We start from the raw sequence: 56,819 nt of genomic DNA, 5'->3' as shown, positions 1-56,819 counted from the left end.
TGCATGACCAGCCGCGTCACGGCGTCGGACACGCCGCCCGGGGTGTAGGGCACCACCACGCGCACGGGCTTTGACGGATACGGCGCCTCGGCGCGTGCCGTGGGGCTCAGGCCGCAAGCCAGCGCGGCGGCCAGCAGGCATGCGTTCATCCACAGGCCACGAGGGCGCATCGGTTGCTTGGTTTTGTTCATGTCTGCTCCATCAGGTCGGGATGGCTTCGGGCCGCCGTGCTTGCCTGGCGGCCGATGCCATGGAATGGCGGCCGCCGGTCTACGCCCAGTCCTGCGGCACCGTGAGCGGAAAATCGAGCAGCATTTGCGCGTAGCTCTTGCCGAGCGGGTCGGAGCGCAGGCTGGCCACGCCCCCGCCGCCCAGCGCGCGGTGCAGCAGGAAGTTAAGGGCGTGCAAGCCCGGCACCTCGAAGCACTCCACCTCGCCCTCGACCAGATGCGCAAAATACCCGCGCACCGCGGCCGGGGTGAGCTGCTCGCGCAGCAGCGGCAGATACGCTGGCTGGCGGGCGATCACGCCGATGTTCTCGTCGTCGCCCTTGTCGCCGCTGCGTGCGTAGGCCAGCGTGACCAGCGGCACGGTGACGCGCGGCCCGCCGGGAATGGCCGGGGCCGGCACCGCCGCCAGCGCGGCCGGCGCCGTCAGCTCGCCCACGGCGGCGGCGCAGGCAAGCGCCTGTGTCTGGCCGTCCAGCGTGACTTGCATCCCTACTTCCGCCTTCGGCACCAGGAAGGAGAACACCTTGACCACCGGCTGGATATCGACGCGGCCGGCAAAGGATGAGCGGGTGCCGGCGGCCATCGAGGTGCCCGCCGACGAGCCTTCACGCTGCAAGAAGCGCAGCGCCTTGGCCTGCGCATGGCGCGCGCCGATGCGCAGCACCACCTCGCGGGTCGGCAGCGCGCGGGCATGCGGGCCATATTGCGACTCGCAGCCGAGCAGTTCCACCACGGTGCTGCTGTAGTCCGCCATGCCATTGGCGGCCAGCATGGCGCGGGTGCGCGCCAGCAGCGCGTCGGCGGTGCGGCGGGCCTTGGCGGGTGCGTCGATGCCGCGGATCGCCATCATCAGGCTAAGCTGGTAGCCATCCTGCCAGGTGCCGTTGGCCTTGTAGCTCGCGCCGGGGGCGCGGCCACGGGCGCCGTGCACGCGCACCTGCCCGGCGGCCAGCAACGCCGTGCGCACCATGCGGAAGTCGCAAGTGACGTCGGGCATCAGGTAGTTGCCGGGGTCGCCCACCTCGTACAAGACCTGCTCCGCCACAGCCGCGGGATCGACCAGGCCGCCGGTGCCCTCGGGCTTGGAGAGCACAAAGCTGCCGTCCTGCGCGCAGTCGATCACCGGGTAGCCGATGCGGTCCCAGTCCGGCACGCGCTGCCAGTCGGTGAACAACCCGCCGGTGGCCTGCGCCCCGCACTCGATCACGTGGCCGGCCAGCGTGCCGGCGGCGAGCCGGTCCCAGTCGTGCCATTGCCAGCCGAACTCGTATGCCAGCGCGCCGACCACCACCGCGCTATCGACGCAGCGGCCCGTGATGACGATATCGGCGCCCATCGCCAGCGCGCGGGCGATGCCTTGCGCGCCGGTGTAGGCGTTGGCGGACATCAGCTCGGCAGGCGGCGTGGCGCCGGTATGGAGATCGGTAAGGCCCGCGGCGCGCCAGCCCTCGAAGGCGGGCAAGACGTCGTCGCCGCTGACCACCGCCACCTTGGGCGCCAGCCCTTGCCGCGTGGCGGCGGCCATCACCGCGTCGCGGCAGGCCTGGGGGTTGAGGCCGCCGGCATTGGCAATCACGCGGATGCCGCGCGCCAGGATCTGGCCGAGGTGCGGCGCCATCGCGGCCTGCACGAAGTCCGTGGCGTAGCCCAGCGCGGGGTCCTTGGCGCGGGCGCGCGCCAGGATCGACATGGTGGTCTCGGCCAGGTAGTCGTAGACCAGGTATTGCAGGCCCGGAACGGCCAGCAGTTGCGGCGTGGCGATGGCGGAATCGCCCCAGAAGCCGGAAGCGCCGCCTATGCGCACGGTGCGTGCCATATTGGATGTGCCGATCGTGGTGTTCATGCTTGCGTGCCTGCGTCAACCTTCACCAGCAAACTGCCCGCGCGCGCCTGCCCGCCCTCCCGGGCATGCAGCTCCGCTATGACGCCGTCGAACGGCGCGACGATGGCGTGCTCCATCTTCATGGCCTCCAGCACCACCAGCACCTGGCCCGCCTGCACCGCCTCGCCCGCTGCCGCCTTCACGGCCACGATGCGCGCGCTCAGCGGCGCCAGCAGCGCGCCGGCGCGCTCGGCGTCGCCGGGCTTGCGCTTTTTCTGGCGCGGGTCCAGGCGTGCGAAGCGCCATGCGCGGCCTGCGCTGAACAGATGCACGGCATCGCCCTCGGTGGCGAATACCAGCGGCAACGCCATGTCGTTGCATTCCACCAGCGCGCTGCCTTGCGCCTCGTCGGCGCGCAGCACGCGCACGCGGACGATCTCGGCGGACGTGCCATCGCCCTCACGCTCGCCCCCGCGCACCGCCACCTCCCAGCCTTGCGCGACGGCATGCAGATCCACGCGCCACTGTTGCTCTCCCGCCTGCAAGCCAAGGCTGCAACCCGGCGCCACCAGTGCGGGGCGCGCCGATGCCGCCAGCAGCCCGGCGGCGGCCAGCGCCGCGCAGGCCACCTGCGCCACCGCAGGCCGCGTTGCGCGCAGTGCCGCCTGCATATGCGTGTCGACGAACCCCGTATGCACCTGGTTGGCCGCAAAGGCCTCATGCGCCAGGCAATCGGCAAGAAAGCCCTGGTTGCTGGCCACGCCCAGCAGCACCGTCTGCTCCACCGCGCGCAGCAGCTTGCGGCGTGCTTCCTCGCGGGTGGCGCCATGGGCCACCAGCTTGGCCACCATCGAGTCGTAGTGAACCGGGATCTCGCCGCCCTCCTGCAGCGCATGATCCACCCGCACATCGTGCCCCGCGCCCGGCGCGCGCCAGCGCAGCACCGGGCCGCCTTGCGGCAGGAAGCCGGCGGCCACGTCCTCGGCGGTCAGCCGCACCTCGATGGCGTGGCCGCGCAGCGCGACCTGCTCCTGCGTGACCGGCAGCGGCTCGCCGGCCGCCACGCGCAGCTGCCACTCGACCAGGTCAAAGCCGGTGATGGCTTCGGTCACGGCGTGCTCCACCTGCAGGCGCGTGTTCATCTCCATGAAGTAGAAATTGCCGTCGCCATCGAGCAGGAACTCCATGGTGCCCGCGCCCACGTAGCGGATGGCCTGCGCGGCGCGCACCGCCGCGCCGCCCATGCGGGCGCGCAGCGCGGGCGATACCGCCGGGGACGGCGCCTCCTCGACCACCTTCTGATGGCGGCGCTGCACCGAGCAGTCGCGCTCGCCCAGGTGGATCACATGGCCCTGCGTGTCTGCAAAGACCTGGATCTCCACGTGGCGCGGCGCGATCACCGCGCGCTCCAGGATCAGCTGGCCGGAGCCGAAGGCGGCCATGGCCTCGGAACGGGCGCTTGCCAGGGCACCGGGCAAGGCATGGGCATCGTGCACCAGGCGCATGCCGCGTCCGCCGCCGCCGGCCGCGGCCTTCACCATCAGTGGAAAGCCGATCGGCGCGGCCGCCTGCAGCAGCGCGGCATCATCCTGCGCCTCGCCCTGGTAGCCGGGGATGCAGGGCATGTCCGCGGCCAGCATCAGGCGCTTGGCCTCGGCCTTGTTGCCCATGGCGCGGATGGCGGCAGCCGGCGGGCCGACGAAGACCAGGCCCGCCTGCGCCACCGCGTCGGCGAACTCCGCGTTCTCCGCCAGGAAGCCGTAACCGGGATGCACCGCATCCGCGCCGCTGCGGCGCGCCGCCTCGACAATGGCCGCGATGTTCAGGTAGGACGCACGCGGCGCGGCGTCGCCGATGCGCACCGCCCGGTCGGCGTACGCCACGTGCGGGCCATGGCGATCGGCCTCGGAGTAGACCGCCACGGTGGCAAGGCCAAGGCGGCGCGCCGTGCGCATGATGCGCACGGCGATCTCGCCGCGATTGGCGACGAGCAAGGTGTGAAAGGGTCGGCTGGTAGCGGACATGAGGCGTCTCGGGATGCGGAGTATCTGGATAAGGTTGTGTGCGTTCAGCCCTGCGTGGCCTGCGCCGCGCGCACGGCGGCGGCGTCAAAGCGCACCACCCACGCGGCATCGCGCTTGTCGCGGAAAGCCTGGATGCCTTCGGCGCCTTCGCTGCGCATGCATTGCGCGAACAGGTGCGAGGCTTCGTCCAGCAAGGCGCCCTGCGCGACCTGTCCGGTGCGCGCCACCAGCGGCTTGAAGGCGCGGTTAGCTTGCGGCCCGCAGCGGCAGATGCGCGTGAGCCACTCGGCCAGCAACGCATCGAGGGCGGCACTGTCCTCGGCCAGCGCATCGGCCAGCCCCAGCGCCACCGCCGTGTCGCCATTGACGCGCTCGCCGGACAAACCAAGGCGCCGCGTGGCCGCCGCGCCGATGCGCGCCACCACGAAGGGCGCGATCTGCGCGGCAATGATGCCCAGCGATGTCTCCGACAAGGCAAAGCGCGCGTCGCGCGTGGCCAGCACGATATCGGCGGCGCAGCTCAGTCCCATGCCGCCGCCCATGGCCGCGCCCTCCACTGCCGCCACCACGGGCACGGGAAGCGCAGCCAGGCGCTGCATGAAGTAGCCAAACTCGCGGTTGCGGCTCGCCACCGGATCCTGCGGCGCATCGGCTGCGTCCAGCCTCGCCTTGAAATTGCCGACGTTGCCGCCCGCGCAGAAGACGCCGCCGGCGCCGCGCAGCACCAGCGCGCGCACCGTGGTGTCGGTCTCGGCGCGCGCCACGGCGCGCGCCAGCGCAGCGACCACTTCAGGCGCGAGCGCATTGCGCGTGGCGGGCACGTTGAGGGTGACGAACAGCACGCCCTGGACGTCACGCACGATCACGGCGTGGGCGTCATTGGCGAAATTGCCGGCATCTGTATTGACTACGTTGGTCATGGCTGGAGAGAGGAGAAGACTTGGAACGGCAGGCGATGGCGGGCGATGGCTGGCGATGGCTGGCGATGGCTGGCGCTCAGCCTTTTGCCATCAGCCCCATCTGCTTGGCGATCACGGTCAGCATCACCTCGTCGGCGCCGCCGCCGATGGAGCCGAGCCGGAAATCGCGATACGCGCGCGAGGCGTGGTTGTCCCACGTGTAGCCCATGCCGCCCTGGAACTGCATGCACCAGTCGGCCACCTCGCGCGACAGCCGCCCGGCCTTGAGCTTGGCCATGGATGCCAGCTCCACCACGTCGCCGCCGTCGATGTAGGTCCTGGTCGCCATGTAGACCAGCGCGCGCAGGGCCTCCATCTCGGTCTTGAGCTCGGCCAGCTTGAACTGGATGAACTGGTTGTCCAGCAAGGGCTTGCCAAAGGCGATGCGCTCGCGCAGGTAGCCGGCGGTTTCCTCGATCAGCGCGTTGCAGGCGAGCCGGCGCGCCGCGCCGTTCAGGCGTTCTTCCTGGAACTGCTTCATCTGGTAGATAAAGCCCATGCCCTCTTCACCGATGCGGTTGCGCGCCGGCACCCGCACTTCATCAAAGAAGATCTGCGCGGTGTCCGAGCACCACATGCCGAACTTCTTGATCTTCTGCACCTCGACGCCGGGGGTGCGCTTGCCACCTTGCTTGAGCGGCACGATGATCAGCGACTTGTTCTTGTGCACCGGGCCATCGGAGGTATTGCACAGCAGGCAGATCCAGTCGGCCTGGGTGCCGTTGGTGATCCACATCTTGGAGCCGCTGATCACGTAGTCGTCGCCATCGCGGCGCGCACGGGTCTTGAGCGATGCCACATCGGAGCCGGCACCGGCCTCCGACACGCCGATCGCCGCCACCGCTTCGCCGGCGATGGCCGGGGCCAGGAACTCGCGCTTGAGCGCATCGGAGCCGAAGGCCGTCAGCGCCGGCGTGGCCATGTCGGTCTGCACGCCCACCGCCATGCCGATGCCTTGCGCATGCACATAACCCAGGGCCTCGGCAGCCGCCACCGCGTAGGAGAAATCGAGGCCAAGGCCGCCGTACTCCACCGGCTTGGTGATGCCAAGAAAGCCGAGCTCGCCCATCTGCTTGAACAAGGCGTGCGCGGGGAAAATCTCCGCGGCTTCCCACTCGTCGACATGCGGATCGATCTCGGCCGACACGAAGCGGCGGATGCTGTCCATGATGTTGCGATGGTCTTCGGTGTAAAGCATGTGGGTGGTCTCCGGTTTTCTTGTCAGTGTGTTCGCGGCGCGGCGATCAGAACCGCGCCACGCCAAATTGCATGGCACGCGGCGTGCGCGCTTCGGCCTCGCGGGCGGTAGCCAGCACGAAGGCCAGCACGGCGCGGGTGTCGCGCGGGTCGATCACGCCGTCGTCCAGCAGCAGCCCGCTGGTGACGAAGGCGCTGGCCTGGCGCTCGAAGTTGGCGACGATCTCGCCGGTCTGCTGCGCCAGGCGCGCTTCGTCCACCGCCGCGCCCTTGCGCTCGGCCTGCTGGCGCGCCACGATCTCCAGCGTCATGGCAGCCTGCTCGCCGCCCATCACCGCGGTGCGCGCGTTGGGCCACGAGAAGCAAAATCGCGGGCGAAAGCCCCGGCCGCACATGCCGAAGTTGCCCGCGCCAAACGATGCGCCGCAGTAGATCGTGACCTGCGGCACGGTGGAGTTCGACAGCGCCTGGATCATCTTGGCGCCATGCTTGATCATGCCGGCTTCTTCCGAGGCGCGGCCGACGATAAAGCCGGTGGTGTTCTGCAGGAACACGATGGGCGTGCCGCTCTGGTTGCAGGCCTGGATAAACTGCGCGGCCTTGGTCGCGCCCGCCGGGTCGATCGGGCCGTTATTGCTGATAAAGCCCACGGCATGGCCCTCGATGCGGCCACGGCCGCAGACGGTGGCCATGCCATAGTCCGGCTTGAACGCAAGCCACGCGGAGTCGTCGGTGAGGCGGCCGATGATCTCCAGCATGTCCACGGGCTTCTTCACATCCAGCGTCATCACGCCATCGAGCTCGCCCGCGTCCAGCCGCGGCGGCTGCGCCGGCTGCGGCAGGCGCGGCGCCACGGCCGGCCAGTCCAGGCTGGCCACCACGTCGCGCGCCAGCGCGATGGCATGCTCGTCGTCCTCGGCCAGGAATTCCGCCAGGCCGCTGACGGTGGCGTGCAGGTCGGCGCCGCCAAGCTCCTCATCGGTGGCGATCTCGCCGGTGGCGGCCTTGAGCAGCGGCGGCCCGGCCAGGAAGGCACGGGCGCGGCCGCGCACCATCACCACGTAGTCGGACAAGCCCGGCATATAAGCCCCACCCGCGGTGGATGAGCCGTGCACCACCGTGATCACCGGCAGCCCGGCAGCGGACAAGCGCGCCAGGTTGTAGAAGATGCCGCCGCCGCGCACGAACTTGTCCACGCGGTACTTGCGCAGGTTGGCGCCGGCCGACTCCACCAGGTGGATGAACGGCAGGCGGTTTTCCAGGGCAATCTCCTGGCAGCGCATCAGCTTGAGGTTGCCGCCCTCGGTCATGGCGCCGGCATCGATGCCGGAATCGGTCGCCACCACCATCGCGCGCACGCCGTGGACAAAGCCGATGCCGGCCACCAGCGAGCCGCCGGGGATGGAGGTGTCGTGATCGGGATCATCCATGCCGTAGCCCGCCAGGTTGGCGATCGGCAAGAAGGCGGTAGCGGGATCCAGCAAGCGCGCCAGGCGCTCGCGCGGCAACAGTGCGCCGCGCCTGGCGAAGGACGGGCGGGCACGTTCGGAAGCAGCAACGGCGCGCTGCTCCAGCGCGCGCAGCCGCTCGATCAGGGCTTGCATGCCGGCGCGCTGGCTGGCAAAGGCGGGACTGGCGGGATCGATCCGGGACTCGATGGGAAGCATGGCGCTGGGCATTGGACAAGGAATGCATCGATTCCAAACCACCCGCGGCGGCACGACAAGCGCAACTTGGTGATTTGTGCATAATGTGCACAAACTCGACTTTGATGCACCTCCGGATGCCACCTGTGCCCGCCCTGCCTACGCCCTCGTCCCCGCCGTCTCCGCCATCGCCAGCCATCCCCGGCGTCCAGAGCCTGGACCGCGCGTTTACCCTGCTCTGCCTGCTGGCCGAACACCACGAGTCGGGCCTGACCCTGCCGCAACTGGTGGCACAAACCGGCATCGACCGCACCACGGCTCACCGCATGCTGCGCTACCTCACCCACGCGGGATTCGCCGTGCAGGACGAGCCAGGCAAGCGCTTCCGGCTGGGCATGGCAGCCATGGCGCTGGGCCTGCGCACCATGAACCGCTCGCCACTGGCCAGCGCCTGCGCCACGCGCATGAAGGCGCTGGCGCGCAAGACCGGCGATACGGTGTTCCTGATCGTGCGCATCGGCGACCATGGTTACTGCATGCATGCCGAAGAAGGCAGCCACCGCGTGCAGCATTTCCATCTGCTCAACGGGAGCACCCGGCTGCTGGGCCAGGGGACCGCCAGCATGGCGCTGCTAGCCAAGCTCGAAGATCAGGAGATCGTCGCGCACTATGAACGGCATCGGGCTGAGTACGAGGGAAGCGGGCTTAGCCTGCTCAAGCTGCAGCGCGGTGTGGAGCGCAGTCGCAAGCTGGGGTATGCGCTGGCTGGCGCGGGGGCGTGGCGGGGGTGGGGTATGCGTTTGCCTTGCCTTTTGCCGGGGAAGCGGCGATCAGTATTGTGTCTACGGCTTCACGGATGCCGGTGGCCCGGCGGCATGAGATTGGGGGATGATTAGGGGTGTTTGGGTGAGTTTTGGGGCTTTGAGGTTTTGCGGGGGGTGTCGCTGTTTGTTTTATCGGCGTTGGTTTTTGCACCCAAGGGCCATACGACATCCCCCTGCGGGGGCTGCCGGTCACTCTTCTTTGCGTCGGTGTATAGACCGGGGACATGGGTGACACATGTGCGAGGACATGGTTGACACATTTTAAGCGGCATTCGGGTCGTTTAGGTCGATGCTTCCGAAGCGATGATGTGCGAAGTAAAGGGCGTATTTGCCGCTGTGTCTGGCGTCAGGCCGCAGCGCCACGTGCAGCTTGGCTAGGGCATTCGAAACCTTGAAGCGACGTCCCTGGAAACAGAGCTCGCCGTGCCATTTGACCTGCACTACGGTGTCGTCAGGGCCGTATTCGATGGGCGGCAACTGCTCCGGATATGGCCTCGGGCTGGGCCGATACCGCGTGACGGGCGTCGCCAGGCCAAGGGCTTCGTGAGGTCGCTGCTGGTTGTAGACATCGCGCCAGCGATCGAATGCGCGCTGCGCATAACGGCAGGAAGCAAAGTCGTTGCCGGTGAGCACCTCGGCCTTAAAGGTGCGGTGGAACCGCTCATCCTTGCCATTGGTTTGTGGGTGCGCGGGGCGGCTATGGCTCAGGCGTACGCCCAGGCGAATCAACCAGATCGCCAGGGCCGTGAGCTGGCCGGGTTGGGAAGGGCTGCCCCAGGGCGCACCGTTGTCGGCGTTGATGCGCAGCGGCAGCCCATAACGACGGAAAGCCTCGCGCAGATGGCGCTGCACCACTGCAGTCTGGGTTCTGGTGCAGGCCGTGAGCAGGATATTGAAGCGGGAATGGTCGTCCAGCACTGTCAGCGGGTAACACGGCACGCCGTCTCGGGTGGCAAACCAGCCTTTGTAGTCCATTTGCCAGAGATGGTTGGGCTCGGGATGCTCGAAACGCTGCCATGCCACCGATTTGGCGGAGGCCTCCGGGGTAATTAGCCCGTGGCGATGCAGGATCGAGGTGACAGTGCTGGGAGCCGGCGCCTCGGTATGCCCCAGGTCCTGCAAGCGGCGGCTGATCTTGCGCCCGCCCCAGGCAGGATGCTGCTGGCGAAGCGCGATCACGGCCTGTTCAAGGTCGGCGTGGGTCTGTTCCGGGCTGCGACTGGGCCGCCGAGAGCGGTCGACCAGACCGGCCTCGCCTTGCTCGGCATAGCGCGCGAGCCATTTGTAGGCGGTCTGGGGACTGATGCTGAAACGCCGGCATAACTCGCGGCGATTGCTGCCCTCTTGCTGGGCCAGAAGGATGAATTCTTGACGAAGGCTCATGGTGTCGCGCGTGCTCCAAGGCATGGTCGGATTCCGGGCAGATTCATTGCCCGAAAGTGTCAACCATGTCCTCGCACACCCGTCACCTATGTCCCCGGTCTATACACGTCGGCAAAGAAGACTAACGAGAAGAAAGCCGACCCTGCCGGGCGCAGAGCAATCAGGCTCTCGAGTGTCGATGGTTTCGTCGTACGGCCCGGAGTGCCGGCGGGCTTCTGCCGGTACCGGATTGACTGACCACGAACCTGCCGGCTTCCGGGATACGTGGTGAGGCCCCCGGTAGCGGACATCACTTGCTTCAAGCCGTCTGTCGCTCGCGGCGCGGCCGGCCACGAAGTTGCAAGCGCACCGGTTCCGTCGTGGGCGCGGCGGCACCGCATTGATTAGCCCGAGACCCTGACCACCGCGCCCGCCCCACCACGAAACCATTGACGAGAGATGTGTCGTGATGGCGCGCGCCGGTAACGGCAGATGGTGGAATGCTCACCGTGCAAAGCGATCAGGGGCACCACCACGTGACCATTGGGTCATGCAGTTACGATGACCTCCAAGCCGGTATGGCAAAGGCCAGCCAACACTCCGGGCCGTACGACGCAACCACCGCCCCGCATAAGCCCGATTGCTCTGCCCCCGGCAGGGTCGGCTTTCTTCTCGTTAGTCTTCTTTGCCGACGTGTATAGACCGGGGACATGGGTGACACATGTGCGAGGACATGGTTGACACATTTTAAGCGGCATTCGGGTCGTTTAGGTCGATGCTTCCGAAGCGATGATGTGCAAAGTAAAGGGCGTATTTGCCGCTGTGTCTGGCGTCAGGGCGCAGCGCCACGTGCAGCTTGGCTAGGGCATTCGAAACCTTGAAGCGACGTCCCTGGAAACAGAGCTCGCCGTGCCATTTGACCTGCACTACGGTGTCGTCAGGGCCGTATTCGATGGGCGGCAACTGCTCCGGATATGGCCTCGGGCTGGGCCGATACCGCGTGACGGGCGTCGCCAGGCCAAGGGCTTCGTGAGGTCGCTGCTGGTTGTAGACATCGCGCCAGCGATCGAATGCGCGCTGCGCATAACGGCAGGAAGCAAAGTCGTTGCCGGTGAGCACCTCGGCCTTAAAGGTGCGGTGGAACCGCTCATCCTTGCCATTGGTTTGTGGGTGCGCGGGGCGGCTATGGCTCAAGCGCACGCCCAGGCGAATCAACCAGATCGCCAGAGCCGTGAGCTGGCCGGGTTGGGAAGGGCTGCCCCAGGGCGCACCGTTGTCGGCGTTGATGCGCAGCGGCAGCCCATAACGACGGAAAGCCTCGCGCAGATGGCGCTGCACCACTGCAGTCTGGGTCCTGGTGCAGGCCGTGAGCAGGATATTGAAGCGGGAATGGTCGTCCAGCACCGTCAGTGGGTAACACGGCATGCCGTCTCGGGTGGCAAACCAGCCCTTGTAGTCCATCTGCCAGAGATGGTTGGGCTCGGGATGCTCGAAACGCTGCCATGCCACCGATTTGGCCGAGGCCTCCGGCGTAATTAGCCCGTGGCGATGCAGGATCGAGGTGACAGTGCTGGGAGCCGGCGCCTCGGTATGCCCCAGGTCCTGCAAGCGGCGGCTGATCTTGCGCCCGCCCCAGGCAGGATGCTGCTGGCGAAGCGCGATCACGGCCTGTTCAAGGTCGGCGTGGGTCTGTTCCGGGCTGCGACTGGGCCGCCGAGAGCGGTCGACCAGACCGGCCTCGCCTTGCTCGGCATAGCGCGCGAGCCATTTGTAGGCAGTCTGGGGACTGATGCTGAAGCGCCGGCATAACTCGCGGCGATTGCTGCCCTCTTGCTGGGCCAGAAGGATGAATTCTTGACGAAGGCTCATGGTGTCGCGCGTGCTCCAAGGCATGGTCGGATTCCGGGCAGATTCATTGCCCGAAAGTGTCAACCATGTCCTCGCACACCCGTCACCTATGTCCCCGGTCTATACACCGACGCAAAGAAGAGTGACCGGCAGCCCCCGCAGGGGGATGTCGTATGGCACTTGGGTGCAATAACCATCGCCGCTAAAAGAAACAGCGACCAACCCAGCAGAGCAATATCCCTACCGCAAATAAAAAAAACGCTAAAATCACCACCCACCGGAATATCAGGCAATTGCACTGCATGAGAGGCGACTGGAAGCCCCCTTCCCCCAGCCACCCCAGGCAGTGCCACAAAAAAAACAAACAAATAATCAAGTGAAGGAAGAAGTCATTGTGGGAATGATGGGTCATGCGTTGCGTGGCATGCTGGCCGGCCCGGCATGCGGGATGCGCCTCCTTGCTTCCGGCGGCCTGCTGGCGCAACGCAGCGAGAGCAAGGAAATGGAGATGGAGGCAGCCTGGCAGGCAGCGCAGTCGAGCACCCAGGCGGGTCCGGCCACGGTGAAACTGGGCGAACAGGCCACGGTGAAACTGGGCGAACAGGCCACACTGAAGCTGCCGGCCAAGAAAGTCTTCATCCCCCAGCCGACCGCCGGCAAGCTCATGCATGCCATGGGCAACCTCACCGACGAGCGGCCGCTCGGCCTGGTGCTGCCCACTGGCGACGACGACTGGATGGTCGTGGCCAAGTACGAGCCCTCGGGCTACATCCGCGACGACGACGCCACGTGGTTCAAGCGCAAGCCGTCCGGTCCCGCAGAGCCGAAGTGAAGCCGCATTCCCGCCCTTCGGCGACGGAGTTGTACCCATGACCAAACTGCTGCTCCTGCTCATGGGCGGCCTGAAGATGGGCAAGCTGCTGACCACGGGCGGCACCATGCTGCTGTCGATCGGCGCTTATGCGCTGATCTTCGGCTGGCGCTATGCCGTCGGCTTCGTGCTGCTGATCCTTGTCCACGAGATGGGCCATTTCCTCGCCGCGCGCCGCCGCGGGCTGGCCGTGGGGGCGCTGGCCTATGCGGGCTTCTTTATCAACCTGTTCAACCTGATCCCGCTCTCGCCGCTCGATGGCGGGCGCGTCACCGCGGTGCTGTCGCCGCGCATCTGGTTCCTTGGCGTGCCGGTGCTGGTGGCGTTCCTGGCGGTCATGCGCCATGACCTGCACGGCATGCTGGGCAGCCTGCGCGCCAGCGGCATGGGCGCCTGAGCGCCCGAATCCAATCGCCCGAAACCAGTTCAACTTACATACCAAGACGATGAGAAGCAAAACGCTTTACCTGAAGGGCGCAGTCCTGTTGGCTGTGGCAACCATTCCCGCCTTGACCGTGGCGCGTGACTACCGCCAGCCGGGCACGCTCGGCGAAGGCGCGCAGGTGCACCGGTTCGTGCTGCGCGATCCGGCTACCGACCGGCCCCTGCCCGAGGCCCGCTACCGCCTGTTCCTGCCGGGCCATCGGATCGCAGGCGTCACGCCAAAGCCGAACGAGCAGGACAGTGTGATCTTCGGCGTCACCGACAAGCAGGGCAATACCGTGTCGGTGCGGCTGCCCAAGCGCTACCCCAAGGGCAAGTGGATCCTCAACCCGATCATCGGCGATGGGGATTTCGGGGAGTCGTTTTTGCTGCGCGGCGAGACCAGCAACCATCCCATGGGCGGCCTGCCCTATGTGCTCGACCTCCAGGACGGTTTCCTGTTCTGCAACAGGACGGATAGCCGCGGCTATACCTACTATGCGCAAAGCCACAAGGCCCGGACGATCAGCCTGGACTATGAGTTTGGCAGCATGGATGCGGCCCAATATGCCTGGTGCAAGCGCCAGTCCGAGACCATCGCCGCCCTGCCCGCCAGCGCCGGGCCGGCGGCCGTGTTCCGGCAGATGCTGGCCAGCTACGAGGCCGGCAAGGACGAAATCAGTGCGAGTTTCCAGGCGCGAGTGCGGCGCAAGCTGATCGACCTGGCGATTGCAGGCCGGGACGACAGGCAGCTGGATATCGCGCTTGGCCTGGCGCCGCTTGCCAAGGAGAACCTGAACGGGGTTGGCTATGCGCTGGTCGATGCGAACTGGATGGTGGGGCGCGGCATGGCGATGATCGACGAGGCGCTGGCTCACTCGCCGGATGACCCATTTATCCTCGACAGCAAAGGCTGGGCACTATTCCGCCTGGGCCAGCCGGAGCAAGCGCTCGGCTACATGGAGCAATCGCTGGCCGCTTTTGGCGAGGGCACCGAAGGCAACCTGGGCGCACGCGTGGAAGGTCTGGTGCACAAGGGCGAAGCGCTGTGGCAACTGAATCGCAAGGACGAGGCTCGCGCGGCGTTTGCGATGGCGACTCACCTGTCGCCCGATGACGAAACGCTGCTGCGCACGCTGGCGCGCCTGCAGGTGGAACTGCCGTAGGCACACCGCCCCGCCCTGAGGTCGCGGGGCGCCACGGCAAGGCCTTCGAGCCCATGCCAGCCCGGGCATCAGCCCTGCTGGTGTTCCTTGAACTTGGCCAGCGCAATGGCCAGCGCGGCGCTCCCGATGGTCTTGACCAGCGTGGGGTGCTGCGCGTAGAAGCCGGCGATCTGGTCGACGATGCCCGGATGGACCTGCTCGGCGTGGGTGGCGATCTCCTGCACCTGCGCCGGGCTCAGCTGGCTGGCCTGCTCGGGCGTGACCTGGGTCGCGCCGGGCTGCAACAGATTGCCCAGTGCGCCGCCTGCCGCCCCGGACAACACCGCCGGCCCGAGCGTTGCCAGCAGCTGGTTAAGCATGCCAGCCTGCTGCGCGCCGTTGGACTGGCCGAACAACTCCCCCACCATATTGCCGAAGGCCGGCGTCTGATCCGAATGGAAAGCGCTGGCCAGCAACTGGCCAAGCGCGCCCTCCGGGGCGTTCTGCGCGATGTGGTCCACCTGCTGCTCGGGATTGCCGCCCAGGGCGGAGGCTGCGTTCTGCAAAAAATCCATCAGGCTCATGATCGGGTTCCGTGATCTGCGTTGCGGGTGCTGCTGCTTGGTGCTTGGTGCTTGGTGCTTGGTGCCTGGCTCTTGCTGTTGGCGTATAGCCATCAGCGGCTCGGGGCCTAGCTCTTCTTGCTGATCAGGTGATAGGCCAGCAGCAGGATCACCGCGCCTACCACGGCGCCGATAAAGCCTGCCGACTGCCCCGGGCGATACCAGTGCAGGGCTTGCCCGAGAAAGGTGGCCGCCAACGCGCCGCCAATGCCGAGCGCGGCCGTGAGGAAGAACCCGCTGGGGCCGTTGCCCGGGGTAATGGCGCGCGCTACGAGCCCGGCGACGAAGCCGATAAGAATGGTCCAGATCAGGTGCATGGCGTCAGGAGAAAAGAAAAAGGGGTGCGCCCCCAGCGGAGCGCACCCTGAACCCGCGCATTACTGCGCGGCGGACTTGGCCGGCGTTGCCGCCTTGGTATGCTTGGTGCTGCTGTGTGTCTTGCTCTTGTGCGCGCTCTTTTCGACCTTGGCAGGCGCCTTGGGGGCGTCGGCGGCCGGTGCCTGGGCGAAAGCACCAGCAGCGAAGAGTCCGAGGGTCAGGATGGCGAGTACCTTCTTCATGTCTATCTCCAGGTGAGGCGCGCAACTTGCGCGTTGCCTGTAAAAACGGCCCGGTGGCAGCGCGTGTTGACAGCGAAAACACAGCGCTATGTAACAGTTCGTATCCGGGTGGTGCGGATGGTGGGAAGACTAGCGCAACGCATCCGCCAACAGCACGCCGGTCACAATCGTTTGCAATTCACGCCTGCGGCATAATGCCGGCAGAGAAAAAACAAACAGAATAAACAGAACAACAAGAATATGAACAGGACGACAACCCGCCGATGACCACTTCCGCCGCCGGCCGCGCCCGGCTTGACTGGGGCACGCTTGGCCTGCTGACATTCCCGCCGCTGAGCTGGGCCGGCAACGCCATCGTCGGCCACTACGCCGCCGGCGCCATCCCGCCGATCACGCTGAACTTTGCCCGGTGGGCGCTGGCCGGGCTGCTGCTCGCGCCCTATGTCTGGCGGGGCGTGCGCGAGCATGCCGCCACGCTGCGCCAGCATGCCGGGGTGATCGCCGCCATGGGCATGCTCTCCGTCTCGGTCTACAACGCCATGCAGTACCTGGCGCTGACCACGTCGTCGCCGATCAACGTGACGCTGATCGGCGCTTCCGCCCCAATCTTCCTGCTGATCATCGGCGCGCTGTTCTTCCGCGAGCGGGTGCGCGGCTGGCATGTGGTGGGCGCCCTGCTATGCCTGGCCGGCGTGGGTGTGGTGATGCTGCGCGGGGATCCCGGGCGGCTGGCCCAGCTGGATTTCGTGGCCGGCGACTTGTTCATGCTGGCGGGCACCATCACCTGGAGCGCTTACACCTGGCTGCTGCGCAAGAAGCGCCCGGACTTGCCGCTGGCCGTGCTGCTGTTTGCGCAGATCGTGACGGGCGTGGCGGCCTGCGTGCCGTTCGTGGCGTGGGAGCTGCTGTCGGGGAGCGCGCCGATTCACTGGAACGGCAAGGCGCTCGGCATCCTGGTGTATGTGGCAACGATCCCTTCGCTGCTGGCCTACTTTGCCTGGGACCGTGCGATTGCCCGCGCCGGGGCGCAGCTACCGGTGTTCTTCTTCACGCTCACCCCCGTCTTTGCCGCGCTGATGTCTTCCGCGCTGCTGGGCGACTGGCCGCGCTGGTATCACGCGGCCGGGCTGGGCGCCATCGTGGCCGGCATCTGGATCGCCAACCGGCGCTGAACGCGCCGCAGTACCAGGCCTAAGCGCCAATGGCGGGATCCAGCCGGAACACCGCCACCGAACGCTCCATGCGCTGCGCTTGCTCCTTGAGCGCATCGGCTGCGGCGGCGGCCTGCTCGACCAGCGCCGCGTTCTGCTGCGTGACCTGATCCATCTGCGTCACGGCCTGGTTGACCTGGGCAATGCCGCTGCTCTGCTCCTGCGACGCGCGGCTGATCTCGTCCATCATCATGGTCACGCGCTTGACCGCGGCAACGATGCTGTCCATGGTGGCGGTGGCATCCCCCGCCAGCGCCGAGCCGGCCTCGACCCGCTGCACCGACTGCGAGATCAGCGTGCGGATCTCCTTGGCGGAGCTGCCGGCGCGCTGCGCCAGGCTGCGCACCTCGGTGGCCACCACGGCAAAGCCGCGCCCGTATTCACCGGCGCGCGCCGCTTCCACCGCGGCGTTGAGCGCCAGGATGTTGGTCTGGAAGGCGATGCCGTCGATCACCGCGATGATGTCGACGATGCGCTTGGAATCGGCCTCGATCTCGCCCATGGTCCGCAGCACGCGGCCCACCGAGGTGCCGCCGGCCACGGCGATGTCGCTGGCCTCGCCCGCCAGCGCGCTGGCCTGGTCCGCGCTGCTGGCGTTCTGCCGCACGATCGCGGTGAGCTGCTCCATGCTGGCGGCTGTCTGCTGCAGCGACGAGGCTTGCTCCTCCGTGCGCTGCGACAGGTCCAGGTTGCCTTGCGCGATCTCGCCGGCGGCCACCAGCACGTTCTGCGCGCCGACCTTGGTATCGCCGATCAGTGCGCGCCAGGTGTCCACCAGCGACAGTAGGTGCCGCTTGACGTGGCTCAGTTCGTCGCTGCCGCGCACCTCCAGCGTGATGGCCAGGTCGCCGGCGTTGATCCGGCCCACCATGCTGGCCACTTGCTGCACGTCGGCGCGCATGCCGTGGCTAAAGCCGGCGAACAGGTAGAACGCCGCGCCCACGGCCAGCAGGGCGACCCCGGCCAGCACCTCGAGCTGCAGCATTTCGGCGGCGATGCGCTGCTCCAGCATGTCGCGGGCAATCCCGGAAAACACCTTGTTGACCGAGGAGACCGCGTTGATGGCCGCCGTCGCCTCGTCGAAATAGGGCTTGGCCTCGATGGCGATGCCGCCGCTGCCGAGCATCTTTTCCTTCAGCGTGCGGTGGAAGGTATCCATCGCGGCCAGCTGCGCGAGCGCGCCTTGCACCCGCGGGCGATACGCCGGGGCATCGCGCATCACGCGGTCGATGTCACGCCGCACGGATTCCAGCCCGTCCTGGATCTGCTCGCCCAGCGCGGCCAGCTCGGCTTGCTGCGCCGCGTCAGAGTATCCGCCCTGGCTGATGATGGCCGCGCCCCTGCCGCGCGCCAGCGCGCTCAGTTCGGCCAGCTTGGGCATCTGTCCCACCATCAGCGTCACCAGGTAGTACGAGCCGCTGTCGGGATCGAGCGCGAGCGAAGAGCGGTCGGCCACATCGCCGATAAACAGCCGCGTCTGCTTGACCAGCGCGCTGTGCATGTCGAACAGCGCGCCAGCTGTGACATTCAGGCCCGTTTCATGCATGCGTTGCCACGATTGCTCCAGCTTGCGTGCGTCAGGCATGACATCGAAGCGCGCGGCCTCGCCGGCTTGCTTCACCAGTTCGCCAAGGTGTGCGGCGGCCTTCGCATCGGCACCGTCGAACGTTGCGCGAAACGCAGCGTTGCCGGCGAGCACGGCATTGGCTGCGCCGCGGCGGACCTGCGTCTCGCGCATGAAATCGAGCGCACGGTCGACGATGGCAAGGCCGCTCAGTTCGTCCTGCGAGGCGCGGATCGTCTGCACCGACAGGCTCAGCACCGCATAGAGCGCACCGCCAAGCGGGATCAGGAACAGGATGGCCAGCAACAGCAGCTTGCGGGTGATGGTGAGGCGCGCCATCAGGCGCACGGCGGGGGAGAGAAAAGTAGCCACGAAGACCCCAAAAAATCGCTTGGATGCGTCTTGTATCGGCTGGCTGAACGCTGACTGAAGCGCGCTTTCCCGGCTTTTTTCACATGCACAAAGGCGGGGCCGAAAAAGCACAAGGCGGGTGCAGAATGCACGCCAAACGGGCGCAAAACCGGCATGCGCATGCAAAGAACGGAGATCAGGCTGACACAAAACAGACGCAAAACCGACGTACAACGAAGGGATCGCGAACGCAGCGTGGCGGGCAGGCAAAGATCAGAGGAAACACCTGAACCAATGCCGCCTGGCGCTGTCTTTCCGTAGGCGGTTCTGCCCCCGCCGGGCCGCGCGATCAGGATGTTCAACCCCAGGAGATGGCGATGTTAAGCCCCCACGAATTTGCCACCTTGCTGCTGGTCCACGATGTACAGGATCGACTGGAACTCGATCCCGTGGACCTGGAAGCACTGCTCGAACGCGACCTCGTGTCGCTGGAAGAATGCGCGACCGACCGCTGGTGCCCGCGCATTACCGAGCATGGGTACGCGCTGCTGCGCGCGGTTGGCTGGCAGGGCGAGATGAGCCGTGCGCGGCGTTGCGAAGCGCGTGGGCACGAGGCGCCCGCGCAGTAACCCGGTTACGCGGTTATGGGGTTATGCGGTTACGCCCCAATCACGCCCCACTCACGCCCTAGTGAAAATCGCGGCTGGACACCATCAGGCGGCCCAGCAGCGGGCTCAGGTCCACCAGTTCCTGCGCCACCAGATGCCTGACCTCGCCCTGGCGCTGCCACGTGCCGATCACCCCCAGCAGCTTCGCGCCCAGCACTTCCTTGCGCTGGCGCTCGATCAGGTCCGGCCACAGGATCACGTTGACGGCGCCGGTCTCGTCCTCGATCGAGGTAAAGATGGTGCCGCCGGCCGTGGATGGCCGCTGCCGCACCGTGACGATGCCGCAGGCACGCACCTGCCGGTTGTTGCCGCAGCGGGATAAATCCTGCGCCGTGGCGTAATGCAGCGCGGCCAGCCGCGGCCGCAGCAGCGCCAGCGGATGCGACTTGAGCGACAGGCCCGTGCTGGCGTAGTCGGCCGCCACATCCTCGCCCAGGCGCGGCGCGGGCAGCGATAGCTCGCCCTCGGGCGGCGGCGCCTCATGGAGCAGGTCGTGATGCGCGGCCTGCAGCGCGGCGGCGCGGGCCTGCCAGCGCGCTTGGCGGCGATGCCCGGCGAGGCCGGCCAACGCATCTGCGGCGGCCAGCGCATCGATGTCGTGCCGGTCCAGCCCCGCGCGCAGCACCAGGTCTTCCACGCTGGCGAACGGCGCCTCGGCGCGGGCCAGTTCGATCCGCCCGGCCGCCGCCTCGCGCATGCCGTTCACGCGGTTCAGGCCAAGCCGCACCGCCGGCTGGGCGCGCTGGCGCGCGCGCGCCGGCACACCGCTGGCCGCATGCTCCAGCGTGCTTTCCCAGCCGCTCACCGTCACATCCACCGGATACGTGACCACGTGGTGCCGGCGCGCATCCTGCACGAGTTGCGACGCCGAGTAGAACCCCATCGGCTGGCTGTTGAGCAGCGCGCACAGGAAGACCGCCGGATGGTGGCACTTGATCCACGCGCTGATATAGACCAGCTTGGCAAAGCTGGCGGCATGGCTTTCCGGAAAGCCGTATTCGCCAAACCCTTCGATCTGCTTGCAGATGGCCAGCGCAAAAGCCTCCGGGTACTTGTTGCGGGTGAGCGCCTTGACCAGCGCATCCTGGTGCTGCTTCAGGTCGCCCTTGCGCCGCCACGCCGCCATGGAGCGGCGCAGCTGGTCGGCCTGCCCCGGCGTAAAACCGGCGGCGTCGATGGCCAGTTGCATCACCTGCTCCTGGAAGATCGGCACGCCCAGCGTGCGGCCCAGCACCTTCTCGATGACGTCGTTGTGGTACGCCGGCGGCTTGCCGGTGCGCCGCACCTGCTCGCGCCGCTTCAGGTAGGGATGCACCATGCCGCCCTGGATCGGGCCGGGCCGCACGATGGCCACTTCCACCACCAGGTCGTAATACTTGCGCGGCAAGAGGCGCGGCAGCATCGACTGCTGCGCACGCGACTCCACCTGGAACACACCGATGGTGTCGGCGGCGCAGATCATGTCGTAGGTTTGCGGATCCTCCTTGGGCACGTCTTCCATCCGGTACGGCGCGCCCGAGCGCGTGGGGATCATCGCCAGCGCGCGGCGGATGGCCGAGAGCATGCCAAGCGCCAGCACGTCCACCTTCAAGAGGCCCAGCGATTCCAGGTCGTCCTTGTCCCACTGGATCACGCTGCGGTTTTCCATGGCCGCGTTCTCTATCGGCACCAGCCGCGACAGCTTGTGCCGCGCAATCACAAAGCCGCCCACGTGCTGCGACAAATGGCGCGGAAAGCCGCGCAGTTGCGTGGTCAGGCTGGCCCACTGCCGCACCGCCGGCGCGTCCGGGTCCAGCCCGTACTGCGAAATGCGCTCCAGGAAGGTCTTGCCGCCATCCCACCATGCCTGCCCCTTGACCACCTGCTCGATCACGCTGGCATCGATGCCCAGCGCCCGGCCCACGTCGCGCAGCGCGCTGCGCGAGCGATAGGTGATCAGCGACGCCGCCAGCGCGGCGCGGTGGCGGCCGTATTTCTCGTAGATGTACTGGATGACTTCTTCGCGCCGCTGATGCTCGAAGTCCACGTCGATGTCCGGCGGCTCGTCGCGCTCGCGCGAGAGAAAACGGCCGAACAGCAGGTTGGCATCCTTGGGATCGACCTCGGTGATGAACAGGCAATAGCAGACCAGCGAATTGGCTGCCGAGCCGCGCCCCTGGCACAGGATGCCGCGGCTGCGGGCAAAGCGCACGATGTCGTGCACGGTGAGGAAGAACGGCTCGTACCGCTTCTCGCGGATCAGCGCGAGCTCCTCCTTCAGCTGCTTGCGCCACTTGGGCTTGAGCCCTTTGGGGAAGCGCCGCAGCACGCCTTTCATGGTCTCGCGGCGCAGGTAGCTGAATGGCGTCTCGCCCGGGGGCACCAGCTCCTCCGGGTACTCGTAGCGCAGCGACGCCAGCGAGAAGTCGCACATGGCGGCAACCCGCAGCGTCTGCGCCAGCGCCTCGCGCGGGTACAGGCGCGACAAGCGCTGGCGCATGCGCAGGTGCTGCTCGGCGTTGGGCGCCAGCGCCATGCCGCATTCGGCCAGCGGCTGGCCCACGCGAATCGCGCTCAGCACGTCCGACAGCGGCTTGCGCGAGCGCACATGCATGGTCACCGCGCCGGATGCCACCAGGGGCACGCCGCTCAGCGCGGCGGCCTCCTCCAGCCGCAGCCGGTGCATGGCATCGGCATGGCCCTGCAATTGTTCGAGCGCGATCCAGCCGCGCTCGCCAAACGCCTGCCGCATCCATTGGGCTTGCCCCAGCAGCTCGGCGGGGTCCGGGCAATACGAAGGCAGCAGCAGCGCCAGGCAATCGGGCATGCCGCGCAGGTGGGCCTGGCCCGGCTGCGGCGCGGCGATGTCGTCGGGATGCAGCGCGTAGGCGCCCTTTTGCACGCGCGTGCGGCCCAGCGTGATCAACTCGCTCAGGTTGCCGAAGCCTTCGCGATTTTGCGCCAGCAGCACCAGCCGCAGCACGGGCCGGCCCGCGTGGTCGGTGAGCGTAAAGCGGCTGCCGATCAGCAGGCGGAAATCCTGCGCGGCACGGGCCAGGGCAAGCAGGCGGTCATGCCGGCGCAGGCGGGCCTGCAAGGCGTCATCGGCGCTCCCGGTGGCCGTGGCGTCCGGCGCGGCGGGGCATTCGCCATGCCCTTGATGCTCGCCGTCTTCGTCGTCGCCCTCCTCCGGCTCCTCCGCTGCCTCGTCCTCATCCTCCCGCAGCCCGGCGGCCAACCGCGCCGCGCTGCGCTCGGCCGCATCGCGGGTGCGTTCGCGCAGGTCCTTGAGCGCATGGTGCGCGCGGGCCGTGCCCGCCACCGAGCATTCGTCGGTCAGCGCCAGGCCGCGGTAGCCGAGCGCAAACGCGCGCTCGATCAGCTCGACCGGATGCGACGCCCCGTCCAGGAAGGTGAAATTGGAGATGCAATGCAGCTCCACATAGTCGGGCAACGCCGGCAGCAGCGCGGAAAGCGCCGGCGGCAAAGCGGAGAATGAAGGGTTGGCTGGCTGGCTCGACATGGCAAGGATTCAGGCAAAAAACTCGGGCAAACACTCGGGCAAAGACTCAGGCAAACAAGCCGTGCAGGAACCAGCGGTACTCGCCGCTTTCCTCACGCCCGGGGCGCTGGCGATAGACCCAGCAGCGCAGCCCATCCGCCCGTTGCGCAACGAAGTAATCGCGCGTGGCCAGCGCGCCGTCCCACCAGCCGGATTCGATGCGCTCCGGCCGCGAGAGCAACGTCAATGGCCCGCCGTGACAAGGCCGATGGCGCTGCACAGTCAGCGCCACGGGTTGCGCCATCAGCCACAGCGGACGCTCCGGCATGCCCGCCGGGGCACGCTGCGGCTCGCGCGGCGCGCGCGCAGGCATCTCATCCACAGGGCACCAGCGGTTGGCGCGCTCGGGCCGGTGGTCGGCCAGCGGCTGCGGTTGCAGCACGTTCTCCCGGCCCAGGCGCGCCATCAGCGTATCGAGCACGCGGCCCAGTTCCGCCGGCGTGCCGCCCGGCTCGGGAAACAGCGCATCGCTCTGCGGCACGCAGGCCTGGACCGACTCCACCACCAGCAGCAGGCTCACCGCCGGCACGCGGAACTGCACCTTGTCCAGCCGCTCCTGCAACAGCTTGGACAAATGCGCCGGATCGCGGCTGGGCTGCGCCAGGCTGATCGTCACCGGCGTTGCCTGCGTCTGGGCACCCAGCCGGTAGCGCTCATGCTCCAGCCGCAGCACAAGATGCGTCACGCCCGCCTGCTGCACGGCCAGCCAGCCGGCCAGCGCCAGCAGCAAACGCTGCGCGCCCGCCATCACGCCCTGCACGGATTCGGTCCGGCCTGGCAGTTCCATGCGCTGCGAGAAGGTGGCGGGCGCGCTGAACCACGTAAAGCGCACCGGCACCTCGCCATAGGCCTGGTCCAGCCGCGCCAGCAGGTCCGGCCCCAGCCGGCGCCGCAGGCCGGCACGCGGCAGGCCCCGCACCTCGCCCACGGTCCGGCAGCCGATGCCATCGAGCCAGCCATCGTCCGCCAGCCCCTGCAACATGCCCACCGGCAGCCGGTCCAGCAGCCGCGCCATGCGCTGCGGCCCCACCGCGCGCCGCGCCGGACGCACCAGCCCGCCCCGGCGATCGCGCCGCAGCGGCTGCGCCGCCAGCCACGCCGCCCCGAAGGCCGTCGGCCCGCAGCCCAGCTGCGGGAACACCCCCAGCCGCCGCACCCGCGCATACACCGCCCGGCACAACGCCAGATGGCCGCCAAACAACCGCAGGCTGGCCCCGGCATCGATCATCACGGTAGCCACCCCGGCATCGGGATGCACCGTGACATGCGGCGTGAAATGCAGCAACGCCAGCGCCAGCGCCGTCATCACCTGCGCCTCGGCCGCCGGCTCGCGCTGCAGTTGCACCACCTGCGCCGACAACGCCTGCACGCCGCCGCGCCGCATCCCCGCCTGCACCCCCAGCGCCACCGCCGGGCCGTTGGCCAGCACCACCCGCTCGCGCTCCATCACCGCCACCGGCACGCTGTGGTGCAGCAGGCCAGCGCAGGCGCGGGGCGCGGCGGGCTCAGGCCAGTTCGGCTGCAGCGCGTCCAGCGACAGGCGCGGCAGATGCACCGCGATCCAGTACGACATGGGCTTGCTCTCCCGCAACGGCTTGGGAAACCGGGGCATTCAGGGGGACCGGCATCGACGGGGCCTGCGCCGCCGCAGGCGGCGTGGCCATGGCGGGGACCGCCATCATCTCGCCCAGCGGCAGCACCAGCGGCGTATCGCGCACCGGGCCGCGCCGCTTGTGGAACGTGACCGACACGGCATTGCCCGGCGCCGGCGACAACAGCAGCCGCAGCACCGCCGGCGACGACTCGCGCAGCACGCTGGCCGGCCGGCACGCCCACACCACGGCGTCTCCTGCCTGCGCCAGCACCTGCAAGCGCCGCAGCGCCTCGGGACGCGCCGTGGGCAGCCACACCATCACCCCGCCAAAGGCCTGGCTGCGCAGCACCTGCTCCGCCGCCCACAGCACATCCGCCTGCGCCGCGGCCCGGCCCGCGCCAGCGGGCGGGCGCACCCAGTACAACTGGCGAGCCGGCAACCCCCATTCGGCCAGGCACGTTGCATTGGGCAGGTGCGGCGGCCCGATCAGCGCCACCCGGCGCTGCGCCGCGGCCAGCGCCAGCAAGGCCGGGCGCAGCAGCCGCAACTCGCCCACGCCGGGGTCGGCCAGCAGCAGCTCCGTGAGCGCGCCCACCGGCCAGCCACCGCCGGGCAACTCGGCCGAGAGCGCGTCATGGCCGGTCGGCAAGGCCGGCACGCTGCCCGCCCGGCCCAGATGGCCAAGCTGCCCCGCCCGCCACAGGCCGGGATAGCGTTGCTCCAGTGCGTCCAGCGCCCCCTGCCGGTCGGCCACGGGCGGCTGCGCCAAAGGCGAATCGCCCGATGTATCGGGCGATAGGGAAAAGAGTTCGGCGGTCATGTGATGCGTGCGGCTCAGTCCGAGGGGACTGATAGGAAACTTCCGAATACTGTATGTTTATACAGTACCACGGATGCACGCAAGGGTGAAGCGGTGAGGCTTGCAGCTTGGAGAATGACAATGGTTGACCGCGGTTAACCGCCCCCCGCACAGGGAGAGCTTCGCCGTTTGCGCGGCATCGATCTTCTACAGCCTGCTAGAGCTCCACCTTCAGAAACTGCGTATTGAGACTTGCGGCGGAAAATTCCGGAGACTCCCGTAACTCCGGCGGTAAAGCAGCAAGTTCGACCGGTGCGAACCCAAGCCGCGAGAAGTAGCCCGCCGAGGTATCCGTGCCGACGACCAGGGAGTCGATGCCGCGTAGCCGAACGTCGGAAACCATGGCCGAAAGCAGCAGCCCGGCCAACCCCGCGCGCCTGGCGCGCTTTGCCACGGCGAGGCCTCTGACCAGGGCAACGTTGCCACCGAATGCCTCGAAGCCTGCGCACCCAAGGAGTCCCTGCTTGTCTCTGCTGACGTGAAATTGCACCGATTGACGATCGATGCCCCCGGCAGGTAGTGAGCAAGACTGAAGTAGCGCCGCCACATCGGACAAATCGGTCGTGGTTGCTTGACGGGGCCGCATGTTACTACCTGTAGATCCAAGGAAGATGAGGAGTGGAGGACAGCTAGCGCTGCGGCATGCGTCTATTGGCCGATGCCGGCCCACGTGGTTCGAGCCAGCAAGCAAAACAAAAGAGCCACCCCTCAGGATGGCTCCGACAACCCCGCAACAACACGTCCACCGAACATGGCACCTGAAGCCGAACACTCTTCTGGCATCCGGGCCGCCTTGAAAAGAAGCCATGGTAAGACGTGCAATCAAATCGGCGCATGGCCCACCCCAATGGTCCATACGCGAAAGTGCTTTTCAGAGTTCTTTAGCTGCGACTTGATACCGGCAAATGATAAGGCCCCTGTATTGCAGCATTAAGACATTGCCGAAGACAATGTTTGCGGGACCGCGGGAACTTCGTGGGTCGCGCATACGGCGCACACGGTCATAAAGCGCCTTGTACGCCGCACCGCAGCTAACGACGACCGTGACAACCGCAGCCAGATCGCGCTGGCCGGATGCGCAGGTTCAGATGAGCCCGGTCTTGGTTACCTGCAACAGTTCGGGCCCGCAAACGTAGAAGCTGTCGCCGGACCTCTTCGCTTCACGCTTCGCCGCCGCTGCCAGCGTCGCGATGGCATTGGAATCGATATCGGAACCTGGCCCCACAGGGACCACACCCACCGCAATTGTCACGAAAGCGTAGAAGCGCAAGTCTCCATGGCGGTCTTCGCTCTGGATGCCACCAGCCTCGATATCGCTCGGCTCATAGAGTTGCACCGCGCTTGCGTTGAATCGCTTCATCGCTGTGCGGATGCGCGATTCCCAGTCTTCGCTCTGGAACAGAATCAGAAAATCATCGCCGCCCACGTGTCCAAGGAAATCCTTGCACTGGTCGCAAGCCTCGCTCAAGACTCCCGCCGCCAGCTTCAGCATTTCATCCCCTAGCCAGTAACCGTACTGGTCATTGAACGGCTTGAAGCTGTTGAGGTCGCAATAGCATGCATGAAAGGGGGCGCCGCTTTCGACCAGCCGTTTGATATGCGCATCGATTGGCATATTGCCCGGCAGGAAGGTCAGCGGGTTGGCATATCTGGCCGCCTCAATGCGCACTTCCGTGACAGCGCGCACCAGATCTTCCCCCGTCGCCAGACCCACATACCGGCCTTGCTCGACAATCACCAGTCCATCGGACAGATAGCGTTGGTCTTCACTAGTCATTAATTGAGCCAACTGTTCCACGGTCGCGCCTGTCTCCACCAGCACCGGGGACGCGTTAGCAAACTCCATGCAGCTCTTCTTGCCGAAGAGTTCCCGGTGATAAGGAAGCGCGTACGCGTCGACAAAGGTCCGCCGATTTATCAGACCGACGGGCCGGCCATCCTTGACAACGGCAACAGCATGCAGCATTGGGCGCGCTGTCAGGATATCCAGGACATCGTTGTTGCAGGTTGCCGGCAGGACACTTGGCGCATTAGTCAAGAACCTGCTTGCCGAAAAGGTGCGAGGCGCAAGCTTGACGGCTTCTGGAAACACCGCGATCGAGACGGCAGCAATGGCTGCCAGCGCTTGCTCCTCGAGTGATGCGCTCGGCGTGGCATGCGGCTTGCCAAGAACGAACCCCTGCGCGCAGGCTATGCCGATGTCACGGCAGACGGTCAGGTCCTCCACTGTCTCAAGGCCTTCTGCTATCAGTGTGGCGTTGCCGGCATTGGCGAGCACCTGCAAACACCGCAGCGCCGCAAGGCGGAACGCGGAATTGGCAACACCGTCAACGATGGCGCGGTCAACTTTGACATAGTCTGGCTGCAAGGCAATCCAGAGACTGAGGTTGGCGTTGCCCTGGCCATAGTCATCCAGCGCGAACTGAGCCCCGCCATCTCTAAGCACGCGAATGGAGGATACGAGGGACGCCAGAGGCTCCGGGCTAGTTTGCTCGGTAAGTTCGATGACGATCCGTTCAACGGAAAATTGCACCGCGCCCAAGAACTGGCGGACATCGCGTTTGCTGCTGACAATCTCGCGGATGGCTTGCGCACTGAAATTGAGAAACAGTTTTCCTGGCAGGCCCGTTTTCGCAAAGGCACTGATGCAGACCCGAGCGGCGGACCGCTCGAGTCGAACCATGCAGCCCTCACGCCGTGCCTGCTCGAAGAGCGCCTGGGGACTTTCCAGAGCCGTCCCAGCAGGACCTCGAATCAATGCCTCATAGCCCAGGATCTCTCCCGAGGCAAGGTACCCGATGGGCTGGAACACCGCGCTTAGCTGTTCCTGCTCTATGCATTTTGCAATGGACATGGTCACGGCAAGGACTCTCTACAACCAGGAACGTCTATCCAGGCGAATGCCGCCGTCAGGACGCAAGCATGTACCGGATCTCCCAGGCTTTAACGCTGGTATCTGCGTGACCTTTAGGCTCTGTCACAAAAGAATCATGAACCCGAGTATTCCCGGTGCCGATCAGGGCACCCGCCGGCGAATCTCTCCGTGAGCGCGCCGTTATGGCCGCAGGCTGGGAAGGCAAGAAAGCAAGGGCCGGGCGCACGGCAAAAATAGCGCGATCGCTGGCGACAGGGGCGCGCCAGCCAGTCGTGCGCCCCGCCCTTCGCCTCAGTCCAGCGGCCGTCCGGGGCGGAACCCGTCCCGCAGTTCCCGCTTGAGCACCTTCCCGATCGCACTGCGCGGCAGCACATCCACCAGTTCCAGCACGGCAAGCCGCTGCGTCTTGCCAACCTGCTCGTTGGTCCAGGCCATCAGGGCATCACCAGACACCGTGGCACCATCGCGCCGAACCACAAAGGCCACCGGCGTTTCGCCCCATCGCTGCGAGGGCACGCCAACTACCGCGCAATCCAGCACCTGCGGATGCTGCAGCAGGATCCCTTCGAGATCGCTGGGATAGATGTTGAATCCGCCGCTGATGATCATGTCCTTCTTGCGGTCCATCAGCGTGAGGAAGCCATCTTCGTCGAAGCGGCCAACGTCGCCGGTGCGGATAAAGAGCTTGCCGGTGGCGTCGCGCCATTCGGCCGCGGTCGTCTTCTCCGGTTGCTTGTGGTAGCCGGCCATGATGGCGTTGGAATGGCCGACGACTTCGCCGATCTCGCCCACGGGCACTTCATTGCCGTCGTCGTCGATCAGGCGGATGTCATGGCCTTCCATGGGCTTGCCCACGGTGTGGAGCTTGTTGGGGAACTCGTGCGCGGCCAGCACGCAGCTGCCGCCGCCTTCGGTCATGCCGTAGTACTCCACCAGGCCGCCGGGCCAGCGCTTGAGGATCTCTGCCTTCAGCGCGGCGGAAAGCGGCGCGCTGGTGGAGAACTTCATCCGGTACGATGACAGGTCGTAGTCACCGAAGTCCGCACGCGCCATCAGGCGCTGGTATTGCACCGGCACCAGCATGCTGTGCGTGACGCGGTGCTGCTCGGCCAGTTGCAGATAGCGCTGCGCGTCGAACTTGGGCATCAGCACGGCGGTGCCGCCAAGCGCCAGCGTGGGGATGAAGCTCACCAGCGTGGTGTTGGAGTACAGCGGCGTGGAGATCAGCGTGACGGCGTCGGGGCCGTAGCCGCCGGATTCCTGGACACGGCGGATCTGGTTCCAGCGCAGGGCGTGGGCGTGCACGATGCCCTTGGGTGTGCCGGTCGTGCCCGAGGAGTAGATGATGTTGAACACCTGTTGCGGCGCGACGGCATGCGCTTGCGGGCGGCTGCCGTGCGGGGCCAGCCAGGCTTCGAACGCGAGCCCGGCGGGGCGTCGGCCAGCCCGATAAGGCGAGCCTGGATACGATCCTTCACCGGCGCGATCTCGCGCAGGACGTCCGCGTCGACAAAGAACACCCGGGCGTCGGAGTCTTCGACCATGCCGGCCAGGCTTGCCGGCGTGGAGGACGGGGCGAGCGGCACCAGGGCAACGCCGGCGCGCAGGCCGCCGATCAGGATGGCGGCGTATTCGATGGAGGCTGCCGCGCAGATGGCAAGCGACGCGCCGGGTTCCAGGCCGTCGCGTTGCAAGGCGGTGGCAACGCGGTCAGCGAGCGCGTCGAATTCGGCATAGGTCAGCGAGCCCCGGCTGTCGACGACCGCGACATGCCCGGGCCGCTCTGCGGCGTGCAGGCGGACGCAGTCCGCGAGGTTGCCGATCGGCTGCGTCAGAAATTCTGTGATGCCCATAGGAAGGTCCTGTCTCCATCTGGCGTCGCGATCAACAGGTCCGGGGGACCGCCTTCGCGCGCGAATTTATCGTCTTGAACGTCCGGGGCAGCGGCGTTCATCCCGTGGGCCTGCCGGTATTGCCGCAGGCCGGGGTAGATTTTCGCATGGACATGGCAAGGCTGCCCCACACCGGTGGGGCAGCCCGCACTAACAGGCAACTACGAGGTAACTACGAGGTAACTACGCAGGAAGCGACGCAGGTCACTTCAGCGCGCAGCCTGGCTCAAAGCGGCCCGCCTTCCCCGATCCAGTAGGGGTTGCTGCCATAGTACTCATGCAGCGTGGTGCCCCATTGAGGATCCGCCATGGCCGGCCAGCTGTCCTTGTCGAAACCCGGGGCATCCTTGATGCGTTGCGCGGTCACGCCGATGCGGAAGCACTTTTCGTCGGTGTCCAGGGTCAGCGCGCCCCAGGGAATGGCGTGCAGCGTGTCGCCCATGCCGAGGAAGCCCCCGCTGGTAAGCACCGCGTACGCAATGCGGCCACCGCGCACGTCGAGCATGATCTCGGAGATCTTGCCGACATGTTCGCCGTCCGAGGAATAGACCTTGTTGCCGTCGAGCGTCGATGCGCCCATGACATCGGGGCCCGGGCCATCGCCCACACCGCGGCCGACAATGGCCGCGCCCCTGCTGCCGGCAGGCATGCCGGGATTGAGTTGTCCCATGTTCATCTCCTGAAAAAGGGTGGTGCCAGAGAGCGCGCAACGAACATGCCAGGCCGTTGGGGCAGGCGGCGCCACGGCATGGGCTTCGGCATCACGGGAAGAATTACAAAAGCCGGTAACTTTCTTTCCTTTCCGACCCGTGTTGACCCGTGATGACTCGCCCTGTTGCCGCAACGAGCGTGCGTTGCCGCATGGCACGAAAGCTGCGCCTGTACCCTGCCCCCAAACACACTTCAGGAGAACCCACATGGAAACCGTTGGCAATGGACAATCGTCGGCGCAGGACGAGGCCTCTCGTATCGCCGGCAAGGTTGGCACGGCAACCTCGAACGTGCTGGATGCCACCAAAACCGCCGGCCGGCAGATCGGCGCTGTCGCGCGGGACGAAGCTTCCGGCCTCAAGCGGGAGCTGGACGAGCTGATCGCCCGCCTGCCTTCCCTGTCGGCCGCCGCGATGGAAGAGGCCAAACAGGACTTCCTGCACAAGATGGCCACGACCAAGGAGGCGGCCAAAGGCATCTCGGACAACGTGCGCCAGCAGATCACGCAGCGCGCGGAAGACACCGCGGCTTATGTCAAGGCGCAGCCGCTGCGGTCCATGGGCATGGCGGTTGGCGTAGGCATCATCCTGGGCCTGCTGATGTCACGCAGCGCTGGCCGGGACCGAGACTGAAGCGCACCAAGGCGGACAAAGGCGGACCGGCGCGCGCAGCGCCTGACCGCCTCCCGTTTCCCTCTCTATGCCATTCACGCAGACGGCTCGTAGTCCACCTGGTGGCGTGCAATGCGCAAGTCACCCAGTTCCTCCTTCACCCGCAGGTGCTCCGGGTGGGTGGCGTACCCTTCCAGCGCCGTCTGCGATTCGAACTCGGAGTACAGGACCACGTCGCAGGCGTAGTTGACCTTGCTGGAGTCCACGCCAACTTCCAGGTGGCGCATTCCGGGGATCCGGCCGCGAAGCCCTTCGAACGCAAGCTTGAGCCGCGCCACGGCGTCTTGCTTGTCGACTTCGGTTTCTCCGCGCAGGTTCCACATCACGATGTGTTTGACGATGGACACGATTTCTCCCTTTGCCGATCTTGGCGGATCTTGGCTGATTTTCCTGATGTTCTTGATGTTCTCGATGTTCTTCACGTCAGGCCGGCGGGAAACCGACCTTCTGCGGCCACAGGTTGCTAAAGCCATGCACGGTCGACTGCCCATAAACGCCGGCCTGCGTGAAGGGCTCGCCGGCCAGCCACGCCTTGGCCTCGGCAAGCGACGGAAAATCGATCACCAGCAGGCTGCCGGCCATGGTGGTGCCGTCCTCGGCCAGCAGCGGGCCCGCGAAAGCGATGCTGTCGGCCTTGGCGCCGAGATAAACCTTGTGCGCCGGGCGCACGCGGGCGCGCAGTTCGCCCGTGCCGGGCTTGTCGAGAAGATGGAATACGAACAGCATGAGGCCTACCTCCGGGTCGGCGCCGGCGCTGCCGGTACCGGGTTGAGAATGAAATCGAAATCCAGCGTGTAAAACGGCGTGGCCGATGGCGTGCCATCCGGGGCGGTGCCGGCCTCGTGCCGCACCCAGTCCCCGATGAGGGAGCTGCGCACACCGAAGACCGCATCGGAATCCAGGTATTCGCCGCCCTCGCGGAACACATGGGTGATGAGCGTCTCAAACCCCGGCGCCGAGATCATGAAGTGCAGGTGCGCGGGACGCCACGGATGGCGGCCCATGGCATCGAGCATGCGGCCCACCGGGCCGTCGTGCGGAATCGGGTAGCACTCGGCGACGATCGACTTGAAGTGAAAGCCGCCGCGCTCGTCGGCTATCAGCGTGCCGCGGCCCTGGTGGCCATCGAGCCCTGCCTGCTGCACATCGTAGAAGCCTTCCGAATCCGCCTGCCAGACTTCCAGCCGCGCGTTCGGCACCGCCTCGCCCGTCACGCTCTTGACCTTGCCGCTGACGTAGCACGGTTCGCCGGTCATGCCGTTGGCCACGTCGGCGCCCAGCTCGTACTCTGGCGCGTCGTCCACGTAGAACGGCCCGAACACAGTGGCCTCGGTGCAGCCGCGCGGCTTCTTGTGGTTCTGCGCCGTGACCAGCGTGGACAGGCCAAGCGTGTCGGACAGCAGGATGAACTCCTGCCGGCTGCCGGTGCAAGTGTGGCCGACTTCGGTCAGGAACTTGATGCCTTCGGCCCATTCGGCCTCGGTGAGATGCACCTCGCGGGCAAAGGCGTGGAGATGCTGGACCAGGCTGGTCATGATCTCCTTCATCCGCCCGTTGGGCATGTCGGCATGCCGCGCCAGCACGGCCTGGGTGATGGTCTCTTCGTCTAGGTTGCGCATGATGCGTGTTCCCTTGTGGTCGTTCTTGTGGACGTTATTGTGGTCGTTCTTGCGGACATCAGGATCAGGCCTTGGTGGCATCTTCCCAACGCGGGCAGGCACGCTTGCTCACCGGGATGTCGATCGACTGGTAGTTGGTCTTGTCCACCACCGTGGCCGGCAGCACGATGCTCTGCGTGACCGGCATGCCGCGCAGCTTGCGGATGGCGGCGGTCATGCCCAGGCAACCCTGGGCAAATCCATTGTAGTCACCCGTGGCAAGCATGGTGCCGGCCTTGATCGCGTCGATGGCCTCCTGCGTGCCGTTGATGCCGGACACCAGCGCCTTGCGGTTGGCGCCCTGCAGCGCCTCGATGGCGCCGATGGCCATGGCGTCGTTGGTGGCAAAGATGCCGTCGATCTGCGGGTACGACTGCATCAGGTTCTCCATCACCTGCAAGGCCTGCAGGCGCTGGTAGTTGGCCGGCTGCGAAGCCACCAGCTTGATGCCGGGGAAGGCCTTGAGCGCGTCGTGCATGCCTTTGACGCGGTCGATATTGGTCAGCGAGCCCTTGATGCCTTCCAGCAGCACCACATTGCCCTTGCCGCCCATGGCCTTGAACAGGTGCGTGGCGGTCTTCAGCCCCAGGTCGTAGTCGCTGGCGCCGATGAAGGAGACGAAATTGCCCACGTCGCTCTTGTCGGTCACGTTGACCACCGGGATATTGGCCGCGTTGATCTTCTTCACGCCAGGGCCCATGGCCTTGTAGTCCACCGGGACGAAGACGATGGCGTCGGCCTTCTTGACGATCACGTCCTCGATCTGGCTCATCTGCTCCGGGATGCTGTCCGGCTTGGTGGGGATGTAGTGGGTGACGCGCGCGTTCATGCTCTTGGCCGCCGCATCCGCGCCCTGGCGCACGACCTGGAAGAACGGGTTAGTCTGGTTCTTGGTGAACACTGCGATGCGCTCGCCGTCCGCGTGGGCCGGCGCGGCCAGGATGCCGAGGGCCAGCAAGCCGGCCAGTTGCTTCAGGTTACGTACGTTCATGTTGTCTCCTTTGTCTCTGATGAAAAGCTGCCACCTCGATTGATGACCTTGTTTGACGACCTTGTTTGACGACCCTGATTGGCGACGTCGAGCTAAGACTTCACGCCCAGCCGCTTGCGCGACAGCGTATCCAGGAATACCGCCAGCACCACGATCACGCCCGTCACCAGCGGTTGCCAGTTGGCGCTGACGGTGAGCAGGTTCATGCCGTTGAGCACCAGCGTGAGGATGATGGCGCCGACCAGCGTGCCGGATACCCGGCCCACGCCGCCGAACAGCGAGGTGCCGCCGATCAGCACCGCGGCGATGGCGGGCAGCGTCAGCGCCTCGCCAATGTCGCCTTCGGCCGAGTTGAGCCGCGCCAGGAACACCAGGCTGGCGATGCCGGCCATGGCGCCGCTCACCAGGTACACCAGCACCAGCCGCCGCCTGACCGGCACGCCGGAGAGCCGGGCCGCGACGGGATTGGCGCCGATGGCGTAGATCTCCTGGCCATAGGTGGTCTTCTGCGACATGGCGGTGCCCGCCACCAGGAACGCCAGCATCAGGTACACCGGAATGGGCACGCCCCACAGGTAGCCGCTGCCGATCGCCCGGAACGCCGGCGGGAAGCCGTGGATGGTCTCGCCCGCCATGAACCAGTAGGTGACGCCGTGCAGCACCCACAACATGCCGTAGGTGGCAATAAATGGCGGGATGCGCAGCATGGCCACCAGCAGGCCGTTGGCCAGCCCGATCAGCGCGCCAGTGCCCAGCCCCGCCACCACGCCGAGCAGGGTGGAGCCGGTGGCCTTCATCACGGTGGCCGCCACGCAGGCCGACATGGCCACGTTGGCGCCCACCGACAAGTCCAGCCCGCCGGTCAGGATCACCAGCGTCACGCCCGACGCCAGCAGGAACAACAGGCTGGCCTGGCGCAGCACGTTGAGGATGTTGCCCAGCGTCAGGAACGCGTCGGACGCCACCGCCAGCAGCAGGCACAGCAGGCCCAGCGCAAACAGCCGGTAGGCAAACGAGCGGGCATCCGCCGAGAGTGGCGGGAACAGAGTCGCCGTGTTCATGCTTTCCCCTTGAACGATTCGATCAGCAGCACCACCAGCACCAGCAGCCCGATGGCCGCCACCTGCACCGACGACTGCACGCCCACCAGGTTGAGCCCGTTGCGCAGCACGCCTACCGCCAGCACCCCCAGCACCGTGCCGGGCAGCCAGCCATTGCCGCGGTCGAAGGTGGTGCCGCCCACCGCCACCGCGGCGATGGCATCGAACTCCAGCCCGATGGCCGCCGTGGGGTGCCCGGCATTCATGCGCGCCGTGAGCAGCAGCGCGGCCACGCCGGCCATCAGCCCGCCCAGCGCATAAACAGCGATCAGATAGACATTGATGCGCACGCCGGAGAACTTGAGCGCCTCGCGGTTGCCGCCCAGCGCGAACACATAGGCGCCAAAGCGGGTGTGGTAGAGCAGCCAGTGGAACAGGCCGTAGAACACCGCCGCGATCCAGATCGGGAGCGGCACGCCCAGCAGTTGCCCGGCGTAGATCAGCGGAATCATGTCGCCGATGCCGGTCACGCTCTGGCCATCGGTGGCCACCAGCGCCAGCCCCTGCGCGACGCCCAGCGTGCCCAGCGTGGCCACGAACGGCGGGATCTCCAGCCACGACACCAGCGCACCATTGAGCAGGCCGAACGCCAGCCCGGTCAGCAGCGCCGCGCCCAAGGCCAGCGGCAGCGATTCCGTGGCCACCATCACCATCGCCAGCACCACGCCGCATAGCGTCAGCACGGCGCCCATCGACAGGTCCAGCCCCTCGGTCATGATGATCAGCGTCATCGGCAAGGCGATCAGCAGCAGGATGGTGGATTGCGCGCCGATGTTCAGCAGGTTCTCCACGCTCAGGAAGCCCGAGCCCGTTGCGCTGAAGCCCAGCGAAAGCAGCAGCAGCACCCAGACCGATCCGGGCACCTTGCCGATGGACAGGCCGAGCGGCCGCGGTAGTGCGTTGGTATCAAGCATCGTTCATCCCCAGTTGCAGAATGCGTTCTTCGGTCATCTCGGCGTGAGCGACTTCGCCGGCGATGCGCCCGCCGCGCATGACATAGGTGCGGTCGCAGACATTGATGATCTCCGGCAGTTCGGAGCTGATCAGCAGCACGCCGGCGCCCTGCTTCACCAGGCTGTCGATCAGCGCAAAGATCTCGGCCTTGGCGCCGACGTCGATGCCGCGCGTGGGCTCATCGAAGATAAACAGCTTCGCTTCGGCGACCAGCCATTTGCCGATCACGATCTTTTGCTGGTTGCCGCCGGAGAGGAACTGCGCCAGCTGGTTGCCGTCGGGCGTGGCAATGCGCAGCCGCGCGATCTCGCGCTCGGCCAGCGCCTCGGCCTTGTCTGCGCGATACCAGCGCGCGGGAAAGGCGCGCCGCAAGCCGGCCAGCAGCAGGTTGTCGCGCACCGTGCGAATCAGCGCCAGCCCCTCCGATTTACGGCTTTCCGGAATCAGCGCGGCACCCAGCTCACGGGCGCGGTCCGGGCCACCGGCCAGACGCTTGCCAAAGATGTGGATTTCGCCCTGCTGGATCGGGTCCGCGCCAAACACGGCGCGCGCCACCTCGCTGCGGCCCGAGCCCACCAGCCCGGCCAGGCCCACGATCTCGCCGGCGCGCACCTGCAGGTTGATATCCGCGATGCCGGTGTCCGCGCTGACGTTGCGCACGTCCAGCGCCACTTCGCCCAGCTGCGCGCTGCGCTCGCGGCTGTAGCTCATGTCGACCTTGCGCCCGACCATGCGCGCCACCAGCTCGTCCGGGGTGGCGTCACCTGGCAGGCAGGCGCCTACCTTGCGGCCGTCGCGCAGGATGGTGATGCGGTCACCCAGCGCAAAGACCTCCGCCATGCGGTGCGAGATATAGATCATCGACACGCCGTCCGCCTTGAGCCGCGCGATCACGGCGAACAGCTTCTCGGTCTCGCGGTCGGACAGCGCCGCGGTGGGCTCGTCCAGCACCAGGATGCGCGCGTTCTGCGACAGCGCCTTGGCGATCTCCACCATCTGCTGCTGGGCCACGCCCAGCGCATGCACCGGCGTGCGGGTGCTCACCTCCATGCCCAGGATATCGAGGATGCGGCGCGCTTCGGCGTGCATCCTGGCGGCATCGACGGAGCCGGGAATGCGCCCGCGCGGCTCGCGGCCCAGGAAGATGTTCTGCGCGATGTCCAGGTAAGGCACCAGCGAGAACTCCTGGAAGATCACCGCGATGCCCAGGCGCATGGTATCGGCCGGGCTGGTGATCGCCACCGGGCTGCCGTCGTGATAGAACTCGCCGGCATCGGCCACGTAGACGCCGCACAGCACCTTCATCAGCGACGACTTGCCGGCGCCGTTCTCGCCCAGCAGCATATGCACCTCGCCGGGGTAGATGGCGAACGACACATCGTCCAGCGCCTTCACGCCGGGGAAGTGCTTGCAGATGCCGCGCATCTCGAACAGCGGCGTGATTTCGGTGATGGCGTTCATGATGCGGGCCTGAAGATCTTGTCGGCGCCGGCGCCGATGCCGTGCGGGGCGGGTTGTCGATGCATGTGGTCTCCTTCTTATCGTTGGTGGCTTCCTGGTGCTGGTGGCACGTTGATGACGGCAAAGGCAACTGCTGTTTCACCGCCCCTGCGGGGCGGCGACCTACTTTCTTGTCTTGCCAAGAAAGTAGGCAAAGAAGGCGCGCCGGATGGGGCGACTACCCCCTCGGGCTTCGGCGAAAAGAGCGGCCGGGACCCAAACTCGCATCGCCTTAAGGCGATACTCAGACATGGGTCCCTCTTTTCCGCTCTTTTCGCCGAAGCCCGAGGCGCCCCATACGGCCTGGGTGAACCTTGACGGCTCGCTTCGCATCGCGCTTGGGGTGTGGCCCGCCCTGCGGGCGCTTCACACGGCTACACCAGTTGGTTGATCTTGCCGCTGGTTGGCTCCCCTCTCGCTCACCGCTCCGCCGCCAGGCGTTCGCCCGACGCGCGCAGCGCTTCAAGCTTGCCCGGCAGCCCGTCCACCAGCAGCCGGCCGTGGCGCTTGCGCGCCTTGCCTGCCACGAACACGCTGTCGATGTTGGCCAGGCTGGCCTGCATCACGATGGCGCTCACCGGGTCGTGCAGCGGCATCATGTTGAGCTTGCGGGCGTCGATCATCACCAGGTCGGCCTGCTTGCCCACGGCCAGCGAGCCGATGCGGTCTTGCATGCCGAGCATCCGCGCGCCGGCCAGCGTGATCCAGTCCAGCGCGTCGCGGCAGCTCACCGCGTGCGCGGGAGCGATCTCGCCGTGCTGCTGGCGGTACTCCGCATGGTCCAGCGCGCGCTGGATGCCCAGCGCCATGCGCGCGGCGATGAACATCTCGCCGGACAAACCCGATTCCAGGTCCACGCCGAGCGACGGCGCGGCGCCCAGGCGCGTCAGCCGGCCCGTGATGGGGAAGCCATGGCCCTGCGTCAGTTCGTTCTCCGGCGTGACGGAGAAGCTCATGCCCAGCCCGACGAAGCGCGCCAGCTGCGCGTCGGTGAGGTTGTTGCCGTGCACGATGTTGATATGGGGGCCAAGCAGCCCGGCCTGCTCCAGCCGCGCCCATCCCTGCGGCGTGCGGGCGCTGCCGCCGCCCTGGTGCATGCTGGCCAGCAGGCCAAATTCCCGTGCCAGCGCAAAATCGTGCAGCGCCACTTCCAGCGTCGCGTAATGCGGGCCGAGGATGGCCAGGCCGAGGCTGAGCAGGGATGAGCCTTGCAGCCGCCTGGACAGGCGTTCCACCTCGCCGCGCGGGTGCGGCATTTCCCAGAACGGCAGCGCGCCGGGCTTGGGGTCTGGCTTGGGCGAGCCGTGCAGGAACGCGGCGCGGATGCCAGCATGCTCCAGCGCGTCCAGCGCGGCATCGCTGTGCGCCGGCGTGGGATTGTTGTGGCACCAGTCCACCAGCGTGGTGGTACCGCAATCGAGCTGGTTCCAGGCGCCGACGAGCGTGGCGATGCCGATGTCATCGGGCGTGAAGCGCGTGGCCAGCCCGGCATGCATCTGCCGGAAATACTCGGTCAGCGTCCAGCCCGAGGCAACGCCGCGCAGCGCGGTCTGCCAGGTGTGCATATGCGCGTTGACAAAGCCCGGGGCGACGATGAAGCCGCGCGCGTCGATCAGCTCGGCGTCGTGCGCTTCGAGATGCGGTGCGATGGCGGCGATGCGCTCGCCGTCGATCAGCAGGTCGCCGGTGAACTCGCCGAGGGCGGGTTCCATGGTGACCAGAGTGGCCCCGCGTACCAGGATCATGGGTGTGTCTCCGTTGCCTGGCGGCGCTGCCAGTGGCCGGCGCGCCGCTCTGGATTTTGTGGGCATCCTGTCATGCCTGACAGGTGCTGGAACAAACTCTATACTGCCGGCAAATGGAAAAAAACGACGGATAAGGAAATCTTCTTTCCGCCAGGCGAGAGAATCAAAACGGCTCGCGCGGCGGACCAAGGGACACACGGGGAGACAAAGCATGGACCGTTGGACCGAATTCGAACTCTTCGTCCAGATCGCGGAGCTGGGCAGCATCAGCAAGGCCGCCGAGAGCCTGGACATTTCCAACGCGGCGGCAAGCCGCTACCTCACCTCGCTGGAGCAGCGGCTATCGGCGCGGCTGATCGAGCGCAATACGCGCCGTCTTTACCTGACCGATGTGGGGCACGAGTTTTTCCGGCGCTGCAAGGGCGTGCTGACGGAAATGAAGGAGGCGGAAGCCGCGGTCAACGCCAATGTGCTGGAGCCGGGCGGCACGCTGACGGTCACCGCATCGCTGTCGTTTTCCATGAAGCACCTCGCGCCGCTGCTGCCGGATTTCACCAGCCTCTATCCCAAGGTGGACGTGAACATCCTGGCGGCCAACCGCTACTACGACATCATGGACAGTGGCATCGACCTGGCCATCCGCACGCGGGAATTCGAGCCGGATTCCGGCCTGACCGTGCGCCGGCTGGCCGAGACGCGCCGCATCCTGGCCGCCTCGCCACGCTACCTGGACCGCATGGGCACGCCGCGCGACGTCGACGACCTGCTGCGCCACCACATGCTGATCTACTCGTACGCCAACCGGCCGCACGAGCTGGCCTTCACCCGCAATGCAGAGGAGAAAACGGTCACGGTGCGCAGCAAGCTGGAGTCCAACGACGGCCAGGTGATCCGCGCGGCCGCGCTGGAAGGCCTGGGCATCCTGGTGCAGCCCAAGTACATCGTCTACGACGATATCGTGGCGGGCCGGCTGATCCCGGTGCTGGACGACTGGGACCTGCCCCGGCTCACCATCAACATCGCCTTCCAGAGCCGGCGCTACCTGGCCGCCAAGGTGCGCCTGTTCATCGACTACCTGGTGGCGCACTTCGAGCGCATGGACTACGAGCGCAAGTGGACGTCGTGACGGCGCGCTTAGGCGCCCAGCCTAGCCATTGACGCTGGGCAGCCCGGCGGCGAGCCGCGCGGACTTGATCACCGCGGCGTAGTCATCACCGGCCATGCCCTGCGCGGCGGCGCCCTGCAGCATCTGGCCCAGCAGCGCCGTGAGCGACAGCGGCACGCGCAGGTCGGCGCCCGCATCCAGGATCAGTCCCACGTCCTTGAGCATCTGGTCCACGGTGAAGGTGGGGGTGTAGTCGTTCTCGACCAGCTGCGCGGACTTGGCCTTGACGATGGGCGCGGCCACCGCGCTGGCGGTGATGACAGACCACATGTCCTGCCATTTGAGGCCCCCCTTGGCGCCGAGTGCCAGCGCTTCGGCCAGCATGCCGGAAGTCAGGCCGATCATCAGGTTCACCACCAGCTTCATCAGCCGCGCTTGCTCGGCTTCGCCCAGGTAGAACTGGGCCGGCCCGAGCGCGGCCAGCAGCGGCTTGGCCACCGCATAGGCGGCCGCCGGACCGGACACCAGCGAGGTCAGCTGCGCCGCCTCGGCCATCTTGTTGTTGCCGGATACCGTCACGCGCAGGTACGGGATGTTGCGCTGCGCCAGCAAAGCGGCCACGCGGGCGGACGCTTGCGGCGACACCGTGCTGGTATCGACATACAGCGTGCCCGGCGCGGCCAGCTCAGCCACTTGCGCGCCCACGGCTTCGAAGGCCGCGTCGTGCGGCAGCGAGCTGAACACAACGTCCTTGCCGGCGGTTGCCTGCGCGAGCGAGCCGGCCGTCTTCAGCCCGGCCTGGCGCGCGGCTTCCAGCACGGCGGGCGACAGGTCGAAGCCTTCGACAGCGTGCCCGGCGGCGGCCAGGTGACGCCCCATGGGCAAGCCCATCTTGCCGATTCCGATAAAGCCGATTTGCATTGTTTGTCTCCGGTGCGGTGTGTGTTGTGTGTTTTGTATTTTGTGTTTTGTGTTTGCTGGCCCGCTCAGTCCGGGCGCACGCCTTCAAAGGCGGCCTGCAGCAATGCGCGAATCGGCGCGCGCTCGATCGGGCGCGGATTCCAGTACGGGTTGGCCAAGGCGATATCCGCGGCGCGGTCCAGGTCCTCGGCCTTCATGCCGATATCGCGCAGCGCCGTGGCCGCGCCGTGGCGGGCGGCCAGGTCGTAAAGCGCGGCGGCGGCGGAGATGCCCTCGCCGCCCATGGCCCGGCGGATCCGCGCCATGGCATCCGGCGCGGCCAAGGCGTTATAGGCCATGGCGTGCGGCAGCACCGCCGTGTGCGTCTCGGCATGGGGCAGGTTGAAACTGCCGCCCAGCGTATGGCACAGCTTGTGGTGCAGCGCCATGCCGACACTGCCCAGCACCGTGCCGCACAGCCATGCGCCGTAGAGGCAATCGGCGCGGGCATCCAGGTCGGTGGGCGCGGCGAACACGCGGGGAATGCCGCTGGCCAGCGCCCGGATGCCCTCCTCGGCCATCAGCGACGTCACCGGGTTGGCATCCTCGGCGTACAGCCCCTCGGCGGCGTGCGCAATGGCGTTCAGGCCGCTGGTCACGCTCAATGCCACCGGCAGGCCCACGGTCAGCACGGGATCGTAGATCACGGTGCGCGGCAGCACGCGCGGGTCGCGCCCGGTTTTCTTCAGGCCGGCGTCGGTGAGGCCGTAGATCGGCGTCATCTCGGACCCGGCGTAGGTGGTGGGAATCGCCAGGATCGGCAGGCCGGAGGTCAGCGCGATGGCTTTGCCCAGCCCGGTGGTCGACCCGCCGCCAAGGGCGATCATGCAATCCGCGCCCACTTCCTGCGCGTGCGCAATCGCCGCGCGGGCGGATTCCACCGGCACGTGCATCACGGCGCCAGGATAGATGCCGGCGGACAACGGCCCGAGCGCGTCGGACAACCGCGTTGCGTCTTCGGCCTGGTTGGGCGTGCATAGCACCAGCGCCCGCCTGGCGCCCAGCCGCTCCAGTTCCTGCCCCACCTGGCTCAGGGTGCCCGCGCCAAACAGCACGCGCGTGGGCTGGGCCACGTATAAAAATGACGTTGGCATGGCTTTGTCTTCCTCCGCAAGGATCAGGTTCTGTGCCCGCTTGTCGTGTGTCTTGCCCGGCGCTTGTGGCCTTGCACGGACATAAACCACAGCCAGCGGACGCGCCAGTGCACGTTAGCCTTCCGCCGGGTGGAAAGAAATGCCGGGATGGGAAAACACTCTTGACGCACGCGGAAGAATTCACGCCTTTGACTAGCGGATGTCGCGCGGCGCCCGATTCGGTGCTAGCTTCCGGGCTGGACTAGCGCACTTTTCGCTTCTGTCCGGCCAGCGCGGTCTCTTCCGCTATTCCACCATTCCACCATTCCACCCCTTGCGCAAAGCGAATACCGTGAAACTCCGAACCGCCACGCTCGCCGTCTCCGCCGTACTTTTCGTGGTGCTCGTGGCCCTTGCCGCGGCACTGGCCGCAGGTGGCCCGACCCGGCCAAAGCCGATGCTAAGCATCAGCGATCCGTTCAAGGACGTGGATTTCTCCGCGCTGGCGGCGCCCGCCCAATACGCGGCACGCGATGGCGCGCAACTCACCTACCGCCGCTATCCCCCCGCCGCCGGCCTGCCCAGCCGGGGCAGCGTGGTATTGGTGCATGGCTCCTCGGCCAACAGCCAGAGCATGCATCCGCTTGCGCAGCGCTTCGCGCAGGCCGGCTTCACGGCCTACGCCCTGGATATGCGCGGCCACGGGGCCTCTGGCCCGCGTGGCGACATTGCCTACATCGGGCAGCTCGATGACGACCTGGAAGACTTTGTGAGCACCGTCCAGCCCGCCGGCCCGAAGACGCTGGTGGGATTCTCATCGGGCGGCGGCTTTGCGCTGCGCGTGGCCGGCGGCGCGCGCCAGGCCCTGTTCGACAACTACCTGTTCATGGCGCCCTATACGAACCGCCGCGCGCCCACGTTCCGCCCCGACGCCGGCGGCTGGGTCTCGGTCGGCGTGCCGCGCGTGATCGCGCTCACGCTGCTGAACCGGTTCGGCATCACCGCCTTCAACCACTTGCCCGTACTGGCCTTTGCCATCAACGACGCACCGCGCGCCGAACTGACGCCGACCTATTCCTATGCGCTGGCGACGAGTTTCCAGCCCGATGAGGACTACCAGCGCGACATTCGCGAGATCCACAAGCCGGCGGCGGTACTGGCCGGGCAGGACGATGAAGTGTTTGTCGCCGCCAGGTTTGCACAGGTGTTCGCCGACGCGGGCCGCCCGGATATTCCGGTCACGCTGGTGCCCGGCACCGGCCACATCATGCTCACGGTGTCACCGGCCGCCCGCGCGGCAGCGGTGCAGGCCGTGGAGAGGCTGGATGGCTTTGCCGGGAAATGACTGGCACGGCAGCGCCGGGCTGCAATGGATTCCATCGCTCGCTCATTTGCGTTGATAGGGAATTCACACGCCAGGCTCGCTGGCTGAGAAGACTTTGGTATTGCGTGTGACCAGCAGCATGGAATGCGCTTGCGCTGACGCCCAGATAATCGCGTCAGGCAGCTTGATGCGTGCGGTTTTCCGGATCTGGACCGCGCGAGAGGAAACCGCATCATCGACTGCAATCAGCCGGAACCCATTGAGCCACGCGCGCAATGTCTGCTCTTCTTCAGCTGTTGCGCCCACCATCACCTCCATCCAGGTGATGACACTGATCGCCCTTGACGCGTAGCGGCGCATCTCGATCATGGCCTCTTCGATTCCATTCAAGTGGTCGATCAGGATGTTGGTGTCAAAGAGCGCGTTCACCACGCCTCCCGCAGCTTTTCCTGATACGCAAGGCCATCCACCTCGCGGTGCTTCCAAAGCCCGAAGGTGTCAGAGGCCAGCCCAGGCTTGCGCCTGAAACAACAAGGAACCGGCACGGCAAACCGGACCGGACCGGAACACGGTGGCACTGGAAACCGGGTGACGCGCACGGCTTCGCGACCGGCAAGGCATCTGCTCCGGCCAGAACAGGTCCCGTCTGCTCCTGTTCGGCGCGCGCAAGGGGCGCTAGCCTCAAGGCTACCCACAAGCCCCTCGCCGGCGGGGCGAACTCCCCCCTCCCCGCACGGCACACCTGGAAGTGCTTCATGTATGTGTATGACACCGTCGACCAGCAACTGGTCGACCAGCGCGTTGCGCAGTTCAGCGGCCAGACCGAACGGTTTCTCAACGGCCAGCTCACCGAGGACGAGTTCCGCGTGCTGCGGCTGCAGAACGGCCTCTACATCCAGCGGCATGCGCCCATGCTGCGCGTGGCGATCCCCTACGGCATGCTGGTGTCGCGGCAACTGCGCAAGCTGGCCGAGATAGCGCGCCGCTTTGACCGCGGCTACGGGCACTTCAGCACGCGGCAGAACATGCAGTTCAACTGGCCCCGCCTGGAGGACGCGCCCGCTATCCTGGCGGAGCTGGCGACCGTGCAGATGCACGCCATCCAGACCAGCGGCAATTGCATCCGCAACACCACCACCGACCACTTCGCCGGGCTGGCGCCGGATGAGATCGTGAACCCCCTGGTGTGGTGCGAGATCATCCGCCAGTGGTCGATGCTGCATCCCGAGTTTGCCTTCCTGCCGCGCAAGTTCAAGATCGCGGTGAGCGGCGCCACCACGGACCGCGCAGCGGTGGGCGTGCACGATATCGGCCTGCAGGCGGTGGAGCGCGATGGCGAGCTTGGCTTTCGCGTGTGGGTGGGTGGCGGCATGGGCCGCACGCCCATGGTCGGCAAGCTGATCAACGCCTTCGTGCACTGGTCCGACCTGCTCACCTACCTGCAGGCCACGCTGCGCGTCTACAACCTGCACGGGCGGCGCGACAACAAGTACAAGGCGCGCATCAAGATCCTGGTCAAGGACCTGACGCCGGGCGTGTTCGCGCAACAGGTAGACGAGCAGTGGCAGCGGATCCGCGGCGGCCCGGACACGGTCAGCGCGGACTTCGTGGCCGGCGTGGCGGGCCGCTTCACCATGCCGGACCATGATCCCGCGGCGGCGCACGAGGCCGGCCCGGATCCCGAACTGGCGGCGGCGCATCCGCGCTTTGCCCGCTGGCTGCGCAGCAATGTGCATGCGCATCGCGTGCCCGGCTACGCCGCCGTGACCGTCTCGCTGAAGGCCACCGGCATGCCGCCCGGCGACATCACCGCCGACCAGATGGATGCGGTGGCGGACCTGGCGGAGCGCTTCGGCTTTGGCGAGCTGCGGGTCTCGCACGAGCAGAACCTGATCCTGGCCGACGTGCGCCGGAGCGCGCTATTTGCGCTCTGGCAGGCGCTGGACGCGCTGAACCTGGCCACCGCCAACATCGGCCTGCTCACCAATATCATTGCCTGCCCGGGCGGAGATTTCTGCTCGCTGGCCAATGCGGTGTCGATTCCGCTGGCGGAGGCCATCCAGCGCCGCTTCGACGACCTGGACTACCTGTTCGAGATCGGCGAGCTGGACCTGAACATCTCCGGCTGCATCAACTCCTGCGGGCACCACCACGTGGGCCACATCGGCATCCTCGGCGTGGACAAGGCTGGCGAGGCGTGGTACCAGGTGACCATCGGCGGGCGCCAGAACGGCGCGGCCGGCCATGCGCTGCTGGATCAGCACAAGGGCGGCGGCGCGGCGATCGGCCGCATCATCGGCCCGTCGTTCGCGCGCGATGAAATCCCGGATGTGGTGGCGCTGCTGATCGATACCTACCTGTCCCTGCGCGACAGCGAGGCGGAGCGGTTTATCGACGTGGTGGAGCGGGTTGGCCTGGAACCCTTCAAGCAGGCGGTCTACCAGGACCCGAGGATCGTCGCGCGGCGGCAGCAAACGGAGCAAGCCCGTGCCTGATCACCAATCCATGCCACCGCTGAACAATGTGATTCGCAACGGCCAGCTGGAAGCGGACATCTGGCGCGCCTTCGTGCCGGACGAGAACGCGCCGGCATCAGCATCGGCAACGCACGCGCTGCCGCCGGACGAAAACGGCTGGCTGGTCACCCTTGCCACATGGCGGGCAGCACGCGATGCGCTGCGCCTGCGCCGCCACCCGGTGGCCGTGTACCTGGGCCCGGATGCGGACCCAGAAGACCTGCTTGAGGCGGGCGCCGCCACCATCGACGCCACCGGCATCGCGCACCTGGCGATCGACTTCCCGGTCTATACGGACGGGCGCGGCTATTCGCTGGCGCAGCTGCTGCGCACGCAATATGGCTGGGGCGGCGAGCTGCGCGCGGTGGGCGACGTGATGATCGATACCGTGCACTACATGGCGCGCTGCGGCTTTGATGCCTTCGCCGTCAAGCCGAGCCACGACCCGCAGGCCGCGCTGGCGGCGCTAGGGACGTTCACGGTGCATTACCAGAAAACGTACCCGGCGGCGGCCGCGCCGGCTACTTCGGCAACCAGCCGTCCAGCAGTGCGTTGACTGGCCCGTGGGCCTCGTACTGGACCCAGTGGCCCGCGCCGGCAACGACGCGGCCTTCGCGGCGCGGGTTGTCCCGGGTCATTGCCGCGATGGCCGGGACAGGATCCGCCGTGACGTCGTGCTCGCCCCAGGCCAGCAGCACCTCGCCGCCGAAGCGGTCCAGCGCGCCGCGCAGGTCGCCGGAGCGGGAGATGGTCTTGCTGCGAAAGCGCGTGAGGCGGCACGACTCGGTGTGCGCGTACATGGCCATGGCATCGATCTTGGCCGGGTCGGCCAGCATGAACGCCTCCAGGTTGTAGCGCATGGACAGCGCCAGGGCCTCGGCATCCCCGGCCTTGCGCCAGTCCACCAGCGCGCGCTGCTGGCGGCGGATGCCACCATGGCCGCCTGAGCCCATCAGTGCCAGCCGGCGCACGGTGCCAAGCGATGCGGCCACGTTGGCCGCCACCAGCCCGCCGAAGGAGAAGCCGGCCAGACTGAGCGCCTTGCCGCAGCCGGGCAACTGCCTGATGCCCCTGACAAGCGCGCCGGTCATCACCGCAAGATCGCTGGCGATATCGTCCGACTCGCCAAACCCCGGCATGTCCGGTGCCCACACCGTGCGGTGCGCGGCCAGCGCCTCGATATTGCGCACCCAGTGCAACCAGCTTCCATGCCCGCCATGCAGCAGCACCACGGGTTGCCCCTCGCCAAAGCGGCGCCAGACGATGCGGCAGCCATCGGCATCGGTGACGATCCGTTCGGATTGTTGCAACAGGGCGGCCGCCTGCGCTTCGGGTTGGGCTGAAGCGACAGGCGTTTTGAGGTTGATCCGGGTCATTGGCATGGGCGCGCCGTCTGGCCGCCGGGCGCGGCGATCTGCCTCGGCGCACCTGGGGATGCCGGACGCGCGAAAGACGGTTCCGACCCCGGATCATAGCGAATTGCGGATGTGCCGTCCCTGGCCTCAGCTGCGTGCCAGGACCGCGTCACCGCTGGCCGGCGCACGCGCCAGCTTCGGGATATGCCCCTTGACCGCAAGCAGCGCCACCAGCACGGCGGCCATCGCCGCGCCGAGCATGCCGAGGTAGGACGACGCGCCGCCCGCGGTGATCACCGCCGCGCCCGCGAAAGCGCTGAGGATGGCCCCGAGGCGGCCAAAGGCCAGCGCCGAGGCCGTGCCGGTGGCCCGCACTGCCGTGGGGTACACGAAGGCACACAGCGCGTACATGGTCGACTGCACCGCGTTGACGAACATGCCGTGCACGCCCAGGCCAACGATCAGCAACCCCGTACTGTGGCGAACATCCACGCCTTGCAGCAACAGCGCGCTGGCCGCCCCGCCGGCGCAACAGATCGCCAGCGGCCAGCGCGAGCCGAAGCGCGCGATGGCCACCGCGCAGCACAGCGCGCCGATGACGCCGCCGAGGTTGTAGGCGGTCAGGCCGGAACCCGCGACCGCCACGTTCAGCCCCTCCGATGCCAGCATGGTCGGCAGCCAGCTAAAGGCGCTGTAGACGGCCAGCAGGCACATGAAGAAGGCGCACCAGATCGCCAGCGTGTCGCGCGCCTGCCCGGGCGCGAACAGCGCGCCGAAGCCCTTGCGGCTTTCCGCGCCGCGCTCGGCCAGGTCGGTGAAGACGGCGTCCGCCGGCAGCGGCCTGGACATGCGGCCGAGCAGCCGGCGCAGTTCGTCCCACCGGTGCGCTCGGCGCACCAGGAAGCGCGGCGACTCGGGCAGGACCAGCATCAGCAGCACGCCCAGGCCCAGCGGCAGGGCGCCGCCGATAAAGAACAAGCCGCGCCAGCCGTAGGCCGGCAGGACCACGCTGGCAAACAGGCCGGCCAGCATGCCGCCCAGCGGCACGCAGACGATGGTGGCCGTCACCGCCAGCGTGCGGCTGCGTGCCGGGGTGAACTCGGCCGTCATGGTGGTGGAGCTTGGCAAAGCGCCGCCGATGCCAAGCCCGGCGATCAGGCGCAGCACGGCGATCATCGTCGTGTCCGGGGCGAAGCCGATGGCGCAGGTGGCCGCGCCGAACAGGAAGACGCTGCCGATCACGGCCCACCGGCGCCCGAAGCGGTCCGCCAGCAGGCCCGCGCACGCGCTGCCAATGCCCATGCCCACCAGCCCGGCCGCCACCGCGGGCGCGAAGGCGCTGCGGGTGATGCCCCACTCCTTGATCAGCACGGGGATCGCGAAGCCGATCAACTGGCCATCGAAGCCGTCCATCACGATGGACAGCGCCGCCAGCATCACGACGATCTTCTGCATGGTTGTGTAGGGGCCGTCATCAAGCACGCTGCCCACGTCGACGGGCGTGCCGGCTTGCCGCAGGTTCGCGCTCATGCTTGCGCTCCATGGCGATGCGCGCCGGGCGCTTGCGCCGCGCCGGCCGGGATCGTGGCCAGACGGCGCTTGCGCCGCGCGATGGAAATGCGGCCCGCGGCAATGGCGCGGAACAGATGCGTGTTCATTTGCGTATTCATGCGTGTCTCCTGTCGATGGGCGCTTTGGCCGGGGCCAGCGCTTTTTTGTCTTGCGTCTTGCGTGTTGCGTCTTTAGGCCACGGCGCGCCGTGGCTCAGTGCTAGCGCAGCGGGCTGGCGCCCTGCCCGCCGTTTGCCGCGCGGGCTTCGATCAGCCGGACGAGTTGCAGCAGGCTCTCGGTGCACGGCACCGGCACCCCGTGGCGCCGCGCCGCGGCCACCACGGCGCCGTTGATCGCATCGATCTCGGTGCGCCGGGCGGCAAGGATGTCCTGCAGCATGGAAGGCTTGTGGCCGATGTGGTGACCAATCGCGTGCAGCACGTTGGCGCCGACCTTGTCCGCATCGACAGCCACGCCCTGGCTCCTGGCCACGGCCAGCACCTCTGCCACCACGGACAAGGCGAGCGCCGTGCCATCCGGGATATTGCCCAGCTGGTCCACGGTGCTGCCAGTGACCGCGCACAGGGGATTCAGCGCGGCGTTGAATGCCACCTTCTCCCAGATCGCTGCCCACACATCCGCATCGGCGCGGCAGTGCAGCCCGGCGCGCTCCAGCGCCGCTACCGTCTCTGCCACGGCGGGCCGGTCCACGCCATCGGCGCTCATCATCCGGATCCCGCCCTCGCCGTGCGAATGCACTTGCCCGGGGCCAGCCAGGTCGGCCGGCCATGTGGTGACCCCGATCAGGAGCCGCTGCGCCGGCACGAATCCGGAGATCGCCTCGACGCTGCCCAGGCCGTTCTGCAATGTCAGCACAATCGTGTCCGGCCCCAGCAGGTGGCGCACGCCCGTCATCGCGGCGCGCGTGTGCATGGACTTGGTGAAGACGATCAGCAGATCGGGGATGGCATCCGCCTGTTCCGGGCGCACCGCCCGCATGCCGTGGACCCGCCGGTCCGCCTCATCGGTCTGCAGGCGCAGGCCGAAGCGGCGGATCGCGTCGAGATGCGCGTCGTTGATATCGATCAGGGTGACGACATGGCCCGCTTGGGCAAGGCGTGCGCCAAACAGTGAGCCCATGGCCCCGGCCCCGAGAATTGCGATTGTGTTCATAGGCGTCGCCGCGATCCGGCGCTGGTTGGATGGCGTTGTCTGGGCGTGGCGGCAACCCGGCCGCCTGCGGCCTAGAACGGGTAGTGGCGCGGCGTCGTCTGCACGGTGACCCAGCGCAGGTCCGTGAACTCGGCAATGCCGGCCTGCCCGCCAAAATGGCCAAAGCCGCTGCTCTTCACACCGCCGAAGGGCATCTGCGCCTCGTCGTGCACCGTCGGGCCATTGATATGGCAGATGCCGGATTGAATGCGCCTGGCCACGTTCATGGCCCGCGCCACGTCGCGGCTGAATACGGCCGACGACAGCCCGTACTCGTTGTCGTTGGCGCAGGCGATGGCCTCGGCCTCGCCGCTGACGCGCACGATGGGCTTGACCGGGCCGAACGACTCCTCCGCATAGATCCGCATCCGCGGCGTGACGTGATCGAGCAGCGTGGCCGGCATCAGGGTGCTGTCCGCCTTGCCGCCGCACAACAGCGTCGCGCCCTTGGCCAAGGCATCGTCGATCAAGGCGTTGCAGCGCGCAACCGTGCTCATGTCCACCACGGAGCCCAGCACCACCGGCCCTTTGCGCGGGTCGCCCAGCGGCAGCGCGCGGGCCTTGGCCGCCAGTTGCGCGACAAAGGCGTCCGCGATCTTGTTGTCGACGATGATGCGCTCGGTCGACATGCAGATCTGGCCGGAATTGGCAAATGCGCCAAAGGCGGCGCCGGCGACGGCGGCATCGATATCGGCATCGTCCAGCACCAGCAACGGGGCCTTGCCGCCGAGCTCTAGCACCACCGGCTTCAAGTGCCTGGCGCAACTGGCGGCGATGACCTTGCCCACGCGCGTGGACCCGGTGAAGTTCACGCGCCGTACCGCCGGATGGGCGATCATGGCTTCCACCAGTTCGCCCGCATCGGCCGGCGCATTGGTGACGAAGTTCACCACGCCCCTGGGCAGGCCGGCCTCCTGCATGGCTTCGATGATCAAGCCGTGCGTGGCCGGACAGATCTCCGACCCCTTCAGCACCACGGTATTGCCGCAGGCCAGCGGCAAGGCGACGGCGCGCACGGCCAGGATGACCGGAGCGTTCCAGGGCGCCATGCCGAGGACCACACCGGCCGGCTGGCGCACGCCCATGGCCAGGCTGCCCGGCACGTCCGACGGAATGACCTCGCCATGGATCTGCGTGGTCAGGCTGGCCGCTTCAAGCAGGCCGGCCGCGGCCAGGTGCACGTTGAAGCCGGCCCACATGGCGGAGGCGCCGGTCTCGGCGGCCATCGCGGCAGCAAAGGCTTCGCTGCGGGCTTCCAGCGCATGCGCGGCCTTGGTCAGCAACGCGCGGCGCTCGCTCGGGCCGATGGCGGCCCAGGCGTCGAAGGCTGCGGCAGCGGCGTCCACCGCCGACAGCGCATCGGCGACCGTCGCGGCCGGGGCAATCGTGGCTATCTCGCCGTCCAGGGGATTGCGGCGCTCGAAGGTGGCGCCATTGCCGGCCTGGCGTTGTTGGCCGTCGATCAGCAACGAAATCTTCTGCATTCTTGTCTCCTTGGTTTTGCTTGCCTGCGGTTTGCTTCGCTCTGCGCTTGCGGGAGGGATTTCTGTACGCGGAAGAAGCCATTGGCTTCGCTTCGAGTGGCTCCTAGCCAAACCGCCCCTCTCCCCAGCCCTCTCCCCATGAGGGGAGAGGCAGTAACGGCCGTCGTCATTGCAGACGGCGCTGGCGCATCCTGTTGGCTTCGGCCTTTGCCTCAGTACTCATGCCACCTCAACCTCCACCAGCATCGCCGTTGGCGAGCGCAACGCGTCGGCCAGGGCATCGCGCAATCGCTCAGCGTCGCGCACCCGCACGCCTTCGCAACCCATCCCCTTGGCCAGCGCCACGAAATCGATCCCCGGCAGGTCCGTGCCCTGCACCGGATCGGCCGGGGCAAAGCCAAACTCTGGCGCGAAGTCCTGCAGCGCGGCGTAGCGCGCGTTGTTGAGGATCACGAAGGTGATCGGCAGCTTGAGCTGGACCGCGCTCCAGATGGCCTGGATCGCGTACATGCTGGAGCCGTCGCCGATCAGCGCGATGACGCGCGCCCCCGGCCGCGCCAGCGCCACGCCAACGGCGGCGGGCATGCCGTAGCCCAGGCCACCGCTATCCATGGTGTAGAAGGTGCCGCTTTGCGTGAACGGCAGGTAGCCCTGCATGACGGGACGCGCGCTGGGCGCTTCTTCCACCACGATGTCGGCGGCGTTGCGCACCTCGGCCAGGGTCTGGAGCACATAGGCGGTGGACATCAGCCGCGTCGGTTCGGCACGCGCACGCGGCTGGCGCGGAGCAGGCAGCGGGCGCGCCCTGGGCGCGGGCCGCGCCAGCAGGTCAAGCACGCCGAGCCGGATATTGCCCACCACCGATGCGCCCACCGGCGTCCAGGCGGCGATGGCGGGATCGTCGATCAGCTGATACAGCGTGGCACCCTGCGGCACGTGCGGGCCAGCGCCTTCCACATGATAGGTAAAGGCCGGCGCGCCCAGCACCAGGATCAGGTCGTGCCCGCCCAGCAGGCCGACGATCTTCTCGCGCATGGCGGGCAGGAAACCGGCGAACAGGCGATGGTCTTCCGGGAACGCGCAGCGACCGGACATCGGTGCCACATAGACGCGCGCATTGTGCGTCTCGGCCAGGCGTACCACGTCGTCCCATGCGCCGGCGCGGTCGACCTGCCCGCCGACGACAAAGGCAGGCCGCTCACAGGCATCCAGCGCCACGCCAACGCGCGCAATCGCCTCCGGGTCCGGCCGCACCGTATGGCTCACCGTGCGCGCGGCCACGCGCTCCGCCGGCTGGTCCCAGTCGTCCACCGGGATCGAGACCAGCACGGGGCCACGCGGCTCCTGCATCGCCACGTAATAGGCGCGTGCGATGGCCAGCGGCACATCCGCGGCGCGCGCCGGCTCGATGCTCCACTTGACGTAGGGCTTGGCCAGCTCGGTGGCCTGGGCAGACGACAGGAAGGGATCGAACGGCAGGATCGAGCGCGCCTGCTGGCCCGCCGTGACGATCATCGGCGTGCGGTTCTTGAACGCGGTGAAGATATTGCCCATGGCGTTGCCCACGCCAGCCGCCGAATGCAGGTTGACCAGCGACGCATTGCGGCTGGCCTGCGCAAAACCATCGGCCATGCCCACCACCACCGCCTCCTGCAGCCCGAGCACGTAGCGGAAGTCGGCGGGGAAATCCCGGAACATCGGCAACTCGGTCGAGCCAGGATTGGCAAACACCGAAGTGATGCCAAGCTGGCGCAGCAGGTCGATCACGGCGTCGCGCACGGTGCTGGTTGCGCTGGTTGCGCTGGTTGCGTTACGCGCGGCGCCCGCCACGGTTGTCGTGCTACCGGTCATGCCAATCTCTCCCGTCGATGCATTCGCTGGAACGCCTGGCCCAATCAAGGCCAGTGCGTGCCTGGTGCCCAATGTATGCGAGCCCGACCCTTAATTGAATATTGCCTTTTTGGCCAAAAGGCATTACTTTTGTGCATGACTTTTGATCTGCGCCAGCTCAAGGCCTTCACCACCATCGTCGCCAGCGGCAGCCTGGGCCGGGCCGCCGACGCGCTGCACGTGACCCAGCCCGCACTAAGCCGCACCATCAAGCGGCTGGAGGACGAGCTTGGCGCACCGCTGTTCGAGCGGCACACCAAGGGCATGCAGCTCACCGCGGTGGGCAGCGCCCTGCTCCCCCATGCCACGCTGCTGCAGCGCGAGGCCGAGCACGCGCGTGAGGAGATCGATGCCATGCGCGGCCTGGCCAAGGGCACCATCAAGGTGGGCGCGGTGGGCAGCATCGCCAGCCTGGTGCTGCCGCTGGCGGTTGGCCGGGTCACCAAGGCGTGGCCGAACCTGCGCGTGGAGATTACGGAGGGCGTGTGGGACCGGCTGGCGCAAAGCCTGATCCGGCATGAGATCGACCTGGCGCTCAGCATCTGCGCGCCGGACACCGACGAGATCGAGGCCATTGCCGACTGCCGGTGGGAGGACCGCAGCTACGTGGTGGCAGCGCCGGGCCACCCGCTGCGGCGCAAGCCGGCACTGACCCTGGCCGATACCCTTGAGCAGCAATGGGCCATCCCGCCCCGGGGCACCGGGCCGTTCGAGCACATGCGGCAGGTGTTTGCGGCGCAGGGGCTGGGCCTGCCGAACATCGTGGTGGAGACACGTTCGGTGACCGCGCTGAAGAGCCTGGTCGCGCAATCCGGCTTTCTGAGCTGGATGGCCGAGCCGATGGTGGAGGCCGAGCGCAAGGCCGGCGTGATCGACATTCTGGACATTCCCGGCGGGGTCGGCACGCGTACGCTGACGGCCTTCCGGCGGCGCCAGGGCATCCTGCCCGGCCCCGCGGTCAAGCTGCTGGAAGCACTGCGCCAGTTGACCGCGGCTTGATGTGGCTTGATGGAGCTTGATGACGGGAGGCTTTGCCGGACGAGCGAGCCCCGATGCCGGCGTTGCACCACCGGCATCAGGGGGCAGCCAGGCGCGCGGGCTCAGCCGTTGCGGAACAGGAAGCTATAAGCGCTCAGCGCCGGGGCACCGCCCAGGTGGGCGTAGAGCACCTTGGCGCCTTCCGGAAATTCGCCGCGGCGAACCATGTCGATCATGCCCTGCATCGATTTCCCTTCGTAGACCGGATCGGTCATCATGCCTTCGAGCTTGGCACTCATCCGGATGGCTTCGAGCGTCTCATCGGATGGCAAGCCATACTCCGGCCCGCCGTAGCGCGTGTCGAGCACCACGTCGTCGTCGGTGATATCGCGGCCGAGGTCGACCAGATGCGCGGTGTTGCGGGCAATGCGCAGGATCTGCGCCCGGGTCTGCGCCGGCTTGGCCGATGCGTCAATGCCGATCACACGGTTGGCCCGGCCATCGGCGGCAAAGCCGACCACCATGCCAGCCTGCGTGCTGCCGGTCACCGAGCAGACCACGACATAGTCGAACCTGAAACCGAGCTCGGCTTCCTGTGCGCGCACTTCTTCCGCAAAACCGACAAAGCCCAGGCCGCCCAGCGGATGCTCGGAACACCCTGCGGGGATCGGGTAGGGCTTGCCGCCCGCCTGGCGCACGCTCTCCATGGCCTCTTCCCAGCTCTTGCGGATCCCGATATCGAAGCCATCGCTGACCAGGCGCACGTCCGCGCCCATGATGCGGGACATCTGGATATTGCCAACGCGGTCATAGACGGCATCGGAGTAGTTCACCCAGTCCTCCTGCACCAGCACGCACTTCAGGCCGAGATGCGCCGCCACGGCAGCCACCTGGCGCGTCTGGTTGGACTGGATGCCGCCGATGGAGACGAGCGTGTCACACCCCTGGGCGAGCGCGTCCGGAATGATGTATTCGAGCTTGCGCGTCTTGTTGCCGCCAAACGCCAGGCCGCTGTTGCAGTCCTCACGCTTGGCATAGAGGTCGACCTTGCCGCCGAGATGCGCGCTCAGGCGCTTGAGCGGCTGGATGGGCGTGGGGCCGAACGTCAGCTGGTGGCGGGGAAAGCGTTTGAGATTCATGCTGGCAACTCCTGGGTTTCTTGGATGACTCGGGTTAAGAGCGGGGATCCAGGCATCAAGGCTGGCGAAGAACACTGGCATGTGGAGCCACCTTTCGGCGCCACCTTTCGGCGCCACCTTTCGTTGATGCTGCGACGGACTCAATCCTAGAAAAAAAGGCGCGAAACATGGTTGCAAATATCAATCCATTTATGCACTATAAAAAATTCATGGCACCTGTTTTTACTGTTTTGTTTTTTATAAAGCATCATGGACGAAACAAAATTGCGCACCAAAACCGAGCACCCCGTGCCGCATTCCGAGGCATTGGATCGCACCGATAAAGCCATCCTGCGCACGCTCCAGCGCGACGCGTCCATCTCGAATGTGGCGCTGGCAGCCAAAGTCAGCCTGAGCCCGCCAGCCTGCCTGCGGCGCGTGGAGCGGCTCAAGGAACTCGGGCTGATTCGCGGGATCGTGGCGCTGCTGAACCCGGCCGCGCTGGACGCGGGGATGCTGGTGATGATCGGCGTGGTGCTGGACCGGTCCACGCCGGAATCCTTCTCCGAGTTCGAGAAGGCCGCCCAGCAGGTCTCCGGCTGCATGGAGTGCCACGTGGTGACGGGCGAGTTCGACTACTTCATGATGCTGCGCACCAAGGACAGCGAGAGCTTCAATCGCCTCCATGCGGAGCAACTGCTGTATCTGCCGGGGGTCCGCCAGATACGCTCGTTCATGGTGCTCAAGCAGGTGCTGTCGACGACGCAGTTTCCGATCTGAAGCTGCTGCGATGCTATCCAGCCGCCATGGCAGCCGGCCCGAGTGATTGCTATG

Annotated in this window: 49 protein-coding genes and 2 pseudogenes (2 of these 51 only partly in view); 13 read left to right on the top strand and 38 right to left on the bottom strand. The window is 67.0% G+C overall.

Annotated elements, in window-relative coordinates:
• From F7R26_RS25475 to F7R26_RS25450, 6 genes are all read right to left on the bottom strand, one after another.
• Positions 1 to 191 carry the 5' end (the start) of a tripartite tricarboxylate transporter substrate binding protein gene (locus F7R26_RS25475; RefSeq protein WP_150993139.1) on the bottom strand. It extends 814 nt beyond the left edge of the window, so 191 of the gene's 1,005 nt are visible here — the first part of the coding sequence; it begins with the start codon at positions 189 to 191; its stop codon lies off the left edge, out of view.
• A 79-nt stretch (positions 192 to 270) separates the two neighbouring features.
• Positions 271 to 2,073: an acyclic terpene utilization AtuA family protein gene (locus tag F7R26_RS25470; RefSeq protein WP_193692245.1), complete on the bottom strand. Its 1,803-nt coding sequence runs from the start codon at positions 2,071 to 2,073 to the stop codon at positions 271 to 273.
• Complete coding sequence (locus F7R26_RS25465) at positions 2,070 to 4,076, bottom strand: acetyl/propionyl/methylcrotonyl-CoA carboxylase subunit alpha (RefSeq protein WP_150993141.1); 2,007 nt, start codon at positions 4,074 to 4,076, stop codon at positions 2,070 to 2,072. Before F7R26_RS25465 ends, F7R26_RS25470 begins: the two co-directional genes overlap by 4 nt.
• A 44-nt stretch (positions 4,077 to 4,120) precedes the next feature.
• Positions 4,121 to 4,996, bottom strand: a complete 876-nt coding sequence (locus F7R26_RS25460) for an enoyl-CoA hydratase/isomerase family protein (protein ID WP_150993143.1) — start codon at positions 4,994 to 4,996, stop codon at positions 4,121 to 4,123.
• Positions 4,997 to 5,072: 76 nt separating this feature from the next.
• The gene (locus tag F7R26_RS25455; protein WP_150993145.1) at positions 5,073 to 6,233 is read right to left on the bottom strand and encodes an acyl-CoA dehydrogenase family protein; all 1,161 of its coding nucleotides are present in this window, start codon (positions 6,231 to 6,233) and stop codon (positions 5,073 to 5,075) included.
• 46 nt (positions 6,234 to 6,279) lie between these two features.
• Complete coding sequence (locus F7R26_RS25450) at positions 6,280 to 7,899, bottom strand: acyl-CoA carboxylase subunit beta (protein WP_150993147.1); 1,620 nt, start codon at positions 7,897 to 7,899, stop codon at positions 6,280 to 6,282.
• A gap of 125 nt (positions 7,900 to 8,024) precedes the next feature.
• On the opposite strand from F7R26_RS25450, the gene F7R26_RS25445 reads away from it, so the two are divergent.
• Positions 8,025 to 8,774 (top strand): IclR family transcriptional regulator, encoded by a 750-nt coding sequence (locus F7R26_RS25445; protein WP_241754722.1) that lies wholly within the window; start codon positions 8,025 to 8,027, stop codon positions 8,772 to 8,774.
• A gap of 189 nt (positions 8,775 to 8,963) precedes the next feature.
• Here F7R26_RS25445 and F7R26_RS25440 read toward each other — a convergent pair whose 3' ends face one another.
• Positions 8,964 to 10,109, bottom strand: coding sequence for an IS481 family transposase (locus F7R26_RS25440; RefSeq protein ID WP_193692081.1), 1,146 nt, complete (start codon positions 10,107 to 10,109; stop codon positions 8,964 to 8,966).
• A gap of 702 nt (positions 10,110 to 10,811) precedes the next feature.
• A complete protein-coding gene (locus F7R26_RS25435) occupies positions 10,812 to 11,957 on the bottom strand; it encodes an IS481 family transposase (protein WP_193692108.1) in 1,146 nt (381 codons plus the stop codon).
• A 403-nt stretch (positions 11,958 to 12,360) separates the two neighbouring features.
• Here F7R26_RS25435 and F7R26_RS25430 point away from each other — a divergent pair, with 403 nt between their 5' ends.
• The 3 genes and pseudogenes from F7R26_RS25430 (at position 12,361) to F7R26_RS25420 (ending at position 14,372) form a co-directional block, all read left to right on the top strand.
• The gene (locus F7R26_RS25430; RefSeq protein WP_241754721.1) at positions 12,361 to 12,744 is read left to right on the top strand and encodes a DUF2167 domain-containing protein; all 384 of its coding nucleotides are present in this window, start codon (positions 12,361 to 12,363) and stop codon (positions 12,742 to 12,744) included.
• A 37-nt stretch (positions 12,745 to 12,781) separates the two neighbouring features.
• Positions 12,782 to 13,108 (top strand): annotated as a pseudogene (locus F7R26_RS25425) (zinc metalloprotease); the annotation flags it as partial.
• A gap of 121 nt (positions 13,109 to 13,229) precedes the next feature.
• The gene (locus F7R26_RS25420) at positions 13,230 to 14,372 is read left to right on the top strand and encodes a tetratricopeptide repeat protein (RefSeq protein WP_150993298.1); all 1,143 of its coding nucleotides are present in this window, start codon (positions 13,230 to 13,232) and stop codon (positions 14,370 to 14,372) included.
• Positions 14,373 to 14,440: 68 nt separating this feature from the next.
• On the opposite strand, the gene F7R26_RS25415 is transcribed toward F7R26_RS25420, so the two are convergent.
• The 3 genes from F7R26_RS25415 to F7R26_RS25405 form a co-directional block, all read right to left on the bottom strand.
• Entirely contained in the window at positions 14,441 to 14,935 is a 495-nt protein-coding gene (locus F7R26_RS25415; protein WP_150993300.1) for a hypothetical protein, read from the bottom strand.
• Positions 14,936 to 15,042: 107 nt separating this feature from the next.
• The gene (locus F7R26_RS25410; protein ID WP_017230370.1) at positions 15,043 to 15,291 is read right to left on the bottom strand and encodes a GlsB/YeaQ/YmgE family stress response membrane protein; all 249 of its coding nucleotides are present in this window, start codon (positions 15,289 to 15,291) and stop codon (positions 15,043 to 15,045) included.
• A gap of 60 nt (positions 15,292 to 15,351) precedes the next feature.
• The gene (locus tag F7R26_RS25405) at positions 15,352 to 15,534 is read right to left on the bottom strand and encodes a hypothetical protein (protein WP_150993302.1); all 183 of its coding nucleotides are present in this window, start codon (positions 15,532 to 15,534) and stop codon (positions 15,352 to 15,354) included.
• A 263-nt stretch (positions 15,535 to 15,797) separates the two neighbouring features.
• On the opposite strand from F7R26_RS25405, the gene F7R26_RS25400 reads away from it, so the two are divergent.
• Positions 15,798 to 16,706 (top strand): DMT family transporter, encoded by a 909-nt coding sequence (locus F7R26_RS25400; RefSeq protein ID WP_150993304.1) that lies wholly within the window; start codon positions 15,798 to 15,800, stop codon positions 16,704 to 16,706.
• 19 nt (positions 16,707 to 16,725) lie between these two features.
• Here F7R26_RS25400 and F7R26_RS25395 read toward each other — a convergent pair whose 3' ends face one another.
• Positions 16,726 to 18,681 carry a methyl-accepting chemotaxis protein gene (locus tag F7R26_RS25395; protein ID WP_241754720.1) on the bottom strand — a complete coding sequence of 652 codons (1,956 nt, stop codon included), beginning with the start codon at positions 18,679 to 18,681 and terminating at the stop codon, positions 16,726 to 16,728.
• 356 nt (positions 18,682 to 19,037) lie between these two features.
• Here F7R26_RS25395 and F7R26_RS25390 point away from each other — a divergent pair, with 356 nt between their 5' ends.
• Positions 19,038 to 19,289, top strand: a complete 252-nt coding sequence (locus tag F7R26_RS25390; RefSeq protein ID WP_150993306.1) for a hypothetical protein — start codon at positions 19,038 to 19,040, stop codon at positions 19,287 to 19,289.
• 58 nt (positions 19,290 to 19,347) lie between these two features.
• Here F7R26_RS25390 and F7R26_RS25385 read toward each other — a convergent pair whose 3' ends face one another.
• From F7R26_RS25385 to F7R26_RS25355, 7 genes and pseudogenes are all read right to left on the bottom strand, one after another.
• Positions 19,348 to 22,830, bottom strand: coding sequence for an error-prone DNA polymerase (locus tag F7R26_RS25385; RefSeq protein WP_193692244.1), 3,483 nt, complete (start codon positions 22,828 to 22,830; stop codon positions 19,348 to 19,350).
• Positions 22,831 to 22,876: 46 nt separating this feature from the next.
• A complete protein-coding gene (locus F7R26_RS25380) occupies positions 22,877 to 24,442 on the bottom strand; it encodes a Y-family DNA polymerase (RefSeq protein ID WP_193692243.1) in 1,566 nt (521 codons plus the stop codon).
• Complete coding sequence (imuA, locus tag F7R26_RS25375) at positions 24,375 to 25,283, bottom strand: translesion DNA synthesis-associated protein ImuA (protein WP_150989036.1); 909 nt, start codon at positions 25,281 to 25,283, stop codon at positions 24,375 to 24,377. Before imuA ends, F7R26_RS25380 begins: the two co-directional genes overlap by 68 nt.
• Before the next feature lie 196 nt (positions 25,284 to 25,479).
• Complete coding sequence (locus F7R26_RS25370) at positions 25,480 to 25,908, bottom strand: GNAT family N-acetyltransferase (RefSeq protein WP_150989033.1); 429 nt, start codon at positions 25,906 to 25,908, stop codon at positions 25,480 to 25,482.
• 498 nt (positions 25,909 to 26,406) lie between these two features.
• Entirely contained in the window at positions 26,407 to 28,176 is a 1,770-nt protein-coding gene (locus tag F7R26_RS25365; RefSeq protein ID WP_150989061.1) for a phosphodiesterase, read from the bottom strand.
• Positions 28,177 to 28,488: 312 nt separating this feature from the next.
• Positions 28,489 to 30,050 (bottom strand): annotated as a pseudogene (locus F7R26_RS25360) (class I adenylate-forming enzyme family protein).
• Positions 30,051 to 30,315: 265 nt separating this feature from the next.
• Complete coding sequence (locus F7R26_RS25355) at positions 30,316 to 30,759, bottom strand: PRC-barrel domain-containing protein (protein WP_150989030.1); 444 nt, start codon at positions 30,757 to 30,759, stop codon at positions 30,316 to 30,318.
• Between the two features lie 247 nt (positions 30,760 to 31,006).
• Here F7R26_RS25355 and F7R26_RS25350 point away from each other — a divergent pair, with 247 nt between their 5' ends.
• Entirely contained in the window at positions 31,007 to 31,432 is a 426-nt protein-coding gene (locus F7R26_RS25350) for an ElaB/YgaM/YqjD family protein (protein ID WP_150989027.1), read from the top strand.
• A 74-nt stretch (positions 31,433 to 31,506) separates the two neighbouring features.
• On the opposite strand, the gene F7R26_RS25345 is transcribed toward F7R26_RS25350, so the two are convergent.
• The 8 genes from F7R26_RS25345 to F7R26_RS25310 all read right to left on the bottom strand — a co-directional run bounded on the left by F7R26_RS25345 (position 31,507) and on the right by F7R26_RS25310 (position 39,419).
• On the bottom strand, positions 31,507 to 31,818 hold the full coding sequence (locus F7R26_RS25345; protein ID WP_144410011.1) for a Dabb family protein: 312 nt from the start codon (positions 31,816 to 31,818) through the stop codon (positions 31,507 to 31,509).
• Between the two features lie 76 nt (positions 31,819 to 31,894).
• Positions 31,895 to 32,197: a YciI family protein gene (locus tag F7R26_RS25340; RefSeq protein WP_150989025.1), complete on the bottom strand. Its 303-nt coding sequence runs from the start codon at positions 32,195 to 32,197 to the stop codon at positions 31,895 to 31,897.
• A gap of 5 nt (positions 32,198 to 32,202) precedes the next feature.
• Positions 32,203 to 33,090: an intradiol ring-cleavage dioxygenase gene (locus F7R26_RS25335; RefSeq protein ID WP_150989022.1), complete on the bottom strand. Its 888-nt coding sequence runs from the start codon at positions 33,088 to 33,090 to the stop codon at positions 32,203 to 32,205.
• Between the two features lie 64 nt (positions 33,091 to 33,154).
• On the bottom strand, positions 33,155 to 34,120 hold the full coding sequence (locus tag F7R26_RS25330) for a sugar ABC transporter substrate-binding protein (RefSeq protein ID WP_193692242.1): 966 nt from the start codon (positions 34,118 to 34,120) through the stop codon (positions 33,155 to 33,157).
• Between the two features lie 92 nt (positions 34,121 to 34,212).
• Positions 34,213 to 35,181, bottom strand: coding sequence for an ABC transporter permease (locus tag F7R26_RS25325; RefSeq protein ID WP_150989019.1), 969 nt, complete (start codon positions 35,179 to 35,181; stop codon positions 34,213 to 34,215).
• Positions 35,178 to 36,134, bottom strand: coding sequence for an ABC transporter permease (locus tag F7R26_RS25320; RefSeq protein ID WP_150989016.1), 957 nt, complete (start codon positions 36,132 to 36,134; stop codon positions 35,178 to 35,180). Before F7R26_RS25320 ends, F7R26_RS25325 begins: the two co-directional genes overlap by 4 nt.
• Positions 36,127 to 37,635, bottom strand: a complete 1,509-nt coding sequence (locus tag F7R26_RS25315) for a sugar ABC transporter ATP-binding protein (RefSeq protein WP_150989012.1) — start codon at positions 37,633 to 37,635, stop codon at positions 36,127 to 36,129. The genes F7R26_RS25320 and F7R26_RS25315 overlap by 8 nt, the downstream gene beginning before the upstream one ends.
• Positions 37,636 to 38,093: 458 nt before the next feature.
• A complete protein-coding gene (locus F7R26_RS25310) occupies positions 38,094 to 39,419 on the bottom strand; it encodes an amidohydrolase family protein (RefSeq protein WP_150989009.1) in 1,326 nt (441 codons plus the stop codon).
• Positions 39,420 to 39,630: 211 nt separating this feature from the next.
• Between F7R26_RS25310 and F7R26_RS25305 the strand changes: the two genes are divergently transcribed.
• The gene (locus F7R26_RS25305) at positions 39,631 to 40,545 is read left to right on the top strand and encodes a LysR family transcriptional regulator (protein ID WP_150989005.1); all 915 of its coding nucleotides are present in this window, start codon (positions 39,631 to 39,633) and stop codon (positions 40,543 to 40,545) included.
• A gap of 21 nt (positions 40,546 to 40,566) precedes the next feature.
• Here the strand turns inward: F7R26_RS25305 and F7R26_RS25300 are convergent, their stop codons facing one another.
• Both F7R26_RS25300 and F7R26_RS25295 read right to left on the bottom strand, forming a co-directional pair.
• Positions 40,567 to 41,445: an NAD(P)-dependent oxidoreductase gene (locus tag F7R26_RS25300; RefSeq protein ID WP_150989002.1), complete on the bottom strand. Its 879-nt coding sequence runs from the start codon at positions 41,443 to 41,445 to the stop codon at positions 40,567 to 40,569.
• 65 nt (positions 41,446 to 41,510) lie between these two features.
• The gene (locus F7R26_RS25295) at positions 41,511 to 42,578 is read right to left on the bottom strand and encodes a maleylacetate reductase (RefSeq protein ID WP_150989000.1); all 1,068 of its coding nucleotides are present in this window, start codon (positions 42,576 to 42,578) and stop codon (positions 41,511 to 41,513) included.
• Positions 42,579 to 42,909: 331 nt separating this feature from the next.
• On the opposite strand from F7R26_RS25295, the gene F7R26_RS25290 reads away from it, so the two are divergent.
• Entirely contained in the window at positions 42,910 to 43,902 is a 993-nt protein-coding gene (locus F7R26_RS25290) for an alpha/beta hydrolase (RefSeq protein WP_150988997.1), read from the top strand.
• A 63-nt stretch (positions 43,903 to 43,965) separates the two neighbouring features.
• Here F7R26_RS25290 and F7R26_RS25285 read toward each other — a convergent pair whose 3' ends face one another.
• Positions 43,966 to 44,313, bottom strand: a complete 348-nt coding sequence (locus F7R26_RS25285) for a type II toxin-antitoxin system VapC family toxin (RefSeq protein WP_150988994.1) — start codon at positions 44,311 to 44,313, stop codon at positions 43,966 to 43,968.
• A 323-nt stretch (positions 44,314 to 44,636) separates the two neighbouring features.
• Between F7R26_RS25285 and F7R26_RS25280 the strand changes: the two genes are divergently transcribed.
• Both F7R26_RS25280 and F7R26_RS25275 read left to right on the top strand, forming a co-directional pair.
• A complete protein-coding gene (locus F7R26_RS25280) occupies positions 44,637 to 46,376 on the top strand; it encodes a nitrite/sulfite reductase (RefSeq protein ID WP_150988991.1) in 1,740 nt (579 codons plus the stop codon).
• 10 nt (positions 46,377 to 46,386) lie between these two features.
• Positions 46,387 to 46,953: a DUF934 domain-containing protein gene (locus F7R26_RS25275; RefSeq protein WP_150989055.1), complete on the top strand. Its 567-nt coding sequence runs from the start codon at positions 46,387 to 46,389 to the stop codon at positions 46,951 to 46,953.
• On the opposite strand, the gene F7R26_RS25270 is transcribed toward F7R26_RS25275, so the two are convergent.
• From F7R26_RS25270 to mdlC, 6 genes are all read right to left on the bottom strand, one after another.
• On the bottom strand, positions 46,919 to 47,779 hold the full coding sequence (locus F7R26_RS25270; RefSeq protein WP_241754719.1) for an alpha/beta fold hydrolase: 861 nt from the start codon (positions 47,777 to 47,779) through the stop codon (positions 46,919 to 46,921). The two genes, F7R26_RS25275 and F7R26_RS25270, sit on opposite strands and share 35 nt — an antisense overlap.
• A gap of 120 nt (positions 47,780 to 47,899) precedes the next feature.
• Entirely contained in the window at positions 47,900 to 49,282 is a 1,383-nt protein-coding gene (locus F7R26_RS25265; protein ID WP_150988988.1) for an MFS transporter, read from the bottom strand.
• Positions 49,279 to 49,422 carry a hypothetical protein gene (locus F7R26_RS25260; protein ID WP_170301944.1) on the bottom strand — a complete coding sequence of 48 codons (144 nt, stop codon included), beginning with the start codon at positions 49,420 to 49,422 and terminating at the stop codon, positions 49,279 to 49,281. Before F7R26_RS25260 ends, F7R26_RS25265 begins: the two co-directional genes overlap by 4 nt.
• Positions 49,423 to 49,522: 100 nt before the next feature.
• Positions 49,523 to 50,476, bottom strand: coding sequence for a ketopantoate reductase family protein (locus F7R26_RS25255; protein ID WP_150988985.1), 954 nt, complete (start codon positions 50,474 to 50,476; stop codon positions 49,523 to 49,525).
• A 71-nt stretch (positions 50,477 to 50,547) separates the two neighbouring features.
• A complete protein-coding gene (locus tag F7R26_RS25250) occupies positions 50,548 to 51,999 on the bottom strand; it encodes an aldehyde dehydrogenase (RefSeq protein WP_150988982.1) in 1,452 nt (483 codons plus the stop codon).
• Positions 52,000 to 52,218: 219 nt separating this feature from the next.
• Positions 52,219 to 53,850 (bottom strand): benzoylformate decarboxylase, encoded by a 1,632-nt coding sequence (mdlC, locus tag F7R26_RS25245; protein WP_150988979.1) that lies wholly within the window; start codon positions 53,848 to 53,850, stop codon positions 52,219 to 52,221.
• A gap of 135 nt (positions 53,851 to 53,985) precedes the next feature.
• Between mdlC and F7R26_RS25240 the strand changes: the two genes are divergently transcribed.
• Complete coding sequence (locus tag F7R26_RS25240; protein WP_150988976.1) at positions 53,986 to 54,888, top strand: LysR family transcriptional regulator; 903 nt, start codon at positions 53,986 to 53,988, stop codon at positions 54,886 to 54,888.
• A 101-nt stretch (positions 54,889 to 54,989) separates the two neighbouring features.
• Here F7R26_RS25240 and F7R26_RS25235 read toward each other — a convergent pair whose 3' ends face one another.
• Entirely contained in the window at positions 54,990 to 56,006 is a 1,017-nt protein-coding gene (locus F7R26_RS25235) for a 1-aminocyclopropane-1-carboxylate deaminase (RefSeq protein WP_150988973.1), read from the bottom strand.
• Positions 56,007 to 56,255: 249 nt separating this feature from the next.
• Between F7R26_RS25235 and F7R26_RS25230 the strand changes: the two genes are divergently transcribed.
• Complete coding sequence (locus F7R26_RS25230; protein ID WP_150988970.1) at positions 56,256 to 56,765, top strand: Lrp/AsnC family transcriptional regulator; 510 nt, start codon at positions 56,256 to 56,258, stop codon at positions 56,763 to 56,765.
• Positions 56,766 to 56,814: 49 nt separating this feature from the next.
• On the opposite strand, the gene F7R26_RS25225 is transcribed toward F7R26_RS25230, so the two are convergent.
• Positions 56,815 to 56,819: the 3' portion of a sensor domain-containing phosphodiesterase gene (locus F7R26_RS25225; RefSeq protein WP_170301943.1), read on the bottom strand. Its footprint extends 1,594 nt past the window's final position; only the last 5 of its 1,599 coding nucleotides appear in the window; its start codon lies off the right edge, out of view; it ends in the stop codon at positions 56,815 to 56,817.

Origin of the sequence: Cupriavidus basilensis (genome assembly GCF_008801925.2) — a bacterium.
Classification (GTDB): domain Bacteria; phylum Pseudomonadota; class Gammaproteobacteria; order Burkholderiales; family Burkholderiaceae; genus Cupriavidus; species Cupriavidus basilensis.
The sequence above is the reverse complement of the archived record's forward strand: the minus strand, read 5'-3'. Positions and strand labels throughout refer to the sequence as shown.

Bases quoted from the DNA above. Each gene is read 5' to 3' on its own strand.
- F7R26_RS25470 (WP_193692245.1), bottom strand. From the start codon at position 2,073: ATGAACACCACGATCGGCACATCCAATATGGCACGCACCGTGCGCATA.
- F7R26_RS25465 (WP_150993141.1), bottom strand. From the start codon at position 4,076: ATGTCCGCTACCAGCCGACCCTTTCACACCTTGCTCGTCGCCAATCGC.
- F7R26_RS25460 (WP_150993143.1), bottom strand. From the start codon at position 4,996: ATGACCAACGTAGTCAATACAGATGCCGGCAATTTCGCCAATGACGCC.
- F7R26_RS25455 (WP_150993145.1), bottom strand. From the start codon at position 6,233: ATGCTTTACACCGAAGACCATCGCAACATCATGGACAGCATCCGCCGC.
- F7R26_RS25450 (WP_150993147.1), bottom strand. From the start codon at position 7,899: ATGCTTCCCATCGAGTCCCGGATCGATCCCGCCAGTCCCGCCTTTGCC.
- F7R26_RS25440 (WP_193692081.1), bottom strand. From the start codon at position 10,109: ATGCCTTGGAGCACGCGCGACACCATGAGCCTTCGTCAAGAATTCATC.
- F7R26_RS25435 (WP_193692108.1), bottom strand. From the start codon at position 11,957: ATGCCTTGGAGCACGCGCGACACCATGAGCCTTCGTCAAGAATTCATC.
- F7R26_RS25430 (WP_241754721.1), top strand. From the start codon at position 12,361: ATGCGCCTCCTTGCTTCCGGCGGCCTGCTGGCGCAACGCAGCGAGAGC.
- F7R26_RS25420 (WP_150993298.1), top strand. From the start codon at position 13,230: ATGAGAAGCAAAACGCTTTACCTGAAGGGCGCAGTCCTGTTGGCTGTG.
- F7R26_RS25415 (WP_150993300.1), bottom strand. From the start codon at position 14,935: ATGAGCCTGATGGATTTTTTGCAGAACGCAGCCTCCGCCCTGGGCGGC.
- F7R26_RS25410 (WP_017230370.1), bottom strand. From the start codon at position 15,291: ATGCACCTGATCTGGACCATTCTTATCGGCTTCGTCGCCGGGCTCGTA.
- F7R26_RS25405 (WP_150993302.1), bottom strand. From the start codon at position 15,534: ATGAAGAAGGTACTCGCCATCCTGACCCTCGGACTCTTCGCTGCTGGT.
- F7R26_RS25400 (WP_150993304.1), top strand. From the start codon at position 15,798: ATGACCACTTCCGCCGCCGGCCGCGCCCGGCTTGACTGGGGCACGCTT.
- F7R26_RS25390 (WP_150993306.1), top strand. From the start codon at position 19,038: ATGTTAAGCCCCCACGAATTTGCCACCTTGCTGCTGGTCCACGATGTA.
- F7R26_RS25385 (WP_193692244.1), bottom strand. From the start codon at position 22,830: ATGTCGAGCCAGCCAGCCAACCCTTCATTCTCCGCTTTGCCGCCGGCG.
- F7R26_RS25380 (WP_193692243.1), bottom strand. From the start codon at position 24,442: ATGTCGTACTGGATCGCGGTGCATCTGCCGCGCCTGTCGCTGGACGCG.
- imuA (WP_150989036.1), bottom strand. From the start codon at position 25,283: ATGACCGCCGAACTCTTTTCCCTATCGCCCGATACATCGGGCGATTCG.
- F7R26_RS25370 (WP_150989033.1), bottom strand. From the start codon at position 25,908: ATGCGGCCCCGTCAAGCAACCACGACCGATTTGTCCGATGTGGCGGCG.
- F7R26_RS25365 (WP_150989061.1), bottom strand. From the start codon at position 28,176: ATGTCCATTGCAAAATGCATAGAGCAGGAACAGCTAAGCGCGGTGTTC.
- F7R26_RS25355 (WP_150989030.1), bottom strand. From the start codon at position 30,759: ATGGGACAACTCAATCCCGGCATGCCTGCCGGCAGCAGGGGCGCGGCC.
- F7R26_RS25350 (WP_150989027.1), top strand. From the start codon at position 31,007: ATGGAAACCGTTGGCAATGGACAATCGTCGGCGCAGGACGAGGCCTCT.
- F7R26_RS25340 (WP_150989025.1), bottom strand. From the start codon at position 32,197: ATGCTGTTCGTATTCCATCTTCTCGACAAGCCCGGCACGGGCGAACTG.
- F7R26_RS25335 (WP_150989022.1), bottom strand. From the start codon at position 33,090: ATGCGCAACCTAGACGAAGAGACCATCACCCAGGCCGTGCTGGCGCGG.
- F7R26_RS25330 (WP_193692242.1), bottom strand. From the start codon at position 34,120: ATGAACGTACGTAACCTGAAGCAACTGGCCGGCTTGCTGGCCCTCGGC.
- F7R26_RS25325 (WP_150989019.1), bottom strand. From the start codon at position 35,181: ATGAACACGGCGACTCTGTTCCCGCCACTCTCGGCGGATGCCCGCTCG.
- F7R26_RS25320 (WP_150989016.1), bottom strand. From the start codon at position 36,134: ATGCTTGATACCAACGCACTACCGCGGCCGCTCGGCCTGTCCATCGGC.
- F7R26_RS25315 (WP_150989012.1), bottom strand. From the start codon at position 37,635: ATGAACGCCATCACCGAAATCACGCCGCTGTTCGAGATGCGCGGCATC.
- F7R26_RS25310 (WP_150989009.1), bottom strand. From the start codon at position 39,419: ATGATCCTGGTACGCGGGGCCACTCTGGTCACCATGGAACCCGCCCTC.
- F7R26_RS25305 (WP_150989005.1), top strand. From the start codon at position 39,631: ATGGACCGTTGGACCGAATTCGAACTCTTCGTCCAGATCGCGGAGCTG.
- F7R26_RS25300 (WP_150989002.1), bottom strand. From the start codon at position 41,445: ATGCAAATCGGCTTTATCGGAATCGGCAAGATGGGCTTGCCCATGGGG.
- F7R26_RS25295 (WP_150989000.1), bottom strand. From the start codon at position 42,578: ATGCCAACGTCATTTTTATACGTGGCCCAGCCCACGCGCGTGCTGTTT.
- F7R26_RS25280 (WP_150988991.1), top strand. From the start codon at position 44,637: ATGTATGTGTATGACACCGTCGACCAGCAACTGGTCGACCAGCGCGTT.
- F7R26_RS25275 (WP_150989055.1), top strand. From the start codon at position 46,387: ATGCCACCGCTGAACAATGTGATTCGCAACGGCCAGCTGGAAGCGGAC.
- F7R26_RS25270 (WP_241754719.1), bottom strand. From the start codon at position 47,779: ATGCCAATGACCCGGATCAACCTCAAAACGCCTGTCGCTTCAGCCCAA.
- F7R26_RS25265 (WP_150988988.1), bottom strand. From the start codon at position 49,282: ATGAGCGCGAACCTGCGGCAAGCCGGCACGCCCGTCGACGTGGGCAGC.
- F7R26_RS25260 (WP_170301944.1), bottom strand. From the start codon at position 49,422: ATGAATACGCAAATGAACACGCATCTGTTCCGCGCCATTGCCGCGGGC.
- F7R26_RS25255 (WP_150988985.1), bottom strand. From the start codon at position 50,476: ATGAACACAATCGCAATTCTCGGGGCCGGGGCCATGGGCTCACTGTTT.
- F7R26_RS25250 (WP_150988982.1), bottom strand. From the start codon at position 51,999: ATGCAGAAGATTTCGTTGCTGATCGACGGCCAACAACGCCAGGCCGGC.
- mdlC (WP_150988979.1), bottom strand. From the start codon at position 53,850: ATGACCGGTAGCACGACAACCGTGGCGGGCGCCGCGCGTAACGCAACC.
- F7R26_RS25240 (WP_150988976.1), top strand. From the start codon at position 53,986: ATGACTTTTGATCTGCGCCAGCTCAAGGCCTTCACCACCATCGTCGCC.
- F7R26_RS25235 (WP_150988973.1), bottom strand. From the start codon at position 56,006: ATGAATCTCAAACGCTTTCCCCGCCACCAGCTGACGTTCGGCCCCACG.
- F7R26_RS25230 (WP_150988970.1), top strand. From the start codon at position 56,256: ATGGACGAAACAAAATTGCGCACCAAAACCGAGCACCCCGTGCCGCAT.